The 57,671-nt window shown below is 56.6% G+C and carries 51 protein-coding genes (2 of these 51 only partly in view); 28 read left to right on the top strand and 23 right to left on the bottom strand.

Annotated elements, in window-relative coordinates:
• Window positions 1–434 carry the 5' portion of an ROK family protein gene (locus tag AC2FJC_RS02735; RefSeq protein WP_496738312.1) on the bottom strand. 784 nt of this gene lie to the left of the window's left edge, so only the first 434 of its 1,218 coding nucleotides appear in the window; the start codon lies at window positions 432–434; its stop codon lies off the left edge, out of view.
• Between the two features lie 151 nt (window positions 435–585).
• Here AC2FJC_RS02735 and xylF point away from each other — a divergent pair, with 151 nt between their 5' ends.
• The 4 genes from xylF to xylA all read left to right on the top strand — a co-directional run bounded on the left by xylF (window position 586) and on the right by xylA (window position 5,085).
• Entirely contained in the window at window positions 586–1,605 is a 1,020-nt protein-coding gene (gene xylF / locus AC2FJC_RS02730) for a D-xylose ABC transporter substrate-binding protein (protein ID WP_496738311.1), read from the top strand.
• A gap of 62 nt (window positions 1,606–1,667) precedes the next feature.
• Complete coding sequence (locus AC2FJC_RS02725; RefSeq protein WP_496738310.1) at window positions 1,668–2,966, top strand: sugar ABC transporter permease; 1,299 nt, start codon at window positions 1,668–1,670, stop codon at window positions 2,964–2,966.
• Window positions 2,966–3,769: an ATP-binding cassette domain-containing protein gene (locus tag AC2FJC_RS02720; protein ID WP_496738333.1), complete on the top strand. Its 804-nt coding sequence runs from the start codon at window positions 2,966–2,968 to the stop codon at window positions 3,767–3,769. The genes AC2FJC_RS02725 and AC2FJC_RS02720 overlap by 1 nt, the downstream gene beginning before the upstream one ends.
• A gap of 8 nt (window positions 3,770–3,777) precedes the next feature.
• The gene (gene xylA, locus AC2FJC_RS02715) at window positions 3,778–5,085 is read left to right on the top strand and encodes a xylose isomerase (RefSeq protein ID WP_496738309.1); all 1,308 of its coding nucleotides are present in this window, start codon (window positions 3,778–3,780) and stop codon (window positions 5,083–5,085) included.
• 313 nt (window positions 5,086–5,398) lie between these two features.
• Here xylA and AC2FJC_RS02710 read toward each other — a convergent pair whose 3' ends face one another.
• From AC2FJC_RS02710 to AC2FJC_RS02690, 5 genes are read right to left on the bottom strand one after another with little or no spacing between them, the layout of a single operon-like run.
• On the bottom strand, window positions 5,399–6,895 hold the full coding sequence (locus AC2FJC_RS02710) for an AMP-binding protein (RefSeq protein ID WP_496738308.1): 1,497 nt from the start codon (window positions 6,893–6,895) through the stop codon (window positions 5,399–5,401).
• Window positions 6,892–8,313 (bottom strand): acylating sulfoacetaldehyde dehydrogenase, encoded by a 1,422-nt coding sequence (sauS, locus tag AC2FJC_RS02705; RefSeq protein WP_496738307.1) that lies wholly within the window; start codon window positions 8,311–8,313, stop codon window positions 6,892–6,894. Before sauS ends, AC2FJC_RS02710 begins: the two co-directional genes overlap by 4 nt.
• Window positions 8,314–8,368: 55 nt before the next feature.
• Complete coding sequence (locus AC2FJC_RS02700) at window positions 8,369–9,328, bottom strand: Bug family tripartite tricarboxylate transporter substrate binding protein (protein ID WP_496738306.1); 960 nt, start codon at window positions 9,326–9,328, stop codon at window positions 8,369–8,371.
• Window positions 9,329–9,372: 44 nt separating this feature from the next.
• Complete coding sequence (locus AC2FJC_RS02695) at window positions 9,373–9,828, bottom strand: tripartite tricarboxylate transporter TctB family protein (protein WP_496738305.1); 456 nt, start codon at window positions 9,826–9,828, stop codon at window positions 9,373–9,375.
• On the bottom strand, window positions 9,825–11,336 hold the full coding sequence (locus AC2FJC_RS02690; RefSeq protein ID WP_496738304.1) for a tripartite tricarboxylate transporter permease: 1,512 nt from the start codon (window positions 11,334–11,336) through the stop codon (window positions 9,825–9,827). Before AC2FJC_RS02690 ends, AC2FJC_RS02695 begins: the two co-directional genes overlap by 4 nt.
• Before the next feature lie 113 nt (window positions 11,337–11,449).
• On the opposite strand from AC2FJC_RS02690, the gene AC2FJC_RS02685 reads away from it, so the two are divergent.
• Complete coding sequence (locus AC2FJC_RS02685) at window positions 11,450–12,478, top strand: LacI family DNA-binding transcriptional regulator (RefSeq protein ID WP_496738303.1); 1,029 nt, start codon at window positions 11,450–11,452, stop codon at window positions 12,476–12,478.
• Between the two features lie 18 nt (window positions 12,479–12,496).
• Here AC2FJC_RS02685 and AC2FJC_RS02680 read toward each other — a convergent pair whose 3' ends face one another.
• From AC2FJC_RS02680 to AC2FJC_RS02660, 5 genes are read right to left on the bottom strand one after another with little or no spacing between them, the layout of a single operon-like run.
• Window positions 12,497–13,507, bottom strand: coding sequence for an Ldh family oxidoreductase (locus tag AC2FJC_RS02680; protein ID WP_496738302.1), 1,011 nt, complete (start codon window positions 13,505–13,507; stop codon window positions 12,497–12,499).
• A 10-nt stretch (window positions 13,508–13,517) separates the two neighbouring features.
• Window positions 13,518–14,147, bottom strand: a complete 630-nt coding sequence (locus tag AC2FJC_RS02675) for a DUF3726 domain-containing protein (RefSeq protein ID WP_496738301.1) — start codon at window positions 14,145–14,147, stop codon at window positions 13,518–13,520.
• Window positions 14,144–15,829 carry a hypothetical protein gene (locus AC2FJC_RS02670; protein ID WP_496738300.1) on the bottom strand — a complete coding sequence of 562 codons (1,686 nt, stop codon included), beginning with the start codon at window positions 15,827–15,829 and terminating at the stop codon, window positions 14,144–14,146. Before AC2FJC_RS02670 ends, AC2FJC_RS02675 begins: the two co-directional genes overlap by 4 nt.
• Window positions 15,826–16,803 (bottom strand): membrane dipeptidase, encoded by a 978-nt coding sequence (locus tag AC2FJC_RS02665; protein ID WP_496738299.1) that lies wholly within the window; start codon window positions 16,801–16,803, stop codon window positions 15,826–15,828. The genes AC2FJC_RS02670 and AC2FJC_RS02665 overlap by 4 nt, the downstream gene beginning before the upstream one ends.
• The gene (locus tag AC2FJC_RS02660; protein ID WP_496738298.1) at window positions 16,803–18,266 is read right to left on the bottom strand and encodes an aldehyde dehydrogenase family protein; all 1,464 of its coding nucleotides are present in this window, start codon (window positions 18,264–18,266) and stop codon (window positions 16,803–16,805) included. The genes AC2FJC_RS02665 and AC2FJC_RS02660 overlap by 1 nt, the downstream gene beginning before the upstream one ends.
• Before the next feature lie 85 nt (window positions 18,267–18,351).
• Here AC2FJC_RS02660 and AC2FJC_RS02655 point away from each other — a divergent pair, with 85 nt between their 5' ends.
• From AC2FJC_RS02655 to AC2FJC_RS02635, 5 genes are all read left to right on the top strand, one after another.
• Window positions 18,352–19,224, top strand: a complete 873-nt coding sequence (locus AC2FJC_RS02655; RefSeq protein WP_496738297.1) for a LysR family transcriptional regulator — start codon at window positions 18,352–18,354, stop codon at window positions 19,222–19,224.
• Window positions 19,225–19,480: 256 nt separating this feature from the next.
• Window positions 19,481–20,431, top strand: coding sequence for an ABC transporter substrate-binding protein (locus AC2FJC_RS02650; RefSeq protein ID WP_496738296.1), 951 nt, complete (start codon window positions 19,481–19,483; stop codon window positions 20,429–20,431).
• A gap of 78 nt (window positions 20,432–20,509) precedes the next feature.
• Window positions 20,510–21,547: a quaternary amine ABC transporter ATP-binding protein gene (locus AC2FJC_RS02645; protein ID WP_113790018.1), complete on the top strand. Its 1,038-nt coding sequence runs from the start codon at window positions 20,510–20,512 to the stop codon at window positions 21,545–21,547.
• Window positions 21,540–23,129, top strand: a complete 1,590-nt coding sequence (locus AC2FJC_RS02640) for an ABC transporter permease (protein WP_058275411.1) — start codon at window positions 21,540–21,542, stop codon at window positions 23,127–23,129. Before AC2FJC_RS02645 ends, AC2FJC_RS02640 begins: the two co-directional genes overlap by 8 nt.
• Window positions 23,130–23,183: 54 nt before the next feature.
• Window positions 23,184–24,158, top strand: coding sequence for an arginase family protein (locus AC2FJC_RS02635; RefSeq protein WP_496738295.1), 975 nt, complete (start codon window positions 23,184–23,186; stop codon window positions 24,156–24,158).
• Here the strand turns inward: AC2FJC_RS02635 and AC2FJC_RS02630 are convergent.
• Window positions 24,155–25,123: an agmatinase gene (locus AC2FJC_RS02630; RefSeq protein WP_496738294.1), complete on the bottom strand. Its 969-nt coding sequence runs from the start codon at window positions 25,121–25,123 to the stop codon at window positions 24,155–24,157. The genes AC2FJC_RS02635 and AC2FJC_RS02630 overlap by 4 nt on opposite strands.
• A 71-nt stretch (window positions 25,124–25,194) precedes the next feature.
• A complete protein-coding gene (locus AC2FJC_RS02625; RefSeq protein ID WP_496738332.1) occupies window positions 25,195–26,715 on the bottom strand; it encodes a trimethylamine methyltransferase family protein in 1,521 nt (506 codons plus the stop codon).
• A gap of 186 nt (window positions 26,716–26,901) precedes the next feature.
• On the opposite strand from AC2FJC_RS02625, the gene AC2FJC_RS02620 reads away from it, so the two are divergent.
• Together AC2FJC_RS02620 and AC2FJC_RS02615 are read left to right on the top strand one after the other, a co-directional pair.
• On the top strand, window positions 26,902–29,337 hold the full coding sequence (locus AC2FJC_RS02620; RefSeq protein WP_496738293.1) for a GcvT family protein: 2,436 nt from the start codon (window positions 26,902–26,904) through the stop codon (window positions 29,335–29,337).
• Between the two features lie 77 nt (window positions 29,338–29,414).
• Window positions 29,415–30,386, top strand: coding sequence for a LysR family transcriptional regulator (locus tag AC2FJC_RS02615; RefSeq protein WP_496707022.1), 972 nt, complete (start codon window positions 29,415–29,417; stop codon window positions 30,384–30,386).
• On the opposite strand, the gene AC2FJC_RS02610 is transcribed toward AC2FJC_RS02615, so the two are convergent.
• Window positions 30,383–31,408 (bottom strand): LacI family DNA-binding transcriptional regulator, encoded by a 1,026-nt coding sequence (locus AC2FJC_RS02610; RefSeq protein WP_496738292.1) that lies wholly within the window; start codon window positions 31,406–31,408, stop codon window positions 30,383–30,385. The two genes, AC2FJC_RS02615 and AC2FJC_RS02610, sit on opposite strands and share 4 nt — an antisense overlap.
• Window positions 31,409–31,547: 139 nt before the next feature.
• On the opposite strand from AC2FJC_RS02610, the gene AC2FJC_RS02605 reads away from it, so the two are divergent.
• The 13 genes from AC2FJC_RS02605 (at window position 31,548) to AC2FJC_RS02545 (ending at window position 42,783) form a co-directional block, all read left to right on the top strand.
• Window positions 31,548–31,733, top strand: coding sequence for a hypothetical protein (locus AC2FJC_RS02605; RefSeq protein WP_113789729.1), 186 nt, complete (start codon window positions 31,548–31,550; stop codon window positions 31,731–31,733).
• 24 nt (window positions 31,734–31,757) lie between these two features.
• Window positions 31,758–32,903: a TRAP transporter substrate-binding protein gene (locus tag AC2FJC_RS02600; RefSeq protein WP_058275419.1), complete on the top strand. Its 1,146-nt coding sequence runs from the start codon at window positions 31,758–31,760 to the stop codon at window positions 32,901–32,903.
• A 110-nt stretch (window positions 32,904–33,013) separates the two neighbouring features.
• Window positions 33,014–33,526, top strand: coding sequence for a TRAP transporter small permease (locus tag AC2FJC_RS02595; protein WP_496725514.1), 513 nt, complete (start codon window positions 33,014–33,016; stop codon window positions 33,524–33,526).
• Between the two features lie 11 nt (window positions 33,527–33,537).
• The gene (locus tag AC2FJC_RS02590; RefSeq protein ID WP_496725515.1) at window positions 33,538–34,866 is read left to right on the top strand and encodes a TRAP transporter large permease; all 1,329 of its coding nucleotides are present in this window, start codon (window positions 33,538–33,540) and stop codon (window positions 34,864–34,866) included.
• Window positions 34,867–34,878: 12 nt separating this feature from the next.
• Window positions 34,879–36,186 (top strand): histidinol dehydrogenase, encoded by a 1,308-nt coding sequence (gene hisD / locus AC2FJC_RS02585; protein ID WP_496738291.1) that lies wholly within the window; start codon window positions 34,879–34,881, stop codon window positions 36,184–36,186.
• Window positions 36,179–36,940, top strand: a complete 762-nt coding sequence (locus AC2FJC_RS02580; RefSeq protein WP_496738290.1) for an SDR family NAD(P)-dependent oxidoreductase — start codon at window positions 36,179–36,181, stop codon at window positions 36,938–36,940. Before hisD ends, AC2FJC_RS02580 begins: the two co-directional genes overlap by 8 nt.
• Window positions 36,937–37,917 (top strand): zinc-dependent alcohol dehydrogenase, encoded by a 981-nt coding sequence (locus tag AC2FJC_RS02575; protein ID WP_496738289.1) that lies wholly within the window; start codon window positions 36,937–36,939, stop codon window positions 37,915–37,917. The genes AC2FJC_RS02580 and AC2FJC_RS02575 overlap by 4 nt, the downstream gene beginning before the upstream one ends.
• Before the next feature lie 23 nt (window positions 37,918–37,940).
• The gene (locus AC2FJC_RS02570; RefSeq protein WP_058279409.1) at window positions 37,941–38,351 is read left to right on the top strand and encodes a universal stress protein; all 411 of its coding nucleotides are present in this window, start codon (window positions 37,941–37,943) and stop codon (window positions 38,349–38,351) included.
• A gap of 48 nt (window positions 38,352–38,399) precedes the next feature.
• The gene (gene comD, locus AC2FJC_RS02565; protein ID WP_496738288.1) at window positions 38,400–38,906 is read left to right on the top strand and encodes a sulfopyruvate decarboxylase subunit alpha; all 507 of its coding nucleotides are present in this window, start codon (window positions 38,400–38,402) and stop codon (window positions 38,904–38,906) included.
• Entirely contained in the window at window positions 38,903–39,460 is a 558-nt protein-coding gene (gene comE / locus AC2FJC_RS02560) for a sulfopyruvate decarboxylase subunit beta (protein ID WP_496738287.1), read from the top strand. Before comD ends, comE begins: the two co-directional genes overlap by 4 nt.
• Window positions 39,461–39,622: 162 nt before the next feature.
• Window positions 39,623–40,921, top strand: coding sequence for a hypothetical protein (locus tag AC2FJC_RS02555; protein WP_496738285.1), 1,299 nt, complete (start codon window positions 39,623–39,625; stop codon window positions 40,919–40,921).
• A gap of 15 nt (window positions 40,922–40,936) precedes the next feature.
• Complete coding sequence (locus AC2FJC_RS02550) at window positions 40,937–42,058, top strand: cytochrome-c peroxidase (RefSeq protein WP_496738284.1); 1,122 nt, start codon at window positions 40,937–40,939, stop codon at window positions 42,056–42,058.
• Complete coding sequence (locus tag AC2FJC_RS02545; RefSeq protein WP_496738283.1) at window positions 42,058–42,783, top strand: MbnP family protein; 726 nt, start codon at window positions 42,058–42,060, stop codon at window positions 42,781–42,783. Before AC2FJC_RS02550 ends, AC2FJC_RS02545 begins: the two co-directional genes overlap by 1 nt.
• Before the next feature lie 20 nt (window positions 42,784–42,803).
• Here the strand turns inward: AC2FJC_RS02545 and AC2FJC_RS02540 are convergent, their stop codons facing one another.
• The 9 genes from AC2FJC_RS02540 to xylB all read right to left on the bottom strand — a co-directional run bounded on the left by AC2FJC_RS02540 (window position 42,804) and on the right by xylB (window position 54,627).
• A complete protein-coding gene (locus AC2FJC_RS02540; protein ID WP_496738281.1) occupies window positions 42,804–43,556 on the bottom strand; it encodes an outer membrane protein in 753 nt (250 codons plus the stop codon).
• 48 nt (window positions 43,557–43,604) lie between these two features.
• Window positions 43,605–44,849 (bottom strand): DUF3179 domain-containing (seleno)protein, encoded by a 1,245-nt coding sequence (locus AC2FJC_RS02535; protein WP_496738280.1) that lies wholly within the window; start codon window positions 44,847–44,849, stop codon window positions 43,605–43,607.
• Window positions 44,850–44,911: 62 nt separating this feature from the next.
• A complete protein-coding gene (locus AC2FJC_RS02530) occupies window positions 44,912–46,579 on the bottom strand; it encodes a sulfatase-like hydrolase/transferase (protein ID WP_282118903.1) in 1,668 nt (555 codons plus the stop codon).
• 254 nt (window positions 46,580–46,833) lie between these two features.
• Entirely contained in the window at window positions 46,834–47,793 is a 960-nt protein-coding gene (locus tag AC2FJC_RS02525) for a glutaminase (protein ID WP_496738279.1), read from the bottom strand.
• Complete coding sequence (locus AC2FJC_RS02520; protein WP_496738278.1) at window positions 47,771–49,210, bottom strand: alanine/glycine:cation symporter family protein; 1,440 nt, start codon at window positions 49,208–49,210, stop codon at window positions 47,771–47,773. The genes AC2FJC_RS02525 and AC2FJC_RS02520 overlap by 23 nt, the downstream gene beginning before the upstream one ends.
• Before the next feature lie 304 nt (window positions 49,211–49,514).
• The gene (locus tag AC2FJC_RS02515) at window positions 49,515–50,591 is read right to left on the bottom strand and encodes a PLP-dependent cysteine synthase family protein (RefSeq protein ID WP_496738277.1); all 1,077 of its coding nucleotides are present in this window, start codon (window positions 50,589–50,591) and stop codon (window positions 49,515–49,517) included.
• 66 nt (window positions 50,592–50,657) lie between these two features.
• On the bottom strand, window positions 50,658–51,719 hold the full coding sequence (locus AC2FJC_RS02510; RefSeq protein ID WP_496738276.1) for a glutathione S-transferase C-terminal domain-containing protein: 1,062 nt from the start codon (window positions 51,717–51,719) through the stop codon (window positions 50,658–50,660).
• 8 nt (window positions 51,720–51,727) lie between these two features.
• Window positions 51,728–52,294: a hemerythrin domain-containing protein gene (locus AC2FJC_RS02505; RefSeq protein ID WP_496725530.1), complete on the bottom strand. Its 567-nt coding sequence runs from the start codon at window positions 52,292–52,294 to the stop codon at window positions 51,728–51,730.
• Between the two features lie 896 nt (window positions 52,295–53,190).
• Window positions 53,191–54,627: a xylulokinase gene (xylB, locus tag AC2FJC_RS02500; protein ID WP_496738275.1), complete on the bottom strand. Its 1,437-nt coding sequence runs from the start codon at window positions 54,625–54,627 to the stop codon at window positions 53,191–53,193.
• A 120-nt stretch (window positions 54,628–54,747) separates the two neighbouring features.
• On the opposite strand from xylB, the gene AC2FJC_RS02495 reads away from it, so the two are divergent.
• From AC2FJC_RS02495 to AC2FJC_RS02485, 3 genes are all read left to right on the top strand, one after another.
• Window positions 54,748–55,773 (top strand): LacI family DNA-binding transcriptional regulator, encoded by a 1,026-nt coding sequence (locus AC2FJC_RS02495; RefSeq protein WP_496738274.1) that lies wholly within the window; start codon window positions 54,748–54,750, stop codon window positions 55,771–55,773.
• A gap of 94 nt (window positions 55,774–55,867) precedes the next feature.
• Complete coding sequence (locus AC2FJC_RS02490; protein WP_282154165.1) at window positions 55,868–57,169, top strand: ABC transporter substrate-binding protein; 1,302 nt, start codon at window positions 55,868–55,870, stop codon at window positions 57,167–57,169.
• A gap of 107 nt (window positions 57,170–57,276) precedes the next feature.
• Window positions 57,277–57,671 carry the 5' end (the start) of a carbohydrate ABC transporter permease gene (locus AC2FJC_RS02485; protein ID WP_108859810.1) on the top strand. It continues 472 nt past the right edge of the window, so 395 of the gene's 867 nt are visible here — the first part of the coding sequence; its start codon is at window positions 57,277–57,279; its stop codon lies beyond the right edge, outside the window.

The following is a 57,671-nucleotide window of genomic DNA, read 5'->3' as shown; positions in this document are numbered from 1 at the left end:
TCGATCTGATTGCAGGTTTCTTCAAGAGCTTCGCGGATCGCCGATACAAATTCTTGCGGCGACATCCTGGCGTGATCCAGAGCATATTTATGGGATGCGACTTCGTTTCCTTCAAAGTCGACCAAGATAACCGAGATCACTTGCCGAGCCACCTTGAGACCGGCCACAAGATACATCTGGCCGTCCAATTGCAGCAATACTCTGGGTCTGCCTCTCTTCCCCGACTTGGACTGTGCCTGGCTTTCAGTCTCTTTGACTAGCCCGGCCGAGATGAGATCAGCCGTGGCAGCGGTGACGGTCGCAGGGCTGGTTTGCAAGGCGGATGCAATATCGATCCGCGAGACGGACCCTTTGGCTCTGATGTGCTCCAATACCCGCAGGCGGGTCGTATTTCTTTGTTCCAAAGAAATCGGAGAGGCTTTGCTTTTCAGCATCTTGTCCTCGCGAATCTTGCTGTTGGTCCAATCTATTTGAATTTGCCTGCCTCTTGTAGAGTAAATATTTTACTGGCTGAAATAAATATGATATTCAAATTTGTGAGAGCCGCGAATCGAAATGCGATGGCTCGGCAAATGGGAGGAAATCATGAAAAAAATTCTCAGCTTTTCGGCTGTGGCCACTTTGTTGGCTTCGACCGCATTCGCAGAGCCAGTGGTTGGCGTAAGCTGGTCGAACTTTCAGGAAGAGCGTTGGAAAACGGATGAGGCGGCAATTAAATCAGCGCTTGAAGCAGGTGGTGCCGAGTACATTTCGGCGGACGCGCAATCGTCTTCCGCAAAGCAGTTATCGGACATCGAAAGCCTGATCGCCCAAGGTGTAGACGCGCTTATCATCCTGGCGCAGGACGCGCAGGCCATCGGACCAGCGGTTCAGGCCGCGGCGGACGAAGGTATTCCTGTGATTGCTTATGACCGTCTGATCGAGGACGACCGAGCATTTTATCTGACCTTCGACAACGTGGAAGTCGGCAGAATGCAGGCTCGGGCTGTCTTTGAGGCCATGCCGAAGGGCAATTATGTCATGATCAAAGGCTCTCCCACGGATCCAAATGCGGACTTCTTGCGGGGTGGTCAGCAAGAGATCATCGGCGCAGCCGTTGACAGCGGTGACATCGTAATCGTTGGTGAGGCCTATACTGATGGCTGGTTGCCGGCGAACGCGCAGCGAAACATGGAACAGATCCTGACCGCGAATGAGAACAACGTGGATGCGGTTGTTGCATCAAATGACGGTACTGCAGGCGGGGTAGTCGCGGCCCTAACTGCTCAGGGCATGGAAGGCATTCCAGTGTCCGGTCAGGACGGCGACCACGCAGCGTTGAACCGCGTTGCGCTGGGGACTCAGACCGTATCTGTTTGGAAAGACGCGCGTGAGCTTGGCAAGGCGGCGGGCGAAATCGCGGTTGCGCTGAGCGGCGGCACAAGTCCTGCTGATGTCGAAGGCGCAGTTAGCTGGACATCACCAGGTGGCACCGAGATGAACTCGGTTTTCCTAGCGCCTGTTCCAATCACTAAGGGCAGCTTGTCCGTGGTTGTTGATGCCGGATGGATCCCGCTGGAAGATCTTTGCCAAGGCGTTGAAAACGGACCTGCCCCTTGTAACTAAATCACTCAGCCCTGGGCCTTTAGTCCGGGCCTGGGGCAAATGCTGAATATGAAAGATCGGAAATGACCGAAACTTCGTCTCAGCCGGTACCTGAAAAAGCGAAACCCAGCCTGTTCCATCAATTGGAACTGGATATGCGGCTTTTGGGAATGATCGGCGCATTTGTCATCCTGTGTATAGGGTTCAACATCTTCACGGATGGACGGTTCTTGACGCCTCGGAACCTGTTCAACCTCTCCATCCAGACGGTTTCAGTGGCCATTATGGCGTGCGGAATGGTGTTCATTATCGTCACTCGCCACATCGACTTGTCGGTAGGAGCGCTGCTGGCAACAACCTCGGCCGTGATGGCAATGACGCAAACCGAGCTTTTGCCGCAAATACTTGGGATGGGTTTGAACAATCCGGCAACCTGGGCGATCACAATTGTTGTTGGGTTGTTTGTCGGCACACTGATTGGTGCATTTCATGGCTGGATGATCGGCTATCTGACGATACCGGCTTTCATTGTCACACTTGGCGGGTTTTTGGTTTGGAGAAACGTAGCGTGGTATCTGACCAGCGGCCAGACGATTGGCCCTCTGGATAGCACGTTCCTGATGTTTGGCGGGACTAACGGAACTTTGGGAACAACGACGAGCTGGCTGTTTGGACTATTCGCTACTGCGATCGCGATCTGGGCGTTGTGGAGTGGTCGCCGCGCAAAAGCAGCACATGGCTTCCCTGTGAAACCTGTTTGGGCCGAGGCCACTCTGGCTGGGATAATCGCATTTGCTATCCTTGGGTACGTTTACATCGTAAACAGCTACGCCATTCCTACGCGCCGTCTGCAACGTATGTTCGAAGCGCGCGGCGAGACAATGCCAGAGGGGCTGGTTGTAGGATACGGCATACCGATTTCTGTCCTCATTCTGATTATCGTGGCCGTCACGCTGACAATTGTGGCGCGAAAAACCCGGTTTGGACGCTACATCTTTGCCACCGGCGGAAACCCTGATGCGGCAGAGCTTTCTGGCATCAATACTCGGCTGCTGACCGTGAAGATTTTTGCGCTTATGGGCTTCCTGTGCGCCGTTTCTGCTGTGGTCGCCTCGGCGCGTCTGGCAAACCACTCAAACGACATTGGCACGCTGGACGAACTTCGGGTCATCGCCGCTGCAGTGATCGGAGGAACCGCATTGTCGGGCGGCATCGGTACCATCTATGGCGCGATCCTTGGTGCATTGATCATGCAGGCGCTGCAATCGGGCATGGCAATGGTTGGCGTTGACGCGCCGTTTCAGAACATCGTCGTCGGCAGCGTTCTTGTGCTCGCCGTCTATATCGACATCGTTTATCGCAAACGACTGGGGGCAAAATGATGCAAGCACAGGATATGCAGAAAAAACCTTCCGGCACCGGGCGCGGTTCAGGCGCGCCGCCATTGGTCGAGATGCGCGACATCTCGATTTCCTTTGGTGGGGTCAAGGCCGTTGACCATGTGTCGGTCGATCTCTATCCGGGTGAAGTCGTTGGTCTACTTGGCCATAACGGGGCCGGAAAGTCCACGTTGATCAAAGTATTGTCCGGTGCCTATCAGATGGACCACGGCGAGATCCTGATCGATGGCAAGCCGGTCGAGATTGGCAATCCCCGTGACGCCCGGGCAAACAATATCGAAACGATATATCAGACGCTCGCCTTGGCCGACAATCTGGACGCGACATCAAACCTGTTCCTGGGGCGCGAGATGACGACGCCTTTTGGTTTGGTCAACGACGCAGCCATGGAGGCCGAGTGCCGAAAGATCATGGCGCAGCTCAACCCGAACTTTCAGAAGTTCAACGATCCTGTTTCCGCACTGTCGGGAGGCCAAAGACAGTCTGTGGCGATTGCGCGGGCCGTCTATTTCAATGCCCGCATCCTGATTATGGATGAACCCACAGCGGCACTGGGCCCGCATGAAACTCAGATGGTGGCGGATTTGATCCACCAGCTAAAGGCGCAAGGCATTGGGATATTCCTGATCGATCACGACGTGCATGCCGTCATGGAACTGTGCGACCGCGCCTCGGTCATGAAGAACGGAAAACTGGTTGGCACGGTCGATATCGCAGACGTCACTGATGACGATCTTTTGTCGATGATCATTCTCGGCAAGCAGCCAACGCAAAAAGCAGAATAGGGTCAGGTATGACAAGCGGATTTTTCAATGGGATCGAACGGATCCAATATGAGGGCGTGGATAGTCAAAACCCAATGGCCTTCCGGCATTACAACCCCGATGAAGTGATTTTGGGTAAACGCATGGAAGACCATCTGAGGTTTGCAGTGGCCTGGTGGCATTCCTTTGCATGGGAAGGGGGGGATCCCTTTGGAGGACCCACCCTGGAGCGCCCATGGCATCCGCAGGACGACATGGGACGGGCCCGCATGAAGGCCGATATCGCTTTCGAGATGTTTGAACTCTTGGGTCAACCCTATTTTTGCTGGCACGACGCTGACATCCGTCCCGAGCAAGGCAACTTTGCTGAAAACCTCAATGCCTTGGAAGAGATCACCGATTACATCGGTGAAAAGATGCAGGTTTCAGGCACCAAGCTTCTTTGGGGAACGGCCAATATGTTCAGCCATCGTCGCTGGATGTCTGGCGCCAGTACTAATCCAGACCCTGACGTTTTTGCATACGCCGCAGCGACAGTAAAATCCTGTATAGACGCGACCCACAAGCTTGGCGGCGAAAACTATGTTCTTTGGGGCGGACGTGAAGGCTATGAGACCCTGCTGAACACGGATCTGAAAACCGAATTGGACCACATGGGCCGATTTTTAAACATGGTCGTAGAGTACAAGCACAAGATCGGGTTCAAAGGTACAATTCTTGTAGAACCGAAACCTCAGGAGCCTTCCAAGCACCAATACGACTATGACGCAGCTACTTGCATCGGATTTCTCAGGAAGTACGGGTTGGAGAACGAAGTGAAACTGAATCTCGAGCAGGGCCATGCGATTCTTGCTGGGCATAGCTTTGAGCATGAAATTGCGGTCGCGGCCGCAGAAGGGATGCTGGGTTCGATTGATATGAACCGCAACGACTATCAGTCTGGATGGGATACAGACCAATTCCCGAACAATACACCGGAAGTTGCCCTAGCTTACTATTACATCTTGAAGGCCGGTGGTTTTACCACCGGTGGCACTAATTTCGACGCCAAAATTCGCCGACAATCGATTGACGCCGTCGATCTGGTGGCGGCTCATATCGGTGGAATGGACATATGCGCACGCGGTTTGAAAGCAGCGGCTGCAATGATTGAAGATGGAGGTTTGGAAAACGCGCTTTCGCAACGGTATTCCGGTTGGAAATCTCCAAAAGGGGAGTCCATGTTAAGCAGCAGCCTGGATGAAATTTTCGCTCGCGTTTTAAGTAACGGAATAAACCCAGAGCCGCAATCTGGACGCCAGGAAATACTAGAGAATTATTTGAACAGATTTGTTTAACTGCCAAACTTAGGTATTTTCCGCTGTTGTCAAAAGTCACGCCAAGCCGCCCTCGGTTCTGAGGACGCGAGGGGAGGTTTTGTTCATAGCCCGTCCATAAAGACAAATCCTTTCCTTGATCTGGTCAAACGGCCGCAATTCTTTTTGGGTCACAAATGCTTGACGTTTGGGTCAGAAATGAATGACGTGATTGACCGATTTAATGAGGTTTTGGCCGTCGATTGAGTCAAATATCAGTGAAGTTCCACAGCAAGACTTAGCACCGCTCAATGCGGCCGCAGCAACGCGCCAGCGGTCATATTCCCGTCGACGCTCAGATCCGAGCGTCGACGATTTCGAGTATTCGGTTGCGCTGAATCTTACCCGATGGCCCTTTTGGCAGATCATGCAGGATGTGAACCTCGTCAGGGGATTTGAACCGACCCAGCTTGGTCTCACAAATTTCCAATAGGGTCAGAGGTGTCAGCTCGGACCCTTCCCTGATTTTGACAGCGGCCTCGACGGTTTCGCCATAGCTGCGACAGGGGCGTGCAAAGGCTGCGGCTTCGACAACGTCGGGGTGGGAATAAAGCGCCTCGTCAATCTCACGCGGTGCGATGTTTTCGCCGCCCTTGATGATCAGCTCTTTCAGGCGGCCGGTGACATAGACGTATCCATCCTCATCCATACGCGCCAGATCGCCGGTGCGCAGCCATCCATCGGCCGTAAATGTATCCGCAGTCGCATCCGGATCCTTGAGGTATTCAAGCATCACGTTCGGGCCGCGTATGACCAGCTCTCCCTCGGTTCCGTGCGGGACGGGCTGTTGGTTCGCATCCCGGATCGCGGCGTCGTTTCCATAGGCAACGCCCGGTGAGCCGATTTTGCGCACACCCGGCGGAAGTGGGTTCGACAGGATCTGCGCGGCGGTTTCGGTAAGCCCCATGGTTTCGACGATAGGAACGTCGAATCGTTCTTCGAAAGCCCGTTGTACGTCCGGTGCCAGCGCGGACGAGGCAGAGCGCCCGAACCGCAACCGCTGGCGGGTTTGGATGTCCGGATTGGTGTCGGATTGCAGCAGATGAGAGATGATGGTCGGGACTACCGAAAACCAAGTTGCCTCAGTTTTTCCAAGATTGTCCCAGAACCGGCTGGCCGAAAACCGTTCGCACATAGCCAGGGACCCGCCCGAAACGAGGGTTCCCATCACAGTCACGCACAGACCGTTGATGTGATAGATCGGCAGGACGCAGAAACCGCGATCCGTGTCGGTCAGCTCATGTGCGACAGCGGTGGTCCAGCCGCCTGCCAAAAGGCTGGAATGGGTATGAACAACGCCCTTTGGTCTGCCGGTTGTGCCTGAGGTGTACATGAGAAGGGCATGATCATCGGGCGTCAGGTCGTAAAGCTGGGTATCTGCGTCACCAGCACCGGCGACCTGCAAAGGCTTGGTCACGGCAGGGTCGGCTGTTCGGCCAAACAACTCTGATTGATCCGGGTGCACGAAGGCAAAGCGCGCGCCGCTGTGTTCAAGTGCGTAGGCTACGGCACTGTCGCCAGCGACGAGATTGATCATGGTTGCCCGGAATCCGCCATAGAGTACGCCGAACAAGGCGATAAGAGCCTCGCGGCAATTGGGATAGACAAGGGCGACGCTTTCGCCTTTTTGCGCCCCAAGGCTGGTCAACATGCTTGCGACGTTTTTGGCCGAGCCGCGCAATTCAGCCCAGCTCAGATCCTGTGCGCCATCGGGAAACACAAACCCGGTTCCGCCCTGATCGGCTCTTAGGTCCAGCCAATCGCGGACCGTTCCTTTGGGCGGTTCCATCATTGGCCAGCCTCCCTCCAATACGCGCCGAATACGTCCTCGAGCGCGGGTTCGCGTGGGGCTATTTCACGCACAATTTTGGTGGTCTGGACGAAGTGCCGCCAATGCAGGTTGGTATCGATAGAGTTTCCGCCCCAACTGCCGCATCCCATAGATAGAGAGAAAGGCATTCCGTTGGTGAAGCTGCCGCCCGTGGCAAAGGTATGGGCCTGGTTCACGATAACCCGGCAGGTGGGTAACTCTCGGCCCAGCTCAATGGCGCGTGCGTCGTCGCTGGTGTGAATGCCGACCGAATGTCCGGCCCCTTGATAGGCCAGGACGCGTGCTGCTGTGGCCTTGGCAGCCGCATAGTCCGACGTCCGGTACAGCGCCAGAACGCGGCTCAGCTTTTCTCCGGACAGGGGATGATCGGGACCGATCCCATCGGTCTCTACCGCCAGAAACTTTGTGCCTTCGGGTGCTTTGTCTGCCATCCCCAACGCATCAAGCATCTTGTTGGCGTCCTGAGCGATCGCGGATCGGTTGAGGTGCCCGTCCGGCCAGAGACGCGCAATGATACCTGCGGCATCGGATGCGGGGACAAGCGCACCGCCTTCGGCCGCCATTGCTGCGACGAAGTCGTCATAGACTGCGTCCACCACCACAACCGCGTTCTCGGACGAGCACGAAGTCGCATTATCAAAACACTTTGACGCCGTGATCTTGGCTGCCGCCGCCGACAGATCGGCGGTTTCATCGACAATCACGATGACATTGCCTGCGCCAACCGCGACAGCCGGTGTGCCGCAGGACTGAGCGCGGTGAACGTTGTTCTGACTGCCGGTACAAATCACCCGATCTGAGGTCTCCATCAGCCGTTGGGTTTTGGCCTTTGACCCCGGTGCGGGGATCATCTGAACCAGATCCCGATCCAGACCCAGCTTGTCAAACTCCGCGTGGATGAAGCTTAGCAGCTTCTCACAGGATGCCACGCCCTTGGGCGAGGGGGCGACGACGATGGCGTTACCACCTTTGAGAGCATTAATGATGTTGTTGGCCGGTGTTGCGGCCGGATTGGTCGAAGGGACCACCGCGCCAACGACGCCGATCGCACGGGCGATTTCTGTGATCCCTGTTTCAGGATCGTCGCTGATGATGCCATATGTCTTTGCCTCGGCAATGTCGCGCAGAAGACCCAGAGTTTTGCGGTGGTTCTTGGTAACCTTGTCGGGGACATTGCCCAGTCCGGTGGTTTCAACCGCCAGTTCTGCCAGTGCCTGATTGCGTGCGGGTTCCATGATCGCCCAACCTGCCGCCAGCGCCGCCTTGTCATAGAGCGCCTGACTGCCAGTTGCCTCATAGGCAGCCTGAGCCTTGCGTGCCTGTGCCACGATCCGGTCCACTTCGGCGATTTCGGGGGCTATGTCGTTTGGAGCGTTCATTTTGGTCCTCGATTGGTTGTCCGGGGCGGGTTCTGCCCGCCCCGATTGGGGTCGGTTAAAGACCAGCCAGCAATTCGTTCAGCGTTTGCTGGCGCTGCGCCCACATCTCGATCACTTCGTCACGTGTCATGATGTGCATGGGCGAGCCACCCGCCTCCATCTTCTTGGAAACGCGAGAATTGGCGAACATCTCGGGCACGGTTGCGGCCAATTTTTCAATCACCTCAGGAGGTGTTCCCTTGGGCACCATTACACCCCGGAAATTGACCGAGGAGTTGTCCACGTCCAGCCCCTGTTCCATCATCGTCGGAACATCAGGCAGGAACGCATTGCGCTCAAGATCAGCAACGCCGAGGATCTTCACATTTCCAGCTTCTTGCGCACGGAACGCATCGGACAGGTTGTTGATGCCGCCCATGACTTCACCAGCGATGACGGCTTTCATGGCTGCTGCTCCGCCACCTTTGGTCGGGATGTAGGCCATCTTGGTCCCGGCTGCCTTGTCGATCTGCAGCGCCGCGATGTGGTGGCCCACAAAAAGGCCCGCGCCGGATACCGTCAGCTTGCCCGGGTTTTCCTTGGCATAGGCGACAACATCATCCATCGAGTTGAAATCGCTGTCGGCACCAACCACGAACACGGCCGGGTCTGCGCCCCAGTTCGCGATGGGTTCAAAGCTGTCGGTCGAATAATCGACGCCACCCTTGATCGACTGGGCGATAAAATGAGGAACGTTGTACGCCCCCAGCGTATAGCCATCTGGATCGGCCTGAGTTGCGAACCAGTTCCAGCCAACGCGCCCACCGGCACCGGGCTTGTTGATGATGGCGATAGGCATCCCCAGCGCATCCTCGTTGCCCGAGGTCATGGTGACGATCCGTGCCTGAAAATCGGTCGCGCCTCCGGCCCCGTAACTGACCATCATCATGATCGGCCGTTCGGGATATTCCTCGGCCATTGCCGCGCCCGTCAGGCCCGTCAGAGCCATTGCTGCCCCTGCAATCAATCGTTTCATTTTGCGTTTCCTCCCTGATTTAGTTCATCCGCGCATTTGCGTGTTCAGAACAGAATTTCTCTTGGTGTGTAGACGTTCAAAAGCATGGCAAAGAGCCCGTACATCACCGCCACAAAGACCGCCGTGATGATCCCGCGTTTGATCCAGGTTTTGACCTCGGAATGGGGGGCGGGGTCGTAGATCGACAGCAGGGTAAAAAAGGCGATGGTTGTTGCGGTGTAGAACCCCAGCGTCTTCGCCGCCCAGAAAACATAGATCAGCGTGATGATCAGACCCGGCAGCATGTTCACGAACATCGTCCGCATAACGCCGTTTCCGACCTTGGACAGACCCATGACCGCTTTGCCAAATGTCCATCCGGCCAGAACCACAAAGACCGTTGCTATGAGGCGTGGGAACAGGAATGCCTCGGCGGGTTGTTGCGTGTAACTGACCCATGCGACCCACAGGCCAACTGCAAAGACCAGACCTGACCCGAATACGTGCTGTGAGCGGTTCATGCCTGTGCCTCCTCTTTGGTGGTGTAGCGGCGGCTGCGCAGTTCCATCCAAACCGAATAGGCGATCGAGGCCAGTACGACGGCGATCAGGAACAGGTTCAATCCACCGGTCATGAAGTACGAAGCCTTGCCGACGGTCGCGTCGGCGATCATTCCACCCTGGATGAAGTTGGCCTCGGCGATAGGCCCGAGGATCAGGCCCAGTACCAACGGTGCAGCCGAGAAACCGAAGCGTTCCAAAAAGAACATGCCGATGCCGAGGCACGCCATCACGTAGACGTCGCCCATCGAACCCTGAACCGAGTATGCGCCAAAGACCGAAAGGGCCAGAACGATGGCGGCCATAACCGATTGCGGAACCTGTGCGACGCGTGCGGCAAGACCCGCGACATAGAGGCCGAAGATACACATCAGCACCTGCCCGATCAGCATCGAGTTGATGAAGGTCCAGGCGACGTCGGGGTGATTATCAAACAGGTCCGAGCCCGGGAAAATCCCGTGGATCAGCAACCCGCCCAACAGCACGGCGGCGGTCGGGCTACCGGGGATGGACAGCGTCAGCAGCGGGACCAGCGAGGGGCCGACCATCGCGTTGTTTGCGGATTCCGCGGCGATGACACCCTCGGAATGGCCGGTGCCGAACTTTTCTTTTTCCGACGAGAACTTCTTGGTCTGATCATAAGCGACAAGGCCCGCGATTTGCCCACCAACACCTGGGATCAGGCCGATGATCGAACCTGTCAGCGTTCCGATGCTCAGCGCTCGGGTGCGGCTGAACAGTTCCCTGAACGCCGCCAGGATCGAGTGGCGTTGCACTTCGATCACTTCGGCGCCTGTGTTGTGCCGCCCTTTGGCAAACATGGTCAGCACCTGTGGGATCGCAAACAGGCCAATCAACGCGGCAATAATGTTTATGCCGCCGCCCAGTGCGGGGTGAAAGATAAAGCGTTGTGCACCCATGATGTCGTCGAACCCGATGGTCGCCAGCCACAACCCGATGCAACCGGACAGCAGCCCCTTGACCACTGAGGCGGAATCAAGTGTTCCGATGACCGTCACCCCCAGAATGGCCAGCCAGAACAGATGCGATGGTCCAAAGGCAAGCGCCCATTGCGCCAAAACGGGCGTCAGGAATATCAGCAGCAGAACACCAAAAATTCCGCCCACGGCCGATGCCAGAAAAGACAGCTGCAAGGCGCGGGCACCTTCGCCTTTTTTGGCCATCGTGTGGCCATCCAGAGTGGTGGCGATATTCGCCGGAGCGCCTGGGATCTTCAGCAAGATGGCACTGACCGCTCCGCCAGCCACGGTCGAAGTATAGGCCGCCCCCAGCAGGATCAGACCCTGCGCGGCCTCAAGTTGAAAGGTGAACGGGATCAACAGGGCCACCGCCATTGTTGGCGACAGGCCGGGTGTCGCGCCCAGGATCAGCCCTCCGATCGTGCCGCCCAATAGCAGCATGAACGACATCGGCGTGAACACATCTCCGAAGTAGTAAATGAATTCCATCCAGGGCCTCCCAACCCGTCCGTTCGCATTTTTACCTTTGTTGACAAATTAGGTTAGGGCATGAAAATAGTATTGCAAATGTTTTCATAAATTTGACCGAATGGGGTAAAATTATGACTAATTTTCAAAATGGTAAGGTAGATATTGTGGCCGTTGCAAAGGCTGCAAAGGTGTCGCCGTCTACGGTTTCACGTACCTTCAATCACCCCGATCTGGTCAACCCGGCGACTCGCAAAAAGATCAACAAAGCGGTGCAGCGGTTGGGATACATCCGCAACCGCGCGGCCCAAACGATGCATGGAAAACGGTCGGGAACAATTGGCCTTGTCGTGCCCACAATCAACCACGCCATTTTTTCCGAGGTTATTCAGGCCTTTTCGGATTCGATCGACAAAGCAGGGTTCAGCCTGTTGCTGGCGTCGCATGGGTATGACCTGGATCGGGAATACGCGATGGTTCGCAAGTTTCTTGAACATCGTGTGGACGGCGTGGCGCTGGTCGGGTTGGAACATTCCGATGCCACCAACCGCTTGATCACACAGCAAAAGATTCCCGCGCTGGCGATCTGGAATTACTCAGAAGAATCACCCCTGCCTTGCGTTGGTGCGGACAACCATCTGGCCGGACGATTGGCGGCCGAACACCTGCTAGATTTGGGGCACCGTGACATCGGGTTGATCTTTCCCGAAACTCAGGGGAACGACCGCGCGCAGCACCGCCTTTCCGCAGTGCATGACGCATTGGGCGAACAGGGGGTTTCCGTACCTGATGAGCATGAAACCCAAGCGCCGTACAGTGTTTCTCAGGCCAAGCAGGCGGCCATGGCCCTTTTGACGACGCCGAAACGTCCGACGGCATTGCTGTGCGGCAATGACGTCATTGCGCAGGGGGCGCTGTTTGCTGCCCAAAAGCTTGGTTTAAGCGTTCCCGATGATCTGTCGATAATTGGTATCGGAGATTTCAAGGGCTCAGCTGACGTCGAGCCGGGCCTTACAACCATCCGCATTCCCGCAGAAACCATCGGAGCACTGGCCGGTGAGAAATTCACCGACTTTATTACGTCGGATGACCCCAAGCATTTCAGCATCCGCTGTGATTTGGAATGTGTCGCCAGACAAACGACCCGTTCGCTGGCGACCTGACAGGCCTGGGCAGAATAGTTAGGCTATGATTGCCTCAATCTTATCCAGCGTGGCCGCATTTACTGCAACGCCGTCGGTCTGTGCCTGCCTGCGCTTGCCGCCGCGCCCATCGCCGGGCAGATGCGCTCCGTTCTGTGCACGGATTGCGCCGACCAATTCGCTGATCCCCGAAGTAAACGCATCGCCAGAGGTGGCGGTCGGGTCGATCGCAATGAAGAACTGCCCGGTCTTGGGGGGGCCACCGGCGGTGCCGGAAAAAGGCGAGGCGTTAATGCCAAGGGTCGCGCCGGTCAGGGCTGCGGCCAGTACCTCGGTCAGCAGGGCAACACCGACGCCTTTGTAACCGCCTGACGGTGCCATCGACCCCTTAAGGCCGACATTCGGGTCCGTGGTCGGGTTGCCATCTGCGTCCAAAGCCCAGCCAACCGGGATCGATTTGCCTTCGCGGGCGTGTTTCATGACCTCGCTTTTGGCAGTCGTGCTGGCGCTTTGGTCGATCAGCAGGGCGGGCTGGCCATCTGCGCCGGGCGCGGCGATCGAGAAAGGGTTGGTGCCGACGACTGGTTTTGCGCCGCCCGAAGGCGCGATCGAGGCCGGAGCGTTGGTGAACCCCAATCCCACCAATCCGGCCTGCGCCAACCGGTATGTATGGTAGCCAAGGACACCGCAGTTATAGCTGTTGCGGATAGACAGTGCAGCGATCCCCTGTTCGCGCGCGGCTGGGATAAGGGCCTCAAAACCCATATCAATTGCGGAATGGGCAAAGCCGGTTGCTGCGTCCACGTTCACTGCGCCGGGGCGTGGGCGCGACAGTTCCGGTTGGGCTGTTCCGTCCACTTTCCGACATTGCACGTGCTCGCAATAGATCGGGATGTATGCCAGGCCGTGGCTGGCGACCCCATCTGCCTCGGTTGCAGCGGTCGCAACGGCCAATGGCCGGGCGTTGGCTTCGGATGTTCCTGCGGCGACAAGCGCGCGGAAGGCCAGATCTTCGATCTGCTCAAGGCTCAGGGTACGGGTTTCGATCATTGGGGCCTCTTTAATCGTTGTCGGATAAGCCCGCTCCGGCCCCGCGCAGGCGGGATTCCTCGGTGGCGGGGGCGTATGTGCGGTGGGCGAACCGGTTCAGAATGTTCCAATCAGTTGGATCAGGTTCCGCCCGTGTTCGACGGTGGACTGGTGCGGTCAGTTGGCCACCGATTTGCACCGAAACCTGTTGTGCCCTATCCGAAAGTGGGGCGTTCAGGGACAGGTCAAATCCGTCAGTTTCTACCTGTGCACGGTCACAGTCAACACTCACGCAGGTCTGTAACACGCGCGCCGCATTTGCCGCGAATGGAAGCAGCAAGGCAGGCACAGCTACGTTCTTTATCTCAATCGGGGCTGAGTTCAGTTGGTGCGCACAATCTGACAGCAATGCGCCAGTTACCAAAGGGCAAAGCTCGCTATCACTCTGCCATTCTCCGCTCAGATCGGCCGGGGTGTGTTGTTTAGGTGCGCGCGTCAATTCCAGTTGCAGCAGCTGAGCCAAAGCACCGGTGCCGTTTTGCCCCCGCGCGCACAGCCAGCGTGTTGCTTTCGCGGCTTCCTCGGCCAGCCCCCAGCTATATCCGGCACCACGCGCCGCGCGCTTTGCGGTGGCTTCGATCTCATTTAGCGAGACGTTCATGAAGATAGCTCCGGGTAAACCCACAAGTCTGCGGTGCTGGGATTCAGGTCTTCAGGGTAGGGCGCGCCAGCGTACATGCAGATACGGACCCAGCGGTCCGAGCGCGGATCAAAATGCGTGGCACCGAAAAACGACAGCTTGGCCCGGAGCATATCGATGGGCATGACGTCTGCGCTTATCGTGTTGTCGCGAAGCTCGCCATACGGGGCTACAACGCCGATCTGCGCGCGCCGCACCGTGTGGCGGTGCTCGGGATGGCGCAGAAGGAACTCGGCTATCGGCCTGTCGTCCTGCCAATTCTCAAGGTCCGTGAAAGCCAGCGCGGCGTCTCTGGCCGGGGCAAGGGGCTGTTCGTATTCGGCAATTGGTTCCTCGAACCGTTCACCCAAGCGAGGTTCCAGTTTTTCTTCAGACACGTACCAGGCGCGCGCGCAGTTCGCCTCGGCCGACCAATCCATATCCAGTGCCCAGCCAAAGCGGTCGCGGATCGCGGTGCGGACCTGATCGACGGTCATGCCCCCATCAATAACCTGTGCCTGAGCATTCCCGTCAGCCATACAACCGGTCAGGCCATCAACCAGCTCGCCATAGGGTTCCAGAATAAGCGACGCGAGCAGTTCCTGCCCTTCTTCGCCAAGTGTGGTTTCCGACCAGCGGATGAGCCGATCCCACGGGCGGTCCTGCTTCAGGTCATTTTCGTCCAGATAGCCGGAAATGGCTGTTAGATCGGCATTCAGTGAGGCAATCTTCTCAATCTGGACCGGGTGCTCGGATCGCCACCACGACATCGATAACTTGCTGCGATCATAGATGTCCCGAAAGTGTCGGGCTTCGTCCTCTGACGCTGATTGCAGAGACCGAACACGTGCCAACGCCTCTTCGCGCGCCATGATCCAGTTGTTGAACAATACCGGGTGATTGACGATGAACGGAGCCATCCCCAATCCGGTTGAGTTTCCGATGCCCAGCCACTGTGCAATCTCGGGGTTCAGTTTAGCCGACTGCATGCCGCCCTTGGCGAGGGCCATATGTTGCACCAGATCGCGGACAAATGTTCGCGTCAGGTAGACCGACAGCATTTCCGCCTGAAAGGGTGCGTGCAGTTCTGGCCGGTTCGCAATCTTCTCGCGATCCGCGGCGCCGAACTTGCCCGATCCGTAAACGGCTGTCGTCCGCATCAGGTAGCCGACTTTATGGATTTGTTCCAAGTCGGGCTGTTGTCCGGCGGCCAACTTGTCGACAACGTGCTTCCACAAACGCACGGACCGGTTGGCACGAGACAGGGACAACTCGCTTTCGCTTACGCGCCCTGCCTCTTGCAAAGGAACGTTTTCTGACAGGCGTTGGATGTCCTGCTTCGCTGGGATGCCATCGAATAATGCGAAAGTGGCGTCCCACGCCTCGGCGATCACCCGGTCCGACCGTTGTTCGGGCGGCAGGTCGTGGGCGAACGCAACCAGCGAATAGGCGCGATCCGGACCTTGCGCCGTGTAGACAGCGTGGCCGACGCCGTTTTCGTCGATCTCAAAAACAGGGCGCGTAAAGGCCCAGTTCTCGCGCGCCATACGTCGGGTCAGTTGCCGCATGAAGCTAAGTCTGCACTGATGCAGCGAGCCCAGCCGCGACAGGCGCATAACCTGCTCAGGATCGCGTCGCGGGATATCAGTACTGACGTGGCTCATGCGGTTCGTAGTCCAAAGTTCTGATCGAAAAAGCGGTACCAGTTGCCGCCCATGATGCCCGAGACTTCTTCGGCGTTCATGCCAACGTTGCGCAGCCCGGTTTCGATATTGCCGAAGTCGCGATTGTCCTCGAACCAGCTCGGCATTGGCGGAAAGCCGGGATTGCTGGCGGAACCTTCGCCATAGTCAATTTCCTTGGTCCAGCGACCAACGCGCATCCATTCGACGATGCTGTCGGGCTGATCCTGACACAGGTCAGTTCCAATCCCTAGATGTTGTGCACCGTATTTGTCGGCCGTACGGGCAATCATTTCGCAAAAGCTCTCCAGCGTGCAGTCGGACTTGTCTTTCAAGTGATGAGGGTAGACCGAAAAGCCCAACATCCCACCGTTTTCGGTCACAGCCCGGATCACCGCATCGCGCTTGTTGCGCAGGGCAGGGGACCATTCGTGCGGGTTGGCATGCGTAATGGCGATGGGACGTTCGGAGATCTCGGCCGCTTCTATGGTCGAACGATCCGCCGAATGGCTCATGTCGACTACCAGCCCCACACGGTTCATCTCTTTGATGACCTGTTTGCCCATGCGGGTGATGCCGGTGTCCTCGGCCTCGTAACAGCCGGTCGCCAGCAGGGACTGGTTGTTATAGGTCAACTGCATGAACCGCGCGCCCAGATCGTGCAGGATTTCAACCAGCCCGATATCGTCTTCGATGGGTGAGGGGTTCTGGAACCCAAAGAACACGGCCGTCCGCCCGGTTTCCCGGGCGATGTCGATGTCGCTGGCCCAACGGCCTTTCATGATCAGGTCTGGAAATTGCTCAAACCAGCGGTTCCACTTTTCAAAGTTCAGAACCGTTTCGCGAAAGTTCTCGTGATATGAGATGGTGACGTGGATCGCATCCACGCCCCCTTCGCGCAGTTGGCGGAAGATTTTCTCCGACCAGTTGGCGTATTGCAGCCCGTCGATGCGCATCAGACCGGGGTCCCGGCGCTGATGTATGCAGTTTTGACCGTGGTGTAGAACTCCGCCGCTGCCTTGCCCTGCTCGCGTGGACCGTAAGAGCTGTCACCGCGTCCGCCGAAGGGCACGTGATAGTCGGTGCCCGCAGTCGGAAGGTTCACGGTCACAACACCAGTGCGCGCGTTGCGGCGGAAATGGGTCGCGCAGGCGAGGCTTTGCGTCACGATCCCCGACGTCAGCCCGAAATTGGTGTCGTTCACCACGCTCAGCGCTTCGTCATAGCTGCCGACCTTGATGACGCTGGTCAACGGCGCAAACATCTCTTCGCGGTTGATCCGCATATCGTTGTTGGTGTTCAGGAAAACACCGGGGGACATGTAGAACCCGTCATGCGGCATCTCAAGCCGCTGACCGCCACAGGCCAGTTCTGCGCCCTCAGATTTGCCCAGATCGACATAGGCGAGGTTTTCGCCCAGCTGCTGTTCGCTGACGACCGGACCCATCTGAACGCCGTCTTCCAGCGCGTGGCCGACTTTCATGGCCTGCGCACCTGCGACAAGCTTTTCGACAAACGCATCATGCACACCGGCATGAACCACAAGCCGCGAGGACGCGGTGCATTTCTGACCTGTTCCGCCAAAGGCACCACCAAGGGCCAGCGTCACCGCCAGATCCAGATCGGCGTCGTCCATGACAGCCAGCGCGTTTTTCGATCCCATCTCCATCTGAACTTTGGTCAGGTTCTGAATAGCGGCGGCGGCGATGCCTTTGCCAACTGGGACGGAGCCGGTGAAGGAAATCCCGTTGACCTTGGGGCTTTCAACCAAACGCTGACCGATCGAGCGGCCCGACCCCATGACGAGGCTGAACAGACCCTTGGGGATGTCTTGCCGTTCGATGATCTCGGTCAGGGCCACGGCAGAAGCCGGCGTGATGTTGGCGGGTTTCCAGACTACCGCGTTGCCATAGCACAGCGCCGGAGCAATCTTCCACGACGCGGTCGCGGTCGGAAAGTTCCACGGGCTGATGATGGCAACCACGCCCACGGCCTCGCGGCGAACGTCAATTTCAACACCGGGGCGGACGCTGTCGGCGTTCTCACCGATCTGGCGCAGGCATTCGGCTGCGTAATAGGTAAAGAACTGACCGGCGCGGTAAACCTCGCCCTTGCCTTCGGCCAGCGGCTTGCCTTCTTCGCGGGCCAGCAGGGTGCCCAGTTCTTCGGCGCGCGACATCAGCTCGTTGCCGATGTTCATTAGAACCGCTTGCTTGCGTTCGGGACCGTAGGCTTCCCATTCTGCCTGTGCAACACGCGCCTGATCCAATGTGGCCTCAAGCTGATCGGCGCTGGCCTGAGCAAACATGCCAACCAGATCGCTCAGATCCGAAGGGTTGCGGTTTTCAATTTCGGTCTCGCCCGCCAGCCATTCGCCAGCAATCAGGTTCAGTTTTGTCACGATGCGCCCCAGAGTCATGAAAATTGGTCTGGCGCAGAATGGCTTTTTGAGTAGATATCAGTCAAACTCAAATAAATTGAGCAAACTTCAAAAAAGGTGAAGCTTGGCGATCAAGATCGAGACCTTGCGGTGTTTTTGCACGGTTGCCCAAACAGGCAACCTGATCGAGGCAGCCGACAGATTGGGCCGAACTCAGTCGGCAGTCTCGATGACCCTCAAGCAATTTGAGGATCATCTTGGCAAAAAGCTCTTTGAAGGAGAGCGCAAAAACCAGCTGTCCCCGTTGGGGTTACAGGTTTTCGAAGTGGCATTGAAACAAGTCCGCCAATTCGATCAGGCCGTCTTGGATATCATGGCCGCAGCAAAAGCAGAGCACGGGTTGCTGCGCATCGCGTCCGTTCCATCGGTTGCGGCGCTGATTTTTCCTAAGGTTCTGGCCTATGTCACAAAACGCTTTCCCGGAGTAAAAGTCGAATTGCGCGACACAGATACTCAGCAGGTATTGGACGCACTGGTTGAGGGTAAAGCGGATATTGGCATCGCCTCAGGTCAGCACGCGCTGAACGGAGTTCGGTCGCTTCCGTTGTTCGAAGACAGGTTTGGGCTGGTATGCGCCTCTGATCACTGTTTGATACGACAGCCAAATACACCAACAATTGACGAAGTCCTGACACTTCCGTTTATACGAAACGCACTGTGCGATCTGATTCAATCGCCCAAGTTCCGGGCATCCGAAGCGCAGGCAGATGTTACTGTTCACAACACGCATTCTCTAATCACAATGGTCAAGACCGGGGATTGGGTAACGGTATTGCCGCAATCGGTTGCCAGTTTCATGCCCGAGGCGACGGCGTTTCGCGAAATTGCGGATTTGCCCGATCAGCGCCAGGTCTGCCTCTATGTCAGTGAACATGCGCGGTTCAAGCATCTGACCGAAGAGGCGGTCGCTTACATTCTGGAACTGGGCGCTGCCTGATGGCAGAGTACGAGTTCACGGCCAATTTTCGACAAAGCCGAAACATTTCTATGATAATATCGAATTTGAGTGCTTCTTGGACGTAACGCTTGATGGGTGACGCGTCACCATGTTTCAGTTTTTCTTGCCGGGTCGGCGCATCGTGCGGCTGACCCAAAAACGGGAAAGCATCGGCTTTCCGACTTTGTTTGCAAGGTGCACCACGGCCCTCGGGCATAGAAAAACAGCGCCGCAGACGTCCAACATGGAGAAACAAATGAAAAAATTAGCCACGTTACTGGGAGGCGCATCCGCTGTGATCGCTGGACCCGCCCTTGCTGCTGATATCGTGATCGGCGTGCCGAACTGGCCTTCGGTAAATGCGACGGCACATATTTTGAAAGTTGCGATCGAACAGAACCTCGGTCTTGAGGTTGAACTTCAGAATGGCACCAACCCGATTGTGTTCGAGGCGATGGACTCCGGTGCCATGCACGTACACCCTGAAGTTTGGATGCCCAACCAGCAAAACCTGCATGATACCTACGTAAAAGATAAGGGAACGGTTACGTTCAACGCAAACGGAGTTGAAGCCTTCCAAGGTATGTGCGTCGACAAGGCAACAGCAGAAGCACATGGCATTACGTCCATTGAAGACCTGACAAACCCCGACAATGCTGCGCTGTTTGACAGCAACGGTGACGGGCAGGGTGAACTATGGATCGGTGCGCCGGGATGGGCGTCGACCAACGTCGAAAAAATTCGGGCCAAATCCTACGGTTATGACCAAGTTTTTGAACTGACAGAAATCGATGAGACAGTGGCTTACGCGAATCTCGACAATGCAATCAAAGCGGGCGAGCCGTGGGTCGGGTTCTGCTACACGCCGCACTATGTGTTTGCCCTGCATGACATGCAGATCCTTGAAGAACCGGCTTATGATGCGGCCAAATGGAACGTGTTGCAGCCCACAGACGACCCGGACTGGCTGGAAAAATCCGAGGCCGGCGTTGCCTGGGACCTAGCGTATCTGCACTTGCACTTCGCAAAGTCGCTTGAGGACGAATACCCCGAAGTGGCAACTATGCTGGCCAATATGAAACTGGATACCGATACGGTTTCGGCGATGACATATGCATTGGTGATCGAAGGTAAAGAACCTTTGGCCTATGCCGAGGAATGGGTCGGTGCGAACGAAGATGCCGTTCTGGGCTGGATGTCAAATTGATTGACGCCGACCGGAACTGAAACTCTGGCAGGCCGTCGGGACAGCCCCGGCGGCCTGTTTTGCACCAAAGGGACAAAAATGACCGAAACAGTCGTTAAACTGACGGATGTCTGGAAAATCTTTGGCGCAAAAGCCGAAGAAGCCATGGAAGCCGTCCGGAATGAAGGCATCGGAAAGCCTGAAGTTCTGGAGAGATTCAATTGTGTTGTTGGCGTGCAGGGCGCGTCCTTCGAAGTGCCAAGGGGCGAGATTTTCTGCATCATGGGCCTGTCAGGCTCTGGCAAATCGACGCTGGTACGACACGTTAATCGCCTGATCGAACCGACCGCCGGAAAGATCGAAATTCTGGGGCAGGATGTCTCCAAGATTTCCGAGGCCGAGCTGCGTCGCATTCGGGCCATGCAAATCGGGATGGTGTTTCAGCACATGGCACTGATGCCACACCGATCGGTTCGCGATAACGTCGCCTACCCGCTGGAAATCCGCAAAGTGTCCAAGTCGAAACGCTGGGCAGTTTCAGATCATGCACTGGGGTTGGTAGACCTGACAGGCTACGAGGATCGCCTGCCCAAAGAGTTGTCGGGTGGGATGCAGCAACGTGTGGGGATCGCCCGTGCGCTGGCCTCGGACCCCGAGATTTTGTTGATGGACGAGCCGTTCTCGGCGTTAGATCCGTTGATCCGGTTGCAACTGCAAGATCAGTTCAAGGCGCTTGTGGCGCAGCTGCAAAAGACGACGCTGTTCATCACCCACGACCTGGACGAGGCCATCCGTATCGGGCACCGGATCGCCATCATGAAAGACGGCGTCATAGTTCAGATTGGCACGCCCGAAGATATCGTCATGAACCCGGCGGATGACTATGTGCGTGAGTTCGTACAGGGCATTTCCAAACTCAAACTGGTCAAAGCGCATTCGATCATGGAACCAATCGACAGCTATTCCGGCTCGACTGAGGGCGCACCACGCGCGGATGAAGGGGCGGATTTGGACCAGTTGATCGACCTTGCCGTCAATACGGACTTGCCGGTCATCATCACCGATGCTGGCGCTGATGTAGGCGTGGTCACTAAACCGCGTTTGCTGCGCGGAATTCAGGGGGGCAAAAATGACTGATGCAACCACGGAAGTAAAAGTCACGGCCGCCTCGGATATCGAAGTCGATCGCGAGGCGCTGGACCGCTCGATCCACGAATTTACCGGGCCAAACGGCGACTACTACGTCAACGCGTTTCACAAAATCCATGACGCGACCAGCGGTATTCCCAATACCTTCAACATCTGGGCGGCTGTTTTGGGACCATTCTGGTCTGCGTCCCGCGCGATCTGGGGGATGTTCTGGACTTTCCTGATCCTGGAAATCATCGCGTGGGTTCAGATCGGTCGCGGTGCCTGGGGCAACCCCGGCGCTGATCTGGCCGAACGGGCTGAACGTCAGCAGACCCGCGCGAACGAGCTATTGGAACGTGCGACTGCGGCCACCGAAAAGGCGGACATTGACCGGTTCAACAAGTTGGCTGCGAATATCCAGAAGGCCGCAGATGCCAGTTTTGAGAAAGCGGCGTCCGCCCAGTCTGAGGCGTTTGGCATCATGGTTACAGGCCTGTTGATGTTGCTGGTTTTCAAGCTTGCGCAAGGTTTTTATGCGGACCGCGTGTACGAAAAGCAGTACTCGAATTGGCGGACAGATCCTGCCAGCACCGAAAGCGGCCGCTCGACCCGCAACACTGTTCTGGGTGCTGTTTTGGTGGCCGCAATTGGCCCGCTGATCGTGTACAAATTCACCGTAAACGCCTCACTTCCATTGTTGGATGCATTCCCCGAGCAGGAAGTCTCCGCAATGATATTGGGCGAAGGCAACGGAACGTTGTTCTCAAACCTGGCAAGCTGGATGGAGGCGCAAATAGATGCAGCCGCCGCAGCCGGCGGGGATGTATTCGACGGTATCGTGGCGGGTGTGCGATCTGTTCTGGACGCGTTGACGGTGGCATTGATCGGTTCCCCGTGGCCGGTTGTGATGTTAGTGATCTGTGTGACCGCGTGGCGCGCGGCAGGGCCAAGGGTGGCAATCTTCACCGCGTCTTCGTTGGCCTATATCGCGCTTCTGGGGTATTGGGATGTGGCGATGGAAACCGTGGCCTTGGTGGGCGCGGCGGTGCTGTTATGCGTGGTTTTTGGCATTCCGCTGGGCATCTGGTTCGGCAAATCCAAGCGCGCCTACCGGGCGGCCGAGCCGGTGTTGGACCTGATGCAGACATTGCCGGCGTTTGTCTACTTGATCCCAATCATCGCTTTCTTTGGCACAGGCAACCCGCCGGGCATTTTGGCGACAATCATCTTTGGTATGCCGCCAGTCATTCGCTTGACCGCGCTGGGGATGCGCGGGGTTCCGGAAAGCATCAAAGAGGCCGCCGTGGCCTTCGGGGCATCGAAATGGCAGTTGCTCAAGGATGTTGAGATCCCGCTTGCCCTGCCGTCGATCATGACCGGCGTGAACCAGACTATCCTGATGTGCTTGTCGATGGTGGTGATCATCTCGCTGATCGGCGGTGGAGGTCTGGGCAAGGAAATCCTTGAAGCGCTGCAATACGCTGCCAAAGGTCCGGGTCTGCTGGGTGGGTTCGCCATCCTGTTCCTGGCCATGGTCATGGACCGTATTGTTCAAGGTGCCTTCCGCCGAGAAGACGAAAAACTCTGAACGCAAGCGCCCCCGGTTCACATCGGGGGTGTTTTTCTTTCACCGGAGACGCAGATGACCGACCGTTACGAACAGTCTATGATGGACAATCTATATTGGTGGGGGATACCGACCCTATTTCGGTGCCCCAATCAAGGTCCCGAAGGGCAGGACATCGCTTTGGTCGGAGTGCCGCATTCGGCAGGCAACGGCACAACCGAGCGGGATCAGCATTTGGGCCCGCGTGCTTTGCGGCATGTCTCGGCCGTACAGCGGCGGGTACATTCGGTGTTTGAAATTGATCCGTGGAATTGTGCGAAGATTGCAGATGTAGGCGACGTTCCATTTCCGCGGGCAAACGATAACGAAGACTGCATCGAACGGATTACGGCTTTTTACAAAGACATCGATGCAGCCGGTGCGCACCCTGTGTCGATTGGCGGCGACCACTCCATCACTGGCGGGATCGTGCAAGCGCTGGGGCGCGGTAAACTGGCTGGTGGAGAGCCTGTCAGCTTTCTGCATCTGGACGCTCACACGGACGTGTTCACCAAGGTCGATCATTTCCTGGGGGCCAAGAAATCAGCGGCCCATTGGGGCGCGTATCTGGCGGATCAGGGGCAGGTCGACCCCACGCGATCCATGCAAATCGGACTTAGGGGCCATCCACGAAGCTTGGACTGGCTGCAGCCGTCTTACGACTATGGCTACAACATCGTCACCATGCGCGAGTTCAGGCAGCGCGGGTTGGAGGATGTCGTGGCCCAGACCAAAGAAGTGCTGGGGGACCGACCGGTCTATATCACCTTCGATCTGGATTGCCTTGACCCGACCGTTGCGCCTGCGGTGTCCAACCTGGAGCCGGGCGAGAAGGGGTTCGATATTGACGAGGCTGTCGGCATTCTGCGCGCGGCGCGGGGTCTGAACATCGTGGGTGGGGATGTCGTTTGCATGATGCCAACCAAGGACAGCCCGAACAACATCACCGCGCTGACGGCAGCTGCGGTGATGTTCGAAATGATCTCGATGATCGCCGAAAACGCCAGCTAGCGCCGTGCGTCCACAGCCTGCGCCAAAACGCAGAGCAGCTCGAACATCAGCGAAATGCCCAGCCACGCGGTGCCTCCGTTCGGATCGAATGGGGGCGATACTTCGACCAGATCAGCGCCAATCAGGTTCACACCAGACATCCGGCGGATGACCTGCTGCGCCTGAAAACTGTTTGGTCCGCCGATCTCGGGCGTTCCGGTGCCAGGGGCGTAGGTTGGGTCAACAAAATCAATGTCATAGGTGCAATAGGTTGGTGCTTGCCCAACGATACCGCGGACCTCGGCCATCACGTCGTCGATGCCCCGATCAAACAGTTCCTCGATGCGGATGATGCAGATACCCTGGGCCTCACCCCACTCGATGTCCTCGGTATTGTAGGCGGTGCCCCTAATGCCGACCTGTACAAATCGCTTGGGGTCAACCAGACCTTCTTCCACTGCGCGCCGAAACGGAGTGCCGTGGGTGAACTTATGGCCGCCAAAGTAGCCGTCGAATAGGTCTGTGTGGCTGTCGAATTGGATCAAACCCACGGGACCAGAGGCAGCCAGAGCCCGCAGCACCGGCAGTGTGGTCAGATGGTCCCCGCCTGCGGTAAGCGGAACAATGCCTTTTGCGTGCAGGTCCGCGTAGAAGTCCGTTATCCGGTTCAGGGTATCTTGGATATCGACCGGATTGGGTGCTACGTCGCCAAGATCGGCGCAATTGACCAATGAGAACGGCGCGACGCCTGTGACCGGGTTCATCGCGCGGATCATCGTGGAATAGTCCCGCAATTGTCGCGGACCATGCCGCGCGCCGGGGCGATTGGTGGTGCCGCCATCCCACGGGATGCCGATGAGACCGACCTGAACATCCAAAATCCGTTCGTGATCCAGGTCCAGGCTGGGCAAACGCATGAACGAGGGGATGCCGGCAAACCGGGCCAGCTCCATCGCTGATACCGGCTGAAAAAATGAATCGGTCATGGCCTTATCCTTCGCGCAATTCCCATTGGACCCTAGCGGCCCAATGAAGTGTTGGGAATGCTCTGCGGTTTTTATGTCAGAATGCGGAAACGTTTCCGGATTTCGGCATCCTGTTCAGCGCTCAAATATTCTGGGTGATGCCTGGCCAGAACTTCTTTGGCGTGATGTCGGGCAGATGACCATGCGTCTTTCGCACCATCGTTTTGCCACGTGCGGGGCTCTTGTCGATCGGCGAGTTCGGGGTAAAAGTAATCCCGCTCCATCGCCGCATAGGTCTGTGCGCTTCCCAAGAAATGCCCGTCCCCCAGGACCGATTGGCAGATGGCGTCAAAACCCAGGTTTTCCTCGCTCACCTCAATCCCGCGCAGCGCCCGATAAGTGTGTGAGTGCATTTCGTTGTCCAACACAAACCCCTCGAAGCTTGCGCCTAACAAGGATGCGGTCATGCCCGAGCTTTCATAGATTAAGTTGCCCCCGGCCAAGGCCGCAGCAAGCGACGTCATGCCTTTTTCAACGCCGTATTGCGCGTCGATGGCCTTTGCGTCAGTCATCGATGCGGCTATGCCCGAGGGCAGACCTAACCAGTTCGTGAGCTGCGCCGAGGCCGCGTTCAAAACGGCCGTCTCTCCGCTGCCGCCAGCAAAAGACCCGGTCCTGAGGTCTACGATGAAAGGCCAATTGGAAAATACCATCGGAAATCCGGGTTTGATCGCGTGGACCATGACAAGACTGGCCAATGTCTCGGCCAGCGATTGCGCCAAAAACCCGGCCAAAGTTGCCGGGGCCGTGGCACCGGCCTGCGCCGCTGTGATGCACGACATGGGAATGTTGTGAGCGACGCATTCATAGACGACATCAACCGCGTCCTCCCCGTAGCGCAGCGGAGAAATCACCGGGCTGATATGCGCTTTCAGAAACGGGCGTTTGGCGAATTCACCGGGCCCTCCGGCGACGATATCCAGCATCTCGACAATGGGACCAACATGTTCGGCCAGGGTAAATGATGTTGCCACTGGTTTGGTCGTATTGCGCACCAGCGCATAGGCGGTGTTGACGTCCAGATCGAATACATCAGGTACATCTGTGGCCACGCAGCATCGGGTGAACCAGCTGACGTTGGCCAGCGTGTCCTGCAATCGGGTGAAGTCATGCAAATCCGCCAAGGTAGAGGGGCGATAACGGCCGCTATCGATGTCCAGCGTTTGAACAGCGGCGCCACCCGTGCCGAAAAACACGCGGTCGCCGCCAACCTGGATCGAGCGGTTTTCGTCCCGGCCGTGGAACACGAAACTTTTGGGGGCTGTATCGATTGCGCGCTGAACCATTCCACGCGGGAACAGCAACCGGTCTTGTTGACCCGCCTGCGCACCTGCGGCTTTGAGGTCTGCCGCTAATCTGTCTGGCACGTTTCCCATGCCCAAACGCTCGAGCAGCCGCAGTGCCGTGTCGTATATCTGTTCGATCTCGGGCTGGCGCAGAGGTTTATAAGCGCCGCCCTTCTGGCCGGGTGGGCAGGGGTCTACGACCGGTTTGGCTGCTCGCTGGGCATGCCGCGCTTTTCGGCCGCTGCGTTTAGAACCCTCTGATGACATCCGGTCCAATTCCTTTTTTTTCACTTTCCTGCACCGTAATGGGCGGAACATCCCGGCATCAAAGGCGAATTGCCTTTTTCAGAATCCGAAATCGCAGTTTCGATTTTCCTGCACCCGCATTTGCGCAGTTGTCGCCCCAGCCTTTTCTTCCGCAAGACTTGGACGAAATCTTACGGAGCAAAGCCAATGAAGTCGCGTACCAAAGTCGTTGTGATCGGCGGCGGCATCGCCGGATGTTCGACCCTTTATCATTTGACGCAAGAGGGGTGGACCGATGTGGTGCTGGTCGAACGGAACGAATTGACCTCGGGCACGACGTGGCATTCGGCCGCGCAAGTGACGAACTTTGGCATGAACCAGACGATGGTGGGCCTGAAAACGCACTCGATCCAATTGTACAAGGAGTTAGCCGACGATCCGGATTATCCGATCAACTACCACTACGGGGATGGCGGAATACGCCTGGCCAATACCGAGGGCCAGATGCAGGGCTATCGCCACTTTGCATCCATGGCACGGGGTATGGATGTGCATTTCGAGGTGATTGACGCGGACGAATGTGCCCGCCGCCACCCTTTGATTTCGACCGACAACCTGATTGGCGGGCTGTGGGACCCGCTGGACGGGGATATTGATCCTGCTCAGTTGTGTCAGGCCTTGGCGCGCCGGGCACGCAAGGCAGGCGCAGAAGTTTATCGAAATACGCCGGTGACGGGTCTGGTGCAGCACGCCGACGACACCTGGACTGTGCAGACAGAGCATGGCGACATCGATTGCGACATCGTGGTCAACGCCTGCGGATATCGCGTCAACGAAGTCGGTGCCATGATGGGCGTTCATCATCCTGTTTCGTCGATGGAGCACCAGTACTTCCTGACCGAAGAGATACAGGCGATCCGCGACGCGGGGCATCGGATGCCTCTGCTGCGTTGTCCGATCAGTGACTATTATTGCCGGCAAGAAAAGAACGGCCTGTTGCTCGGGTTTTACGAACAGGACTGCAAGACCTGGGGTATGGACGGGATTGATCCGAACTTTGTGAATGCCCTTTGCCCCGATGATTTGGACCGCGTGACGGACGTGTTGGAAGGCGCATTCGCGCGGATGCCCGCGCTGATGGAGGTTGGTATTCACACGGTGGTCAATGGGCCGATTACTTACACGATCGACGGGGCTCCGCTGGTGGGACCGATCCCTGGCAAACGCAACGCGTTTTGTATCATCGGTCTGCGCGCTGGGCTGGGCGAAGGGGGTGGGCATGGGTGGCTGCTGGCCCAACAGATTGTGTACGGCGAGGCGTGTTACGATACGTGGTGCCTCGATCCCCGGCGGTTCACGGGTCATGCAAACGTCGAATTGACCGCGCTTAAGGCTATCGAGGACTATCAGAACGAATTTCGGTTCCACTTTCCGCATGAACATCGCCCTGCAGGGCGTCCGGCCAAAACCACACCTCTGACGCCGGTGCTGGCGGCGGAGGGGGCCGAGTTCACAGTGGTCAACGGGTGGGAGAGGGTGGATTACATCAAACCTTCGCCGGAATTCACGCCGACGCATAGTTTCGGTTTTGACGAAACATTTGACGTGATCGCCACTGAGGTTCGGAATGTGCAATCGGGTGTTGGACTGGCCGAGGTGAACGGGTTCAATCGGATCGAAATCACTGGAAATGACCGGCATGCTTTTCTGGACCGGATGTTCTGCGGGCTTGTGACCCGGCGCGAGGGGCGTGTTGGGCTAGGGTACCTGCTGAACCATCATGGTATGATCAAAGCCGAGGCTACTGTCGCCAATCTACCGGCCAGCGATCGGGGGGAGGCGCGCGTCTGGTATGGCTCAGCCGCAGCAAGCGAATTTCATGACATGGATTGGCTACGCCAGCACATGCGACGCGATGAAGACGTTCATCTGCGCAGTTTGACAAATGACCAAACCATATTGGTGCTCGCTGGCCCGAAGGCGCGAAACGTCTTGTCGGCCTGCGCCCGAGGGGATTGGTCGGCTGAGGCTTTCCCGTGGCTCAATGTGCGCGAGTGCTTCGTTGGCATCGCTCCGGCTACGGTCATGAACCTCAGCTTTTCGGGTGAATTGGCCTATGAAATCCACGTACCCAACGCCTCGCTCTACGCGGCCTATCTGGCGTTACGGCAAGCAGGTGAGGCGCACGGGTTGAAGGTGTTCGGGGCACGGGCGGTTGAATCGATGCGGATGGAGAAGAGCTTTCTTCATTGGAAAGCAGACCTGATCACCGAGTTCGATCCCTATGAAACAGGATTGGACAGGTTCGTCCGAATGAATAAGGGAGATTTTGTCGGGCGGAACGCTTTGTTAAATCGGCAATCGGAGAAGCTTCGCAAGAAGCTTGTCGTTCTTCAGGTTTCCTCAACCTTCGGTCCTGCACATCCTGGAGCGTCATTGATGCAGGGGGATAAGGTGGTTGGAACCGTCACATCGGGCGAATGGGGGCACCGCACCGAGTTGAATCTGGCGCATGCATTTGTCGATCCCGCCTACGCGGATATCGGATGTGAAATGGATCTGGACAGTTGCGGTCAGCGTGTGCGCGCAACGGTCATTCCGTCGTGCCCATATGACCCGGGCTTTGACCGGATGAAGGCGTAACTGGAACTTTGGCATTGCCGCAAGAGTAAATCTTTGCTTGGCTAGTTTCGAGCAAATCGAAACAATGATTGGCACCCATGTCCAAATCGCTGAGCCTGAGATGGTTGGAAATCTTCCAATTGATCGCCAAATCCGGATCGATCCAACAGGTCGCGTCCGAAACGGGTTTGTCGATCAGCACGGTCTCGAACCACCTGCGCAGCTTGGAAAACACGCTTGGTATCGAGCTGGTCGATCATGGGCGCAGACCCATGGGCCTGACGCCCGCGGGCGAAGTCTTTGCGCGATATGTCCGCGACGGTTTGACTGTTCTGAAACGCGGCGAGGCCGAAATCCGAACGGGCAATTGGCAACATGCGACCGACCTGCGATTGGCGCTTATTGACGATTTCGACAACCAGATCGCGCCTGATATGGTCCGGTTTCTGGCGCAGGCATTGCCGCGTTGCAATTTTCGTCACTATACGCGTCCCAGCCACGAAATCCTCTCCAAGCTACAGGAACACAAACTGGATGTGGGCGTTGCCACTCGACCGCCTGGGCGAACCGAAGGATTGATTGAGTACCCGTTGATGCGGGACCCGTTTCTTGTCGTGCTGCCCAACAGTTTTGAAGGGTCGCCAGAAGAGTTGTTTCACCCGGACGCGGACTTACCCCTATTACGGTATTCGCGGGACTATGTGATCGGGAAGCAGATCGAGATTCAATTGGCACGCAGCAAGTTTAGCCTACCGAACAGGTTCGAACTGGAATGCAACCAGTCGATCATCGGTTTGGTGGCTCAGGGTAGCGGTTGGGCGATCACGACGGCCGCCTGTTTTCATCGGACCCAGCGGTTCCATAACAGTGTCAAAGCCATGCCGTTTCCCGGTAGAAACTTCGTGCGAACCGTGTCGCTGTTCACGACCGAAGTGTATCCCGTGACGACCTCGGAACTGATCCAGAAAGTTATGGTGAAACTGATCCGGCAACATTTCACTCGCCCAATGTGCGCCAAGCATCCTTGGCTAAAAAACGACTTCCGCACGATGGAGGGGGAGGCGGCTTAGCCCGGCGCAGGCTTACCAAGCGACGGTCGATTTACAATTCTCGTCGCCAGTTGTTCGCCAGTCCCGGCGGTTTGGTTCTCGACCATCTCCACCAGTTGCAGGGCCGCTTTGCGCCCCATTTCACGATGTGGCACATGCACAGTCGTCAGGGCCGGGGAAACGATTCGGGCGAGTTCGATATCGTCAAAACCCGTGATCGATACATCGCCAGGCACGTCCAACCCCATCTCTTGGGCCTGTCGCAAGGCACCTGCGGCCAACACATCGTTCCCACACAAGATTGCAGTCGGCGGCGGGTCAGCGTTCATCAGGTCGCGGAAGGCTTTGGCACCGTTTTCGATCTCATAGGATGTTTCGACAAGAGTCAGATTGCTGGCCGCGAGCCCGCTATCAGATATCGCATCCCGGATGCCCTGAACCCTGAGCCGGGCGCGATCATTCCCGTCTACGAGACCCGAGATCACGCCGATCTGTGTATGCCCCAATTCAATAACATGGCTGGCGAGGTCGAACATGGCCGCGCGATTGTCAAATCCGACGGAAGGCAACTTGGAGTCCGGCAAATAGGACCATGCGACCAATGCCGGAATTTTCCGCTGGCTCAGAAAGTCGTAGATCTTGGGATCGCGGTCATGTCCGATCAGCAGCAGCCCGTCGGCCCCTCGTGCAATCAGGGTCCTGATTTGCTCTTCTTCGATTTCAGGTTTGTAAGCTGAACTTGAGACCAGCAGCGTATAACCGCGCTGGTGCAACTCTTCCTGAAAGGATTGAAGTCCACGCGCGAAGATCGCGTTTTCCATGGTCGGTATGATCGCCCCGATGGTGAACGACCGCTTGGCGGCCATTACGCGCGCCGCAAAGTTTGGCGTGTACCCCAGCGCATCAACTGCCGAAAGGACGCGTTTGCGGGTCGCTTCGACCACTCGGTCCGGGCTGTTGAGGCAACGCGACACAGTAGCCGTCGAAACGTCGGCCATTTTTGCCACATCATCCAGTGTCGGCGCCGACCGAGGTTTCTCCATTTCCAAACTCACAATTTGCTTTTGCCAATAACTCTAAACTCAACTGCCGCCAGAGGGAAGTGGATATGTAAGCGCTTGCATTTTGAATGTAAGCGCTTACAAATGGCGTTGGGCCGAATCTGAAAAGGGAGTCCAAGAGATGTTTCTTGCTGCGTCCGCACTCGTGTTTGCCATCTATTTTGCGAACGTGGCGCTGGGGGCTTTTGCAAACAGCGCCTTTCTTGGTGACGTCGGAGAGATGTTGGTTCTGTTCGCGGCATCGATCCTGTTCGTTGTCGCAATTCTAAAAAGGGAAGCTGTCCGCGATGCAAAAAAGGGTGGCTGAATTTTTTGCTTGGGAGGGCACTAAATGAAAAACGACAGAAATGAACTGGCGTCCGTCGAACGCCGTAATTTCCTAAAGCTGAGCGCCAGTGGGTCATTCACTGCAGCGCTGGTTGCAGGTGCAGGCGGCGTCCTTTGGTCGTCCGAGGCTGTGGCGCAGACAGCCAAAGAAGAAAGTGAGCGTGAAAAGGCAGCGGACCATGTCATGACGGTCGCGACCGCATATGTACTGGGCGCGTCACGCAGCTATCCTATCATGCAGCTTGATCTGAAAGAAAACATCCAGAACGCGACGAACGGCAAGGTGTACGTCAAACTTGCGCCGGGTGGTCAGCTGGGTGCTGGCGGCGCATTGGTGCAGAAAGTGCAGGGCGGAACCATTCAGGCGGCGCAGCATTCGCTGTCCAACTTCGCGCCGTTCGCGTCGACCGTTGACCTTATCAACATGCCGTATCTGTGCGGGTCGAACCAGCGGTTCACCAACCTTGTACATTCGGATACGTGGCAGAACGAAGTTCACCCGAAAGTCGAGGCCGCTGGCTTCAAGGCCCTGTTCTATGTGGTGATCGACCCGCGCGTTGTTGCAGTGCGTCAGGGCGGTAATGCAATCATCACGCCGGGTGACATGAGCGGCGTGAAGTTCCGCGTGCCCGGCTCGAAAATGCTGCAGCAGTACTACCGCATGGTCGGTGCAAACCCGACGCCTGTTGCTTGGGGTGAAACCCCCTCAGCGATCAAGCAGGGTGTTGCGGATGCGCTCGATCCATCGGTCGGAGCGCTGTATGTGTTTGGCTTCAAGGACATCCTCAGCCACGTGACCTTTACGCAGGCCGTTCCGGACAGTCAGGTTTATTCGTGTAACCTCGAATGGTTCAATTCGATGCCGCCGGACGTTCAGGAAGGCATCATGTGGGGTTCGGAAATGACCAGCCATCAGAACCTTTCCAAAGTTCCCTCGGCCCGTGCCTTTGCCATGGCCGAACTGAACAAGGCCGGAGTGGAGTTCCATTCGCTTAACGCGGATCAACTGGCCGAGTGGGAAAGCGTTGGGGGCTACCAAAACGCCGATTGGGATCCGTTCAAGACAGAGCTGGCCGGGTCGATGGACGCCTTTGAGAAACTGGTCGAGGCGGCTGGGACACAAGGAAAATACTACGTCCACGACGCATGACCTAAACCGGCGGACGTCTTTTTGGCGTCCGCAATCACTCAACAGCAGTCAGGCCTGAAAGGGCCCAAAACAGAAGGCCGCGCCTGACTGTTCTGTCGCCGAGGGAACCGATGACCTTACTCCAAAACATAGATCGCAACGCCGAGCGCTGGCTGCTGCTGGTGTTCTACGTGATGCTGGTCATCACCATGGCCATCGAGGTTCTGCGACGCGAGATATTCGCCTATTCCTCAATCTGGGGGGAAGAAATCGTCCGGTATTCCTTCATCTATTTGGCCTGGATCGGCGCTGCGGCGGCGGTCAAAGAGCGGGCGCATATCCGGATTGATGTGGTCATGCATTACCTCGGGCCGCGTCCCAAGGCCCTACTGTACATCTTCGGCGATCTGGTGATGTTCGCAGTCGCTGTGATCGCGCTTTACTGGTCGTACGAGGCGGTTCACGTCTCGGCCAAGTTTGGATCAGTGACTGACGGCCTCCGGGTGTCGAAAGTCTGGTTCCTGATGGCAGTGCCGACCGGATTCGCGCTGATGATCTGGCGCCTGATCCAATCGTTTATGCGTGACTTCAAATCCCTTCGCGACGGCACGCCCGTCTTCGAAGGTGACAAGCTGTTTGACTGAGGGGATTTGAGATGCTCTGGAATACTCTCAATCAAACCGTAGAACTGGGCTGGGATTTCTACCTGCCCGTCATTCTGTTCGTTGTTCTGATCGCCATGGCTGTTCCGGTTTGGGCAGCGATTGGTTCTGCTGCCATCGTGATGTTGGTCATGTCGGGCGATCTACCGCTGAGCCTGGTGGGCGAGAGCCTGTTTACCGGGATCGACGCCTTTGCCCTGACCGCCGTGCCGCTGTTTATCCTGACAGGTGACGTGCTGGTCCGTACCGGTTTGTCACGTAAATTCCTGGATGTGGCTGAGGCGCTGACTTGCTTCGCCAAGGGTGGGTTTGGCTCGGCCACCGTTCTGGTTTGCGGCATGTTCGCCGCCATTTCGGGGTCGGATGCCGCTGGCGCGGCCGCTGTCGGTCGCATGACCATCAACCGGTTGGTCGAAAGCGGGTATCCGCGCCCCTACGCCTGCGCCTTGGTCGCGGCCGGGGCTTGCACCGGCATCCTGATCCCACCGTCGATTGCCTACATCATCATCGGCCTCGTTCTGGGGATTTCTGCGTCGACCCTATTCCTGGCCGCACTGATCCCGGGGCTCGCCATTCTGGTTTCGATCCTGATCACCAACATCATCATGAACCGTCTCTACGCTTATGAGGGTGGCGGCATGATGACGATGGGCGAGTGGCTGGCCAATTTGGGTAAAGCGCTGAAGTCCGGCTGGTACGCGTTTATCGTGCCCGGAATTATCTTCTACGGCATCTTCTCGGGTCGCCTGACCCCGACCGAGGCGGGTGCCACCGCCGTGGTTGTCACCATCATCATGGGTTTCATCCTGCGCACGCTGACATTGGCCGACTTTCCGTCGATGCTGGTCAGCTCAGCCAAGGTGAACGGGGTGATCCTGCCGATCATTGCCTTTTCGGCCCCCTTGGCCGAAGCGCTGGCGATCATGGGCGTGCCGCAAGGGTTCGTCGCCTCGATCACTTCGCTGACCGACGATCCGTACCTGCTGATCCTGCTGATGATCGGTATCCTGATTGCTGCGGGCTGCGTTATGGAAACGACGCCCAATATCGTAATCCTTGCTCCTATCCTGAAACCGCTGGCCGACAATATCGGCATGAACGAAATCCAGTTCTGCATCATGATGATCACCGCACTGGGCGTCGGTTTCATCACACCGCCGCTTGGCCTGAACCTGTTCGTCGTATCTGGCATTACGGGTGAGTCCATTCTGAAGATTGCGGCCCGTGCTATTCCATTCGTATTAACAATGCTGATCGTAGTTCTTCTGATTGCTTACGTTCCGGCGGTTTCGACCACTTTGCTTCCTGAAATCTACCAATAGGACCTACTGAATATGCCTCGCGACTATCTGAAAAAGGCGACCCTGACGGCTCAATCTCATGCCACGGAAGTGCATGATACAGTGAAGACAATCCTTGCCGACATTGAGGCTAGCGGGGATGCCAAAGCGCTGGAATATGCGGTCAAGTTCGACAAGTTTGACGGCAACGTGTTGATGACCGCCGATGAGATCGAGGCCGCCTGCGCGCTTGTCCCCGAAAGGCTCAAGGCGGATATTCGGTTTGCTCACGACAACGTTCGCCGGTTTGCTGAAACGCAGAAATCCACGGTGTCTGACGTTGAGATGGAAATTGTCCCGGGCTTTATCGCTGGCCAAAAGGCCATCCCTGTGGACGCGGCTGGCTGCTATGTGCCCGGCGGACGCTATAGCCATATTGCCAGCGCGATCATGACGGTCACTACGGCCAAGGTTGCCGGGTGCCGCCACATCACGGCCTGCTCGCCTCCGCGTCCAGGAGAAGGCGTTGCGCCTGCGATTGTGTATGCAGCGCATATCTGCGGTGCGGACAGCATTCTGGCCATGGGCGGCGTTCAGGGCGTGGCCGCCATGACCTATGGTTTGTTCGGCCTGCCGAGCGCAAATATTCTTGTGGGCCCAGGCAATCAGTTTGTGGCCGAGGCTAAACGTATTCTCTATGGCAAAGTTGGCATCGACATGATTGCCGGGCCGACGGACAGCCTGATCCTTGCGGACGGTTCCGCAGATGCGCATGTGGTGGCCACCGACTTGGTGAGCCAGGCGGAACACGGCTATAACTCTCCGGTTTGGCTGGTGACAGATGACCGGGACCTTGCGCAAAAAGTCATGGAGCTGGTGCCAGCGCTGATCGAGGATCTGCCTGAACTCAACCGAGAAAACGCCTTTGCTGCGTGGCGTGATTATGCCGAAGTCATCGTCTGTTCAGATCGTGAAGAAATGGCGGCCTGTTCGGACGATTATGCGCCCGAACACCTGACCGTTCAGGCCGAGGACCTGGATTGGTGGCTGGGTCGGTTGACCTGCTATGGATCGCTGTTCCTGGGTGAAGAAACCACAGTGTCCTACGGTGACAAGGCGACTGGTACGAACCACGTTCTGCCGACATCCGGCGCGGCCAGCTATACCGGCGGCTTGAGCGTCCATAAGTACATGAAGATCGTCACATGGCAGCGCGCTACACGCGAAGGCTCGAAATCCATTGCCGAGGCGACCGCTCGCATTTCCAGGTTGGAGGGTATGGAAGGGCATGCGCGGGCTGCGGACGTGCGCCTTGCCAAATACTTCCCTGACGAACAGTTCAACCTGACCGCCGATGAATGATCCGCGCGCGTTGTTCGATCTGACCGGGCGTGTCGCTTGCGTGACCGGCGCAAGCTCGGGCCTTGGGCGTCGTGCAGCGCTTGTGTTGGCCTCAGCGGGTGCGTGCGTCGTCGGCGTCGCCCGTCGACCGGAAGCATTGGCAGAATTGCAAGCTGAAGGGGGCGACAACGTGGCCACAGTTGTTGCCGACGTGGCCGATCGGTCGCGCGTGGCATCGCTCGCCGAGGAAGTCGCAGCCAGTTTTGGCGCGCCGGACATCATCGTGCATGCGGCGGGTATCAACACGCGCGAAGTGGCAGATGACGTGACCACCGAAGGCTGGGACAAGACGCTTGAGCTGAACCTGAGCGCGCCGTTCTTCCTAAGCCAGGCAATGGTTCCTGCGATGAAAGCTCGGGGGTGGGGGCGGATCGTGAATTTCGCCTCGCTTCAGACCACGCGTGCTTTTCCGGGCGGTATTGCTTATGGGGCCAGCAAGGCCGGGGTCGGGCAACTGACGCGGGCCATGGCCGAGGCTTGGTCCGCTGACGGCATCACTGCAAATGCCATCGGGCCGGGTTTTTTCCCGACCGAACTGACGCAGGCTGTGTTCGATGACACCGACCGGGCAACCCGTAACGCGGCGCAAACCTGCATGAACCGAAACGGGCAGATGGAGGATATCGATGGGCCGATCCTGTTTTTGTGCTCACGGGCGTCCAACTACGTCACAGGGCAAGTTTTGATGGTCGATGGAGGGTTTACTGCGAAATGAAAGCGCTTGTTTATCAGGGTGTTGAGCATTTGGCCTATGAGGACGTACCAGATGCTGCGCCCGACATAGGTGAGCAATTGATCCGGGTCGAGGCCGTCGGGATTTGCGGCTCGGATATGCACGCCTATTTGGGTCACGACGCGCGCCGACCTGCACCGCTTATTCTGGGTCACGAGGCCGCAGGGACGATTGTTGGAGGTCCACGCGACGGTACGCGCGTAACGATCAATCCTTTGGTTAACTGCGGTGTCTGCCCAGCGTGTGAGGCAGGTCGGGAAAACCTATGCCCCAGCCGGCAGATCATCTCGATGCCACCGCGTGAAGGGGCTTTTGCCCAATATGTGGCCATGCCAGATGCAAATCTGGTTGAGGTGCCGGACCACGTATCATTTCAGCAGGCCGCTTTGGCTGAGCCATTGGCGGTGAGCTGGCACGCGGTTCGTTTGGGGTTAGAGGCGCTGCATCAGGGAATGGCGCGTGATGCGTTGGTGATTGGCGGTGGTGCGATTGGTGTGGCGGCAGCTTTGGCACTGGCAGCGGTCGGCATTGACGATATTGTCATCATCGAACCGAATGATATGCGGCGCGCCTATTTACAGAGTTTGGGCTCTTTCAATGTGGTTGAAGCCACGGATGATACGTTCTCACTGGTTGTTGACGCAGTGGGGTATTCTGCAACCCGTGCTGCCGCTTCCCATCACGTTCAGCCGGGAGGCGTTATCGTGCATGTTGGGTTGGGTGAGGATGCTGGCGGTTTGGATATACGTCGTATGACCTTGCAGGAGATCACGTTTATCGGCACCTATACTTATACTGCCGAGGATTTCAGGAAGACCGCGCAGGCGATATTCGATGGCCGACTGGGCTCGTTGGACTGGATACAGGAACGGGCCTTGTCTGACGCCGCCGACGCCTTTCGCGATTTGCGAAAAGGTGCCGTGGCCGCACCTAAGATCATCCTCGCACCCTGGGTCTAGTCCAGGCAGAAACGGAGGTATTCATGTACAAAAAAATTCTCGTCCCAATGGCGCTGGATCATGGGATCTCGCCGCACACTTTGGAAATCGCCAAGGCCTTGTCGGCTGAAGGGGCCGAGATTGTGGCCCTGCATGTCTACGAGATGCCTCAGGGCTCAGTCAGTGCCTATCTCGACAAGGATGTCGTCGCCGAGGGCTTTCGCGCGGCACGCACCTTGTTGCGGGAAAAAGTTTCTGGGCTTGAAGGCGTTCAGGCCGAGATTGTCAAAGGTCACACGGCTCGCACGGTGATCGACTTTGCGACACAAAACAAATTTGACTGCATCGTCATCGGTTCGCACGAGCCGGGCGTCAGCGACTATTTTCTGGGATCGACCGCCTCGCGTGTCGTCCGTCATGCGCCTTGCGCCGTGCATGTGCACCGCGGGCTGTAACCCGTCAATCGCGCTAATTGCGCCCCATACAGGACTAACATATCGGACATGAACATAGACAAAAAGATCACCGACGATCTGGTGGCCAACGACATCTCATTCGTAACCACAGTTCCGTGCAAGCAATTGGCCGGCGTTATTGACGAAATCGACGCACATGAAGACATCTTTCACATCCCGTCGAACAAAGAGGATGAAGGCATGGGCCTGTGCGCCGGTGCCTGGATGGGCGGCAAACGTCCTGCGATCATTATGCAGAACACGGCCATCGGCGTAACCATCAACACGTTGGCAACGTTGATCCAATACTACCGTATGCCCTTGCCGATGTTGATCTCATATCGCGGAGAGCTGCGCGAACCCGTCGCCTGCCAGGTCGAGATGGCGGTGCATACCAAGGCGCTTCTGGCCCAGATGAACATCCCGACCTACCACTTTCATCATCAATCGGATGTCGAAGAGCTGGATGCGATCCTGAAATACACCTTTATGTGCAACAAGCCGGTCGCCATTCTGACCGACGCCAATTTCTGGGGAGGCTATGGCGACCAATGATCCGTTCTGAGATTCTTAAAGAAATCGCCCCGATCCTGCGAGATCAACTGGTTGTCTGCAATATCGGCATCCCAAGTCAAGAGCTGCACGCCATCGACGACCGGCCCACCAATTTCTACATGCTGGGCACTATGGGGTTGGCCTCAAGCATCGGCCTGGGTCTGGCCTTGTCTCAGCCAAAGCCGGTCATCGTAATCGACGGCGACGGGTCTATCCTGACCAACCTCGGCACCTTGCCGACCATCGCCAACAACGTGGCTGATAACTACATCTTGCTGATTGTCGATAACGGATCTTATGGGTCGACCGGGGATCAGCCGACTTACGCGGGCAAAAAGACATCGCTGGCGGCTGTGGCGCAGGCCTGTGGTTGCGAGAATGTGGTCGAGTGCCAGGCCGAAGACACTGGCGCCGCATTGCAGGCAGCGCTCGACAGCGGCCAAATGACAATCATCGTCAGCAAGTGCGAAAGCGGCAATGCCAAGATGCCGGTAATCACGATGGACCCGGTTGTGATCCGCGACCGCTTTATGAAGGCCGTCCAAGCGTCCTAAAGAAGTCGACCTGCAGGTATTCAGCTTACGCCGTCCCGTTCGGGGCGGCGTTTCTTTGGTCGATTGCACCCCAATTTGATGCAGTTTCCTGAATGTGATATGACGATACGTAAAGTGAATTTCAAAAACATTTTTAGAAGTTTCATCGCAAGGGGGAAAATTATGAAATTCAAATTGCTTGCGCAAAGCGTACTTTTCGGTGCCGGGCTGTTGATGGTTGGCCTAACGCCAGCGCAGTCTCAGACCCGCGAGGAAAGTCAGGGCATGGTTCTGCTGCGCGGTTTGCCGACGTTGGATACAAATCACAGCATCGCGATTGTCGAGCTGGATCCGGAATCCGACCAGTTCGGAGAGCTACTAAGCGAAGTTGAACAGCCGGATATTCAGCATCCATTGCATCACCTCTACTACAGCCCGAACGGGCGTCTCTATTCGACCGGATTGGACCCGTCCTGCAGTCTGGCCGAGATCGGGCTGTCCCGCGATTCCAGCGGAACGCCGGTGATCGAAGGCTTTATCTGTCTGGATACCCAAGGGCAGATCGTTGGCGAGGACATCATGTGGGCCACATCGAACGGGCAGGAGTATATGTTCGTAACCTTTATGGGTGGCACTGGGGGCGATGATGGCGGCTCGGTCGGTGTCTTTGACACTCAGACTAATGAGGTGGTCAAAATTATCGAAGCACGCAAAAGCCAAGTCGGCGAGGGCGAGCCATACATCATGTACCCACACGGGATATCTGCGTTCGACGACCGCATGGTGGTCACCTCGACGATACATCCCGATATGGCGACTGGCGTGGGGAATGTGTTGACGATCATAGATCTCAACACGCTTGAACCCATTCAGAACATCGTTGTGGAAAAAGAAAAGCCGTTGAATTTTCCGTCTTCACCGGTCGAGGTGCTGTTCGCGCGGCCTGACATGCACGCTGACATTGAACCGGCCATTCTGGCCAACACGATGTTCGGGTTCGAGACCTGGAAAATCCCCTATGACGCCGGTTCCAAAACCTTTGGTGAAGCCGAAGTCATATATAGTGGCGTGGCCAATGAAACCGCAGTTCCGCTGGAGTTCTATGGCACTGAAGATGAACTGTTCATCTCTCATGGGCTGCCGGGTGTTGTGAAGCGCTATGAATTGGCCGCACTGCCCGAGCTTGTGTCCAGCGGACCGGATATCGTTGCCGATCCGGGTGCACATCACATGATCTTTTTCACGTCCGCCTCTGGCCGGGACCTGATCGCCGTTCAGAATAACCTGCTAAACCTGGGCAACGCGGCTGATGACGATCCTACGGATGTGGATTTTATTGCCGACCTGAACGCACACACCATCACGATCCACGATCTTGAGACAGGTGAACGTATCGCCGAGGTCAATTTCAAAGAACGCTACAACAAAGGCGTGGACAACGTTGAAGGGCTGTTCGGTTCGGGTTTTGTGCACCACCATTAATGCTCTGGGGGCGTTATGCTTCGGGTGTTTTTGACAGCAGCCGTCGCTGTGGTGATCGCGGCGACGGCGTGGGTCTTCTGGGACCGCGCACGCGGGCCGACGGCGACGCCGATTGCTGGCTTCTCGGCGCCTTTTGTTTTCGGACGCTTTGCTGTGCCCCCGGACAACCCGCTGACGGAAGAGGCCTTTGCCCTTGGGCGGCACCTGTTCTACGACCCCATCCTGTCCGGCAACAATCAGGTCTCGTGCGCGACATGCCATATGCAGGCCCTTGCCTTCACTGATGGTCTGGCAAAGTCGCCCGCATTGTCGGGCGGAGAGCTGGAGTTCAGCTCCATGAGTTTGACCAACCTTCTTTGGGGGCAAGAGCGGTTCTTCTGGGACGGTCGCGCAACGTCGTTGGAAGCGCAGGCGTTGATGCCGATTCAACACCCGGACGAGATGGATCAGGACTTGGATGCGCTGATCACCGAACTGCAAGCATCCCGCGATTATCGACGGATGTTCCACAAGGCATACGGGGAAGTCAGCGCTGAAAACGTGGCCCGGGCATTGTCGACCTTCATGCGAATGCTGATTTCGTCGGATTCAAAATACGACAGGTTTCTGCGTGGCGAAGTGCGTTTGACCGCGCAGGAAGAACATGGTCGCAAACTATTCATGGCGCATCCGGACACCAAGGTTTCATTGCGTGGTGGGAACTGCATCGACTGCCACAGCCAGTTTTTGACTTCCGGGTTTCGGGACGCATTGGATGGGTTTTCAAACAACGGCCTGGATTCCGATGACGACCTGCCGGATGGTCTGATGGCTGTGACAGACAATCCGGCGCACAAGGGCTTCTTCAAAGTGCCGACACTGCGCAACATCGCAGTAACTGCGCCCTACATGCATGATGGTCGGTTCGAGACGTTAGAAGAGGTCATGGATCACTACAATGACGGGATTGTCGTCAGCGATACGCTCAGCCCTTTGATCCTTGAGGCCGACAATGCACCAGAGGCCGGGCAGGGCACTGTGGGCCTGCGTATGACGCCCGACGAAGTGCAGTCCATCATCGCGTTCCTGCACACGCTGACGGATGAGGGTTTTTTGACAAACACACAGTTATCCAATCCTTTCGGAGGAGACGGCTGATGCGTATTTGGATGACGGGGCTTGCGATACTGTTGGTCGTTGGCGGAGCGTTGTTCTTTGCTCTTGGTCCGCAGCGCACCACGTCGATCACTTTGACCTTTCACGCGAAGATGGGTGACGATCCGTTGGTATTTGATGAGTTCTTGTACGAAAACCCCGGCGGGCCCGGCACGTTCAGGGTTCGTGACTTTCGGCTCTACCTCAGCAACCTGACCCTCTCGCAAGATGGGGCACTGTTTGCTGAGCCTGACAGCTATCATCTGCTCCGGTTCGACAACCCGGAAACAACCCATTCGCTCAGGCTGAACGACATTCCCGTGAGCAGCATTGAGCAGGTCCGTTTCATGATCGGCGTAGACCCAGAAGCCAATGGCTCGATCCAAGCGCGCGGGGACCTGGACCCGAACAGCCAAATGGCCTGGAATTGGGAGGTCGGCTATAAATTCGTCGTGATGGAAGGAACGTTGCGGATCGGGGAAGAGGTCGCTCCGCTGGTCTACCACGTTGGGTTTTCGGAAAACGCGCGCGAGGTCGATATTCAGTTGCCACCGGATTTCGGTTCTGATGGCAATGTTGACCTGCACGTGAACGTAGATGTTGCAAAGCTTTTTGACGGGCCTTCGCAAATTGACCTGCAAAAGCTCTCATCGGTCAAGTTCAACCGCGAAGACTCCGCCATGCTGGCCGACAATTACGCGACCATGATGACCCCGATGTTTCGGTGATTTCGGATCGTGCAAGCCCCTTAGAATCGATAGGTCGCGCCGATCAACGGGCCGGACTGGTCAAACGTGAAATCGTTGCCATCAATCTCGTGATCGAAAGAGATATAGCGATAACCGCCGCGGATCACCCATCTGTCGTTGATTTCATAATCCGCAGTCAGCAAGACCTGCCATGTTTCGCTGTCGCTGCTGAAGCCGCCGTAATCAAAAAAGCCAGTGCCAGACCACCTGTCGTTGAATGCGACGCGGGCTCGGACGCCGATGACCGGGTCTGTCCAGCTTTCATCGACACTGACGGACCGGCCCGGGGCTGCCCCGGGAAGGACGGTGAAATCGGTCTGTGTCCGAAACCAGCGGAAACCGCCGACCAAGTCCACATAGGACGTATCTGTAGTATAAGCCCGGTACCCGACATAGCCGCTGAAAAATTGCGTTGTGAGAGAGGTTTCAAGACCAGAACTTGCCGGACCAGGCGTACCATTGCTGAAAGAGACGTCCACATAGTTGTAGTCGGCCAATAGTGACCATCGCCCGTTCGATGCACCAAAGACGCCCATGAAGGCCAGATCGAGATTTTCTAGCGCGTCAGAGAAGCTGAGTGTTCCATCAACGGTGCCGCGGGCTGTTTCCTGCGTAACTTCCGTTTCAGGCATGAACAGGTATATTGTTGCCTCATAGGACCAATCGGACTGCTGCGCCACAGCGACAGTTGTCATTGGAATCCAGGTCGCCACGGCCCACGCAGCGGTTGTTATTGCCCTCTTAAAGACCATTTTGATCCTCCGTTTGTTCCAATTTGGCAATCTGATGTGATTGCTCACTCATTCAGCGGCTTCGCCAGGCTGTTGTACGCGCGTACCGACACGGTTGATATCGGTTTCCGGAAAGAACTCGGACCAGACATGCCAGAATACACCGGCACGCAGGGTCTCGACGCGTTGCAGTTTTCCCTGATCCGACATTCCCCAGAAATCGCAGCGGGTGATGGGCTGACCTCTGTCATTGTACCAAACGCCAAGGCTTTCGTACTTTGGGTCCAGACTGACAACTACGTCACGCCCACCGACATTTGCGTTTACGATCCAGTCATTCTCGACCACGAAATCATCGGTCCAGCAGGCAGCGTCGTTGCCGATCGTGATCCCCCAGACATAGGTCTTGTTCGGAAGCCGGTCGTCCGAACTGTCCATATTGTCCATGACGGGCGCATCCTCCTGATGCTGGCGCGCGATCCCCCAGCCAAACGTAATTTCCGTCACCATATCCAGCAGCCGCAAAAACGGGTTCGGCGAGGGCGTGTTCAGATACACCTCGCCATCGGGAAACGCTTTTTGAAATCCGCGGAACGTCATCCGATAAGTGGGCCAGGGCTGCATCTTTGCTTCGGGGCGCACAGGGCAGGCGGGCCCATCCGCGCCAGTATCGCGATCCGTCTCGCGAAACCCATAGATCTGCTGGATGGGTTCCCCGGTTTCGTTGTCCCGCAGGATCAGGTTGTTGCCGTGTTGGGCCAGAACTTCAAGATCCAGTCGGTTGCCCTCGATGCGTGGGGCATAGCCTTGCCCAAGGTTGGCCATCGCGCAAAAGGTCATGACGATATCTTCGCCACCCAGCCCGTCAGCATTGCCGGCCAAGTGGGGTCGCATGATTTGCGCATCGGGATGCGCGCGGGCGTGACCATTGTTTTCAATAACGATGACCGGCGCGGTCGGGCCGATGAATTTTTGCGCCTCGGCAATAGGAAAGAAGGCCGCAGTGTTGAGTTGGTTCCTCAGCCCCAGATGGACCCACACATAGGGAAATCCATACAAAACCAAAACTAGCAGCGCCGCAATCAGCCACAGCCAGAACGGGCCGCCGCCCAGAATGAAATGCGCAAGCGTAGCGATGGCAAATCCGCTCAACCCCACTGCGATCAGGCGGTATTCGTGCCGGATAAACCGGATCATGTTTTTGCGTTTAACCTTAAGCACCATTTGCGAAATGTCGCCAAGATCGCGGAAATAGACGAACCCGATACCCAGTGAAACGACTAAACCCAGAGCGAAAATGATGTTTCCTGCCATATGGTTATCCTATTTTCGGGTTCCAATAGGCCGCCTGCGGGAAAACTGCGGGCGGTCAGGGATTATTGCTGTGGTGCCGCGCGTTTTATGAGAAACGCGTCGACGGCTAGCTGGGTTTCGGGGCGGGTGTTTTCGATCCCCTCGTAGGGCGCGCCATATGCTGGAGGCACATCCGGGAATTTTTCCTTTCGTGCCATGTGACGACCCAAGATGCGCACAAATTCCTGGCCGCCCCATGCGCCAACCTCGGTCGAGACTGAAAATTCTTCACGAGTATCTCGATAGAGGTCAAAGAACTTGGCCGCGATCGGGTTCTTGCCCGGAGGCGGCAAGATGAGTTTGAGCTGATCCTTGACGATCGCCTCGGGTTTTTTGTCCGAATAGATGATCACGTGATCGCGACGCGATTTGGATTCATCGTCGAAAAGTAGCGCAGCGGATTGATCCACTCCGTCAATCAGGCGGTCGCGCGGTATGAACTCATCAGCACCGGCAAAGCGCGACAAGGTGGTATAAAGGTCCGAGACGTGGATGATACTGTTGAGCAGCCCGTCCGCTTCGATCATGCCGGGCCATCGGATAAAGGCGTCAACTCGTACGCCACCTTCAGTGGTGTCGGCCTTGCCGCCACGGAAGATCATCGGTGTGAACCCAGATTGCGGTGAATATTTGGTAAAATGGCCGTTGTCGCCCATTACAATAACGATGGTGTTCTCAGCCAATCCAAGCTCGTCAATCTTGGCAAAGAGATCTCCAAGCCATTGGTCAAGTAGCTGCATTTTGTCGACATAAAGGCCGCCATTTGCGCTTTTTGGTCCGGTCCGGCCGGTCCGTGTGTTGTCCAGTGGGATCATCGGCCAGTATTGCAGGAAGAACTGATCCTCGCCACCAGCCAAGCGCTCTAGTTCTTCCATGGTCTTGTCTTGGAAGGCTTGGTTCATCTCGTCATACTTGGCCGCGTTCCAACGTTCGCCGGGTTTCATCCTAATTTCGCGGATGGGACCCCCGGCCTCGCCTTCAATCACGGTCATCATGGCCGAGGCGTCGGGGCGGAACCACTTGTCGACAGTATACTTGTCGTCATAATCGTTGATGGCTACGGAAACCTGCTCCTTAATCGCGTCATCGTGGAATATGGTTAACTGCCCCTGCTGATGAATCGCATGCTGGGCATAGTCAAACCCCTGATTCATTGCCCAGCTTTCTGAAATGTCACCCATATGCCATTTGCCAACATGACTCGTGGAGTAGCCGGCCTGCTTAAGCACTTCAGCGAGTGTAATTTCGCCACCCGGCAGGCCTTCTCCGGCAATATCAACTTGTGTGTTCCCCATACCCATACGGACAGGCAGGCGTCCGGTCATTTGTGCCACGCGCGTCGGCGTGCACGATGGTTCGGTGTACATCCGAACCATCCGCATGGCCTGATCCGAGAAGTCATTAATGTTCGGTGTTTCATACCCGCGTACTGCATTCAGCTCTGGGATGCCCATATCCCCAAAGCCCAAGTCATCGATCAGCACACTGACGATATTTGGAGGGTTTCCACCGTTACCTTCCCGAAACGCAGCTAATGCTTGGTCAACGGCTGCGTCATCTTGGGCCCATTGCGATCCAAGCTGTGCTTGAAGGATATAGAATTCCGCATCGTGTTGAATTGGGTTTTCCTGCGCTTCAGCCGATAAGGCAGCAAAGCCCATCGACAACACAAAAACACACTGCAATTTCATTCCAATCTCCCCTTCAGAATACCGACTCCACGGCGCAGGCTGTTTGTCATATTGAAACATTATTATATTTGCTGTTGAAACGCTACGCTGCAAAAGCCGGATGGAGGTAACCTCTAGATTTCTTGGGAAAGTCAGTCACACGCCGGCCGGATGCCACGTGTCTTAGCGGCTGACAGGAGGAACCCCAGAAGGTTGCGCAAAACCACGCGAAATATTCGAGAGAAGCGGCGTGAGTGAACTGTGTGTTTCGGCAGTCAAGCACTTGGCCCGAACACCGACCATCCGGTCGCGCGGACCAGTTCCTGAAATGCAATGCTAGCCAAATGAGAGTTGCCTTTTGCGTCCAGTCCCGGGCTCCATGCTGTGACCGCTGCGATGCCTGGTACGATACACAGGATGCCACCGCCGACACCGCTTTTGGCAGGAAGTCCAACGCGGAATGCAAACTCGCCCGAGGCGTCATAAGATCCGCACATCATCATCAGCGCAGTCACTCTGCGGGCGCGTTGCGCGGACAGAACGGTTGAAGCATCTGCCGGGTTCTGCCCCGCGGCGGCCAGATATCGGCCCGCAACCGCCAATTGACGGCACGACATGGCGATGCTGCATTGGCGGAAATACAGCGACAGAACATCTTCGACTGGCGCTTTTAGGTTTCCCTCGGCTTTCATGAAATGCGCAAGTGCCCTGTTTCTGGACCCTGTCCGCATCTCGGAGTCTGCAACGGCTTTATCCACTTGAATGGACGCATCCTCTGCGAGCGTCCGGCAAAGGTTCAGTACATCATTGACCGCCTCATCAGAGCTTCGGTCTTCTAGCAGAACGTCGGCCACGACGATGGCGCCGGGGTTAATAAACGGGTTTCTGGGAATTCCACGTTCATGTTCGAGCTGGACGATTGAATTAAACGGATCGCCGGAAGGTTCGCGCCCCACACGTTGCCAAAGGGTCGCGCCCACATGTTGCAGGGCCTCTGTCAGCGAAAAAACCTTGGAAATGCTTTGAATGGAAAACAGCGTGTCCGCATTTCCGGCCGAAACAGGCGCGCCGTCAATGGGTGCGACAGCGATGCCGAACTGGTTCAGGTCAACGCTGGCAAGTTCGGGAATATATTGGGCGACCTTCCCGCGTTCCGACATGCCGGCAACGCGATCGGCGATGTCATCCAAAATGACCTGCAACTCACCGGTTTCAATCACGCTGGGTCTCGGCATATGCCTCCTCCGTCCAGACAGAGTGGTCCACGCCTTTGTCAAATTCAGGGAATTTGCTTGCCACAAAGCGGGGCTCAAGATTCTGTCTGCGCTGCGTGAAGTAGTCCACAGTCAGTTTGTACACTGTGCCCGACAGCAGCACGATGGCGACCAGGTTGATGGTTGCCATTACGCCCATGGCTGCATCTGCAAAATTGAACACTGTGCTGACCGCTTGCACCGCGCCCCAGACGACCATGGCAAGACAACCCAGGCGCAAGATGTAGATGGGCACTTTGCCTTCCAGCTTCAGAAACGTCATGGCGTTTTCTGCGTATGAGTAATTGCCCAATATCGACGTAAAGCCAAAAAACACGATTGCGATTGCGATAAAATGGCGGCCGATCTCACCCAGATGGACCGCTGCCGCATCCTGAGTTAACCGCATACCGGTGGCTCCGTCCGGTTCGATGGCGCCAGACAGCAGGATCAGCAATGCGGTCGCGGTGGCGACCAGTATCGTATCCACGAAACAACCAAACGCCTGAACCAAACCCTGGCTCGACGGGTGGTGCGGAGCCGGTGTGGCAACAGCTGCGATATTGGGGGCCGAACCCATGCCAGCTTCGTTTGAAAACAACCCGCGCTTGATACCATTGAGCGCTGCTGCCATCACGCCACCTGTGACGCCGCCTGCGGCTTCCTGAAGGCCAAAGGCTCCTGCAACGATAGACCGCAGCATTGCAGGCACCTGTGGCAGGTTCAGGACAACGACAACACAGGCCAGCAACAGGTAAAGCCCAGCCATGAGCGGCACGACGATTTCGGCAAATCGCGCAATGGTTCGGATGCCGCCAAAGATGACCACAGCAGCGGCAGCCGCCAGCGCCAGACCAGCAATCAATTTGTTCAACCCGAACGCGCCTTCGAACGCCTCAGCGATTGAGTTGGATTGGACGGCGACAAAAACCAGGCCGAAACTGACGATCAGGCAGATCGAAAAGATCACCCCGGCCCAGGGCGCGTTCAGGGCATTGGCCATGTAAAAAGCAGGACCGCCACGGAACCGCCCGTTCGAAGACGTGACCTTGTAAAGTTGCGCCAGTGTGCTTTCAGAATAGGCCGTGGCCATCCCGACCAAGGCTACGATCCACATCCAGAAAATTGCGCCGGGGCCACCCAAGGTTAAAGCCACGGCGACACCGGCCAGGTTTCCGGTGCCAACGCGTGACGCCAGACTAACGGTCAGTGCCTGAAACGGTGTAATTCCGCGTTTGTCAGTGGATTTGGACGAGGTCAGAACACGGATCATCTCGCCGAAATGTAGAAACTGCAGCGCGCCCAGACGAATGGTAAAAAATATGCCGACGCCGAGCAACCCGTAGATCAGGACGTAGTTCCAAAGAATAGAGTTAATGCCGTTAACAATTGCTTCCATCGTCCGCCTCCTGAGAACTTAGACCGTTCGAAAAAGCAGCTAAAATACGATGCTTATTCGTCCATCATGCACGAAGGGAGGGTTGTCGAGTCAAGCTTCAAACCCGAAAATCGGCGAAACGTCCCGACATATACAATTGATTTAACGATGAGAATTCATTCGGATGACGTCTTTTTGCGCGGCTTCAACTACAGACTGACCTGCGTGTTCCGAAGGTTGTGAGCGCGCTGCGAAAAGCGCATTCGGGGCGCAGACCGTCCCGAATGCCATAGTCATAGAAGCGTCCAGATGAAGTGTGCTTTGCCTATTCAGCGGCCATCTGTGCCGAAGGTGTCGACATCGAAATCGCACGCTCGTCTTCGGTCATATCTTCTTCGATCCCGTCGAAAAGTGGCGTGGAGAGATAGCGCTCGCCCGTGTCTGGCAACATCACCAGAAAAACGGATCCCTGTGGCGCTTGCTCGGCCACTTTCATAGCAACAGCAAGCGTCGAGCCACCGGATATTCCCGTAAAAATCCCTTCTTCCGACGCCAACCGTCTGGACCATTCAATCCCCTCGGCACCGGGGACAGGGATCAATTCATCATAGTAATCCTTGTCGATCGCCTCTTGCAGAACCCATGGGATAAAGTCTGGGGTCCAGCCTTGGATGGGGTGAGGTTCAAAATTCGGATGGCTTTCGGTGGGTTGGTGACCCTCGTTGCGGGTGTTTGTATAACCCGATGACACAATCGCCGCGTTGGCGGGTTCTGTCAGGATGATTTTCGTGCCGGGGCGCTCTGCGCGAAGAACGCGTGCGACACCGGAAACGGTCCCGCCGGTGCCATAGCCGGTGACCCAGTAGTCCAGCCGCTCACCTTCGAAATCTGCCATGATTTCTCGGGCAGTGGTGTTCTCGTGAATATCGGCATTTGCCGACGTCTCGAACTGGCTGGCCAGAAACCATCCATTCTGTTCGGCTAGTTCCTTGGCTTTGACATACATGCCAAAGCCCTTTTGCGCGCGCGGCGTCAGCACGACCTTTGCGCCGAGAAAGCGCATCAGCTTGCGACGCTCGACCGAGAAGCTGTCGGCCATGGTCAACACAAGGGGATACCCTTTGGCCGCGCATACCATCGCAAGGCCGATCCCGGTGTTACCGGAAGTGGCCTCGACAACGGTTTGACCGGGTTTCAGTCGCCCGTCGCGTTCCGCCGCCTCGATAATGTTCAGCGCGAGGCGATCCTTGACCGAACCCGCGGGATTGAAAGCCTCGAATTTCACATAGACCGTGACATGTGATGGGGCGATCCTGTTGATCCGGATACAGGGTGTGTCACCTACGGTGTCGAGAACACTATCATAAAGCCGTTTGCGTCCTTTAGTCTGCCGAATTCCCATAGCGATACCCCTCGTTCGGTTGGTAACATCCGAGCCAGTTTATACTAATTTCGCGGCTTCGGCGCTTTAAACATTCGTCTTGGAAATGACCGACGGGGTTACACGCTGATCTGCCAGTTCCGGATGCCCATAAGCTTTGGGATACGCCATGGGAACAAACGGGCCTGCGGGAATAACACCATTCCAGCTTCGGCCGAAGTACCCTTGCCGACAGTGATCCAGTGAACTGCTTGCTTCCACTCCGGGCAGATCATGGACGCGACAAAGCCAGCGCCAGAGGTGAGGGTAGTCAAGAATCTTGGCGCCATTCAGCTTCATGCGCAGGTAGTAAACCGGGTCATGGCGGTAGAGTGTCGGGAAAAGCCGCAGATCGGCTTCTGTAAATCGGTCCCCGGTCAGAAAAGGTCTGCCATCGCTGGCCAACCGATTTTCCAACTGCGCCAATGTTTTGAAGTAAGTCCCGAAACTGGCGGCATAGACGTTTTGATCAGACGAGAACCCGGCTTTGTAGGCCCCGTTGTTGATGGCGACAAAGATTTGCTGGTTCAATTCGTCAATTTCAGTCCGGATCGCTGGATCATCCGGGTAAAGGTTTGGCCGGCTGGTTTCATTGCTCGAACTGCTCAGCAGCGCCGCATTTTCATTCAACATACGGATGATCTCAGCGCTTTCGTTGTTGACGATGCGGCTGGTCTTTTTGTCATAGAGGATCGGAACTGAACGTTCGTCTGATCCTTCCGCACGGTAAATGTCGCGAACCAGCCTGAACACTTGTCCCGTTGCGGTTTCCAAGGTGCATTCAGGCAACGTCGCCCCAGTCGCCGACGCAACAAGCTCGGGCGCGAATTGCCAGTTGTTCGGACCCTCTGGGTCGTCTTCTGTGGTGCGATTGGGAAAGGCCACATCCATCGAAATGCTATCCTGCAGTCCCAATATGTTGCGGGCAAGCGTCACCCGATGGCACCACGGGCAATTGAGGGCGACAAACAGGTGATATCGCCCAGGCTCGGCCGGAAACTTCGGTTCGCCGATTGCATGCCGAAAACCACTGACGCCGCGCACGAATTCTCCTCGTGCGCGGCGTTCTGAGGCGTGGGCCTGATCTTCCTGTTTGGAATGGTCGGTCATGCGTGGCCTTACCCTCTCAGGCGGTGGTGCAGGATGATCGGAACCGCAAGGTCTTCCTCATCGCTCAGGTGCCGTTTCAGAAAGGCCTCGATGGCCTCTGAGGTGTCGCGCAGAGATCCGACTTCGGATCGGGCCTGAGCCTCATCCAATTGAATGAGCTTTATCACACGATTGGCCGTCCGTGTGTATTGGTCAAGGACCAGATCGAGATCGGCATGATCCTTTTCCAAAACCTCTAGCCCGGCGTCAAAACGGGCATCCGCAGCAGAAAGCTCGGGGAAGTAGCTATGATCTTCCCAACCGTGATGGCCGTGCAAGTTTCCAACTAGCGCGTTTCCGTAATAGGACAGGCGCGCGGCATACTCTTCGGGGGACAGGTCCTTTTCAAGATAGCTTTCTGCATCGGAGCGAACCAGCCGGGCAAGGCGCCGAAACATCAGATGGGCACCCAGCCAGTGGCGGGTTTTCTCGGTGAAGCCAGGGTGTGCTTCCCAGCTGTCGCGTGGATATTGATCGAGCAAGATCTGCATCTCGCCCGGCATATCAGCGGTGCGAATGTTGTATGTATCAAGCATGCGCTTACTCCTTTCCGCAAACATGTGTGTGGAAAACTCGTACCGTTAGGCTCAAAGGTGCACAGTTGGTGTCTATCACTGCACATCGTTAGTTTTGTGTCGCTCAAATTTGCCAGTTTGGTGCGCATGCCAAGCTCTGGCAGAATAAACCAGAAGTTCAGGCGAGGAAATTGCGCTGCATAGCGAGAGTTTGGACCCTGCGGTAAAGCGGCATTTCGCCACCCTCGGTGGCAGGCGCATTTCTCCCTTTTTGAAATTATGGTCGGTACGGCGTTCTCGCTGATGTTGAGCCGTGATGCGGCTGTTCGAATGGTTTGAAAATCTCTCAGGAAATCAACAAGATCGCATGGATCGACAAACAATGAATGCGACCGCAAACCCTGAGTGTTCAGAGGTTTATGAAGTCGCGAAAAAAATCAGATATGATAGGCGTGAAAGTAATCGAGAGGGTACTCATCAACCACAGAACATTTCTTGGTATTTTCAACTTTGGCATAACAACAGCATGAGACAGGTTGCCGAACTCTACGGGGTCAACGTTGGTCTCTTCAGACGCCAGCAACCTGCGGCTACGCGTATCCCCGGCTTAGACCCGACGGCAAAATGCTCAATTCCACCTTTGCTCGCTAGAGATGCACAGCGGCTAGCAGCGTCCGAATAGCGCAAGGCATCCCTCCGAGTGGCAGCATCGCCCGTTCCAGTGTCACGCCTGTCCGGTCCGGGAATCCAATCAGCACAGGTGGGTTATCGTCGTGCGACCTACCGTGGGACTTAAGGAAGAGGGGCACAAGACGCACCATCTGCGCATCCGTTAGTGAGAAAAGATCAGGCATGTTCACCGCTCGGTGTTCGAACCGGGACACACGAAGCCCAATGGAAATCAATGGGTCCTGCGCCTAATAGATAGTGCTCACTGCAGAATAGAGCCTGCGAAATCGCTTCAATCGCTGGAAGAGCGGGGCCATATCAGCGGGCTCGAACCGATCCGATGTTGGTGGCTGAAGCGCAAGATCGGCTTTACCCAAAGCACCATTGCCACAGGCTGCCAGACGGGCAGCGCCATAGGCCGGACCGGAACTCGCTCCTTCCGAACGCAAAATGGGCTTGCCCGTCACTGTAGCGATCAGGCCCAGCAGGAGATCCGATTGACTGCCTCCTCCAATTGCTGCCAGTTCCGGGAGATTGTCTATCGTGTCTCCGAAGCTCTGGGCGGCGTCAGCAAAGCAAAAGGCAATTGCCTCGACCACGGAACGACAGAGGTCCGCGCGCGTTGTCGAATCCTCAAGACCAAAGAAACAGGCGCGAATATGCGGATCCCCGAGGGGACTGCGTTCACCTGTCAAGTACGGCAGGAAAATCGGCCCACGATCACCGCTGACCGTTTCAGCAAGCGCAACAACTTCGGCAGCGGACAGCCCCAGTTGGCCGCCAATCCAAGAAATTGGCCTTGCGCCGTTCAACATCGCCGCCATTTGATACCAACGGTCGGGCAAAGTGTGTGCGAACGCATGCACATAGCGTTCAGGATTAGGCTTGTACCGACGGTCCGCCACGAACAGCTGGCCGGACGTCCCGAGGGAAATAAAGCCACGTCCCGGTTCGGTCGCGCCCAGAGATATCGCCCCGGTTGCCGCGTCTCCGCCTCCCGCAACGACGGGCACGCCTGGTTTCAACCCGGTTTCAGCTGCGGCGTGCGCCGTCACGGTTCCGACGACGACGTGGCCGTCGAAAACCTGCGGCAGCCAATCGGGCGCTACATCAGCGGCCTCGGCAATTCCGACGTGCCATTTTCGCGATGCCTGATCGAGCCACATTGTACCGGCTGCATCGGAGGTGTCGGTTGCCAACTCACCATGCAGGCATAACCCGATGTAATCCTTGGGCAGCAGGATATGAGCAAGCCGGGCATATTGTGCCGGCTCATGTTGTTTCAACCAGGTGATTTTGGGTGCCGTGAAACCCGGCAAAGGGAGGACGCCAGCGATGTGACCAATCTGCGGTTGGGCTGCGCGCAGTTCAACGCATTCACGTATCGCTCTACTGTCATTCCACAGGATCGCCGGGCGGATCGGGCGCAGATCGCGATCCAGCAAAACGGCCCCATGCATCTGACCGGACAACCCGATGCCTTGCACATCCGACAGCGGGACTTGTTTTGCAAGTTGGCTCAATGCATCGAGAGTCGCCTGCCACCAAATGTCTGGGTGCTGCTCTGACCAACCGGGCTGTGGCGAGGAAGTCTTTATGTCTACTGAAGACGTGGCAAGAATTCGATCGGTATCCGCACAGACAAGTTTGACCGCAGACGTTCCGATATCAATCCCGAGAAACATACGATCCCCTTGCCCGCAGAAACGCCCGGACCTTGCATGGCTATTGATTTTTTAGCGCGCGCAAAGAATATGTAAAAATATGATAAGATCAAGGCGGCTCAGATCCGCAGGCAGACTGACATGACCAAAATAAAGAATATGGAAGAGTTCGCGGCCCTCAGTGGCATCTCGCGGCCTACGGTATCCAAGTACTTTCAAGATCCCGACAGCGTTCGCCCGACAACACGGGCCCGTATCGAAGAGGCGCTGGAGCGGTTCGACTATCGCCCCAATATTTATGCGGTGAACCAGAACCGGAAGCTAACCAAGAATATCGGCATCGTCGTGCCTTATCTGGCTGATCCGTTCTTTGCCGAAATCGCACGCTATTTGGAACAAAGCTGTATTGCGGCGGGGTATCGTCCGTCCCTTTTTAGCTCTCATGGTGAACAAAAACTGGAAAACGACATTCTGGACGGGCTGCAATCCATGAAGCCTGCCGGGGTTTTGTTAGCGCCATTGGGACGGACCTCAGATCAATCAGTGATCGAAAGATTTTGCGCCAATGTGCCGACTGTTTTGTTCGACAGTAACCTTGACGGTCTAGGTGCCGCGTTTATCGGGTCGGACAATTTCAGCTTTGTGTCGCAAACCGTGGAATACATGATCCGGACGGGCGAGCCCCCGTCATTCTTCGAAATGCGAACGCCTGCAAACCCGAACGCCAATAAACGCCGAAAAGCCTATGTTGAAGTCATGGAGCGTCTCGGGTTCGAGCCGCATATCATCAGAGTCGACGGTAAGGGCTGGGCGTTTGAAGAGATCGGTCACAAGGGTGCGCTGAAAGTTCTGGCGGAAAATGAGCTGCGAACAAACTCGGTCCTGTGCAGCAATGACCGGCTGGCAATCGGCTTTCTGGCAGCCTGCTACGAGCAAGGGATTCGGGTCGGGCGACGGGACGATTGCGCGCTGCGTCTGGCTTCAAATGACGATCATCCCTTCGCAAAGTTTACGTGCCCCTCTCTGACCACGGCTGCGCATGACTATGACAACGTTGCCGGGCGTAGCGTTGAAACTCTGTTCGAACTCATTGAAAGTGGAGGGAAATTTGAAACGCGGTCGGAAACGTTGTTCCCTGCCAGACTGGTTTTGAGGGATTCTGCGTAGTCCCAAAATTTAACGCGCGTAAAGTTTTCATTGACGCCGCGACAACTTTCGCATTAGGTTCTCTGTACGACATCCAAGCTCAGGGAGGACAGGGATGTATTTGAGAAACGCACTTCGTGCGGCGACTGCAATGACACTCGTCGCGACGGCAGCAGCTCATGCGGACACCTTAACAATAGCGACCGTGAACAACGGCGACATGATCCGGATGCAGGGCTATACCGATAAATTCACCGAGGCGACCGGCATTGACGTCGAATGGGTGACGTTGGAAGAAAACGTGCTGCGTCAGCGCGTAACTACCGACATCACGACCAAGGGCGGTACGTTCGACATCATGACAATCGGCATGTATGAGACGCCGATCTGGGGCGCGAATGGCTGGCTGGTACCGCTGGATGGCCTGTCCGAAGAATATGACGTTGGTGACATTCTGCCTGCGATGGCAGGTGGGTTAAGCCATGACGGAACGCTTTTCGCGGCGCCGTTTTATGGTGAAAGCTCGATGATCATGTATCGCACTGACCTTATGGAAAAGGCGGGCATGGAAATGCCTGAGGCACCGTCCTGGCAGTTCATCAAAGAGGCCGCCGCCGCGATGACCGACCGCGACGCCGAGATCAACGGCATCTGCCTTCGCGGCAAAGCCGGTTGGGGTGAAGGCGGAGCCTTTATCACTGCGATGTCCAATTCATTCGGTGCCCGCTGGTTCGACGAAGAATGGAAGCCTCAGTTCGATCAGCCCGAGTGGGCAGATACACTGAATTTCTACGTTGAAATGATGAACGAATCCGGTCCTGCCGGCTATGCCACCAATGGGTTTAACGAAAACCTGTCACTGTTCCAGCAGGGCAAATGCGGCATGTGGATCGACGCGACAGTTGCGGCTTCGTTCGTAACCAACCCGGACGACTCCACGGTCGCGGATCAAGTAGGGTTTGCGCTGGCACCTGACACCGGATTGGGCAAACGGTCCAACTGGCTTTGGGCGTGGGCACTGGCTATTCCTGCCGGTACACAGCAAGAAGACGCTGCCAAGCAATTCATCGAATGGGCGACCTCAAAGGACTACATTGAGCTAGTGGCCGAAAGCGAAGGTTGGGCAAACGTTCCCCCGGGTGCACGTACGTCTCTGTACGAGAATCCGGAATACCAAAAGGTTCCTTTCGCCAAGATGACGCTGGATTCGATCCTGTCAGCTGATCCGAACAGCCCGACGGTAAAACCCGTCCCGTATGTTGGCATCCAGTTTGCCGCGATCCCGGAATTCGCAGGCATTGCCACACAGGTGAGCCAGGAGTTCTCGGCGGTATATGCCGGACAGCAAACGGTTGAGGAAGCACTTGCCAAAGCGCAGGCTTTCACAGCTGAAGAAATGGAAGCCGCCGGTTACTGAGGCATCCTCCCAACGGGTGGGCAGAGGTCTGCCCACCCGTTCAACCCTTCCACAATTCGCGTTTTTCTCGCAGGCTGAGTTACGCCTGAACAGAGAGGGTTTGCGTTATGGCTACTCAACATTCTCGATCAGTTGCCCGCCTGATGATGGCACCCGCAGTGGTCCTGCTGCTTGGCTGGATGCTCGTGCCTCTGACGATGACGCTGTATTTTTCTTTCAAGAAGTACCTTCCGCTGCGTGGAGGTGATCTGGGTTGGGTCGGGTTCGACAACTACGTTCGTTTCGTATCCTCCAGTTCCTTCTGGCCCGCGGTTCAAGCAACATTGGTGATCGTTGGCGGCGTGCTGGTGATTACGGTCATTCTGGGCATTCTGCTGGCCATGCTTCTGGATCAGCCCATGTGGGGGCAGGGCGTTGTCCGCATCCTTGTGATCGCGCCATTCTTTGTCATGCCGACCGTATCAGCGCTGGTCTGGAAGAACATGTTCATGGACCCGGTGAA

This window comes from Ruegeria sp. CDSB117, assembly GCF_059611005.1.
Note: the sequence above shows the minus strand (reverse complement) of the source record. Positions and strands in the feature narration are given on the sequence as shown.

Coding starts and splice junctions, on each gene's coding strand:
- xylF (WP_496738311.1), top strand. CDS start 586: ATGAAAAAAATTCTCAGCTTTTCGGCTGTGGCCACTTTGTTGGCTTCG.
- AC2FJC_RS02725 (WP_496738310.1), top strand. CDS start 1,668: ATGACCGAAACTTCGTCTCAGCCGGTACCTGAAAAAGCGAAACCCAGC.
- AC2FJC_RS02720 (WP_496738333.1), top strand. CDS start 2,966: ATGCAAGCACAGGATATGCAGAAAAAACCTTCCGGCACCGGGCGCGGT.
- xylA (WP_496738309.1), top strand. CDS start 3,778: ATGACAAGCGGATTTTTCAATGGGATCGAACGGATCCAATATGAGGGC.
- AC2FJC_RS02710 (WP_496738308.1), bottom strand. CDS start 6,895: ATGATGGAACCGCCCAAAGGAACGGTCCGCGATTGGCTGGACCTAAGA.
- sauS (WP_496738307.1), bottom strand. CDS start 8,313: ATGAACGCTCCAAACGACATAGCCCCCGAAATCGCCGAAGTGGACCGG.
- AC2FJC_RS02700 (WP_496738306.1), bottom strand. CDS start 9,328: ATGAAACGATTGATTGCAGGGGCAGCAATGGCTCTGACGGGCCTGACG.
- AC2FJC_RS02695 (WP_496738305.1), bottom strand. CDS start 9,828: ATGAACCGCTCACAGCACGTATTCGGGTCAGGTCTGGTCTTTGCAGTT.
- AC2FJC_RS02690 (WP_496738304.1), bottom strand. CDS start 11,336: ATGGAATTCATTTACTACTTCGGAGATGTGTTCACGCCGATGTCGTTC.
- AC2FJC_RS02685 (WP_496738303.1), top strand. CDS start 11,450: ATGACTAATTTTCAAAATGGTAAGGTAGATATTGTGGCCGTTGCAAAG.
- AC2FJC_RS02680 (WP_496738302.1), bottom strand. CDS start 13,507: ATGATCGAAACCCGTACCCTGAGCCTTGAGCAGATCGAAGATCTGGCC.
- AC2FJC_RS02675 (WP_496738301.1), bottom strand. CDS start 14,147: ATGAACGTCTCGCTAAATGAGATCGAAGCCACCGCAAAGCGCGCGGCG.
- AC2FJC_RS02670 (WP_496738300.1), bottom strand. CDS start 15,829: ATGAGCCACGTCAGTACTGATATCCCGCGACGCGATCCTGAGCAGGTT.
- AC2FJC_RS02665 (WP_496738299.1), bottom strand. CDS start 16,803: ATGCGCATCGACGGGCTGCAATACGCCAACTGGTCGGAGAAAATCTTC.
- AC2FJC_RS02660 (WP_496738298.1), bottom strand. CDS start 18,266: ATGACTCTGGGGCGCATCGTGACAAAACTGAACCTGATTGCTGGCGAA.
- AC2FJC_RS02650 (WP_496738296.1), top strand. CDS start 19,481: ATGAAAAAATTAGCCACGTTACTGGGAGGCGCATCCGCTGTGATCGCT.
- AC2FJC_RS02645 (WP_113790018.1), top strand. CDS start 20,510: ATGACCGAAACAGTCGTTAAACTGACGGATGTCTGGAAAATCTTTGGC.
- AC2FJC_RS02640 (WP_058275411.1), top strand. CDS start 21,540: ATGACTGATGCAACCACGGAAGTAAAAGTCACGGCCGCCTCGGATATC.
- AC2FJC_RS02635 (WP_496738295.1), top strand. CDS start 23,184: ATGACCGACCGTTACGAACAGTCTATGATGGACAATCTATATTGGTGG.
- AC2FJC_RS02630 (WP_496738294.1), bottom strand. CDS start 25,123: ATGACCGATTCATTTTTTCAGCCGGTATCAGCGATGGAGCTGGCCCGG.
- AC2FJC_RS02625 (WP_496738332.1), bottom strand. CDS start 26,715: ATGTCATCAGAGGGTTCTAAACGCAGCGGCCGAAAAGCGCGGCATGCC.
- AC2FJC_RS02620 (WP_496738293.1), top strand. CDS start 26,902: ATGAAGTCGCGTACCAAAGTCGTTGTGATCGGCGGCGGCATCGCCGGA.
- AC2FJC_RS02615 (WP_496707022.1), top strand. CDS start 29,415: ATGTCCAAATCGCTGAGCCTGAGATGGTTGGAAATCTTCCAATTGATC.
- AC2FJC_RS02610 (WP_496738292.1), bottom strand. CDS start 31,408: ATGGAGAAACCTCGGTCGGCGCCGACACTGGATGATGTGGCAAAAATG.
- AC2FJC_RS02605 (WP_113789729.1), top strand. CDS start 31,548: ATGTTTCTTGCTGCGTCCGCACTCGTGTTTGCCATCTATTTTGCGAAC.
- AC2FJC_RS02600 (WP_058275419.1), top strand. CDS start 31,758: ATGAAAAACGACAGAAATGAACTGGCGTCCGTCGAACGCCGTAATTTC.
- AC2FJC_RS02595 (WP_496725514.1), top strand. CDS start 33,014: ATGACCTTACTCCAAAACATAGATCGCAACGCCGAGCGCTGGCTGCTG.
- AC2FJC_RS02590 (WP_496725515.1), top strand. CDS start 33,538: ATGCTCTGGAATACTCTCAATCAAACCGTAGAACTGGGCTGGGATTTC.
- hisD (WP_496738291.1), top strand. CDS start 34,879: ATGCCTCGCGACTATCTGAAAAAGGCGACCCTGACGGCTCAATCTCAT.
- AC2FJC_RS02580 (WP_496738290.1), top strand. CDS start 36,179: ATGAATGATCCGCGCGCGTTGTTCGATCTGACCGGGCGTGTCGCTTGC.
- AC2FJC_RS02575 (WP_496738289.1), top strand. CDS start 36,937: ATGAAAGCGCTTGTTTATCAGGGTGTTGAGCATTTGGCCTATGAGGAC.
- AC2FJC_RS02570 (WP_058279409.1), top strand. CDS start 37,941: ATGTACAAAAAAATTCTCGTCCCAATGGCGCTGGATCATGGGATCTCG.
- comD (WP_496738288.1), top strand. CDS start 38,400: ATGAACATAGACAAAAAGATCACCGACGATCTGGTGGCCAACGACATC.
- comE (WP_496738287.1), top strand. CDS start 38,903: ATGATCCGTTCTGAGATTCTTAAAGAAATCGCCCCGATCCTGCGAGAT.
- AC2FJC_RS02555 (WP_496738285.1), top strand. CDS start 39,623: ATGAAATTCAAATTGCTTGCGCAAAGCGTACTTTTCGGTGCCGGGCTG.
- AC2FJC_RS02550 (WP_496738284.1), top strand. CDS start 40,937: ATGCTTCGGGTGTTTTTGACAGCAGCCGTCGCTGTGGTGATCGCGGCG.
- AC2FJC_RS02545 (WP_496738283.1), top strand. CDS start 42,058: ATGCGTATTTGGATGACGGGGCTTGCGATACTGTTGGTCGTTGGCGGA.
- AC2FJC_RS02540 (WP_496738281.1), bottom strand. CDS start 43,556: ATGGTCTTTAAGAGGGCAATAACAACCGCTGCGTGGGCCGTGGCGACC.
- AC2FJC_RS02535 (WP_496738280.1), bottom strand. CDS start 44,849: ATGGCAGGAAACATCATTTTCGCTCTGGGTTTAGTCGTTTCACTGGGT.
- AC2FJC_RS02530 (WP_282118903.1), bottom strand. CDS start 46,579: ATGAAATTGCAGTGTGTTTTTGTGTTGTCGATGGGCTTTGCTGCCTTA.
- AC2FJC_RS02525 (WP_496738279.1), bottom strand. CDS start 47,793: ATGCCGAGACCCAGCGTGATTGAAACCGGTGAGTTGCAGGTCATTTTG.
- AC2FJC_RS02520 (WP_496738278.1), bottom strand. CDS start 49,210: ATGGAAGCAATTGTTAACGGCATTAACTCTATTCTTTGGAACTACGTC.
- AC2FJC_RS02515 (WP_496738277.1), bottom strand. CDS start 50,591: ATGGGAATTCGGCAGACTAAAGGACGCAAACGGCTTTATGATAGTGTT.
- AC2FJC_RS02510 (WP_496738276.1), bottom strand. CDS start 51,719: ATGACCGACCATTCCAAACAGGAAGATCAGGCCCACGCCTCAGAACGC.
- AC2FJC_RS02505 (WP_496725530.1), bottom strand. CDS start 52,294: ATGCTTGATACATACAACATTCGCACCGCTGATATGCCGGGCGAGATG.
- xylB (WP_496738275.1), bottom strand. CDS start 54,627: ATGTTTCTCGGGATTGATATCGGAACGTCTGCGGTCAAACTTGTCTGT.
- AC2FJC_RS02495 (WP_496738274.1), top strand. CDS start 54,748: ATGACCAAAATAAAGAATATGGAAGAGTTCGCGGCCCTCAGTGGCATC.
- AC2FJC_RS02490 (WP_282154165.1), top strand. CDS start 55,868: ATGTATTTGAGAAACGCACTTCGTGCGGCGACTGCAATGACACTCGTC.